The 54,784-nt window shown below is 72.1% G+C and carries 55 protein-coding genes (2 of these 55 cut by a window edge); 18 read left to right on the plus strand and 37 right to left on the minus strand.

Annotation, left to right across the window (positions count from 1 at the left end):
- The 6 genes from mmsB to IE94_RS0109965 all read right to left on the minus strand — a co-directional run.
- Nucleotides 1-128 carry the 5' end (the start) of a multiple monosaccharide ABC transporter permease gene (gene mmsB, locus IE94_RS0109940; RefSeq protein WP_030181226.1) on the minus strand. Its footprint begins 1,117 nt before the window's first position, so 128 of the gene's 1,245 nt are visible here — the first part of the coding sequence; its start codon is at nucleotides 126-128; its stop codon lies beyond the left edge, outside the window.
- Nucleotides 125-1,684, minus strand: coding sequence for a multiple monosaccharide ABC transporter ATP-binding protein (mmsA, locus tag IE94_RS0109945; protein WP_030181228.1), 1,560 nt, complete (start codon nucleotides 1,682-1,684; stop codon nucleotides 125-127). Before mmsA ends, mmsB begins: the two co-directional genes overlap by 4 nt.
- 32 nt (nucleotides 1,685-1,716) lie before the next feature.
- Nucleotides 1,717-2,826 (minus strand): multiple monosaccharide ABC transporter substrate-binding protein, encoded by a 1,110-nt coding sequence (gene chvE, locus IE94_RS0109950; protein ID WP_030181231.1) that lies wholly within the window; start codon nucleotides 2,824-2,826, stop codon nucleotides 1,717-1,719.
- A 95-nt stretch (nucleotides 2,827-2,921) separates the two neighbouring features.
- The gene (locus IE94_RS0109955; RefSeq protein WP_030181234.1) at nucleotides 2,922-3,893 is read right to left on the minus strand and encodes a hypothetical protein; all 972 of its coding nucleotides are present in this window, start codon (nucleotides 3,891-3,893) and stop codon (nucleotides 2,922-2,924) included.
- Between the two features lie 135 nt (nucleotides 3,894-4,028).
- A complete protein-coding gene (locus IE94_RS0109960) occupies nucleotides 4,029-5,045 on the minus strand; it encodes a zinc-dependent alcohol dehydrogenase (RefSeq protein ID WP_030181237.1) in 1,017 nt (338 codons plus the stop codon).
- Nucleotides 5,042-6,208 (minus strand): mandelate racemase/muconate lactonizing enzyme family protein, encoded by a 1,167-nt coding sequence (locus IE94_RS0109965; RefSeq protein WP_030181240.1) that lies wholly within the window; start codon nucleotides 6,206-6,208, stop codon nucleotides 5,042-5,044. Before IE94_RS0109965 ends, IE94_RS0109960 begins: the two co-directional genes overlap by 4 nt.
- 214 nt (nucleotides 6,209-6,422) lie before the next feature.
- Between IE94_RS0109965 and IE94_RS39055 the strand changes: the two genes are divergently transcribed.
- Entirely contained in the window at nucleotides 6,423-7,142 is a 720-nt protein-coding gene (locus tag IE94_RS39055) for an SCO2400 family protein (RefSeq protein ID WP_030181243.1), read from the plus strand.
- A 313-nt stretch (nucleotides 7,143-7,455) separates the two neighbouring features.
- Here the strand turns inward: IE94_RS39055 and IE94_RS41710 are convergent, their stop codons facing one another.
- A complete protein-coding gene (locus tag IE94_RS41710; RefSeq protein WP_342450751.1) occupies nucleotides 7,456-7,623 on the minus strand; it encodes a hypothetical protein in 168 nt (55 codons plus the stop codon).
- Nucleotides 7,624-7,964: 341 nt separating this feature from the next.
- On the opposite strand from IE94_RS41710, the gene IE94_RS0109980 reads away from it, so the two are divergent.
- Both IE94_RS0109980 and IE94_RS0109985 read left to right on the plus strand, forming a co-directional pair.
- Nucleotides 7,965-8,507 (plus strand): GntR family transcriptional regulator, encoded by a 543-nt coding sequence (locus IE94_RS0109980; RefSeq protein ID WP_030181245.1) that lies wholly within the window; start codon nucleotides 7,965-7,967, stop codon nucleotides 8,505-8,507.
- Entirely contained in the window at nucleotides 8,504-9,265 is a 762-nt protein-coding gene (locus tag IE94_RS0109985) for a GntR family transcriptional regulator (RefSeq protein ID WP_030181248.1), read from the plus strand. The genes IE94_RS0109980 and IE94_RS0109985 overlap by 4 nt, the downstream gene beginning before the upstream one ends.
- Nucleotides 9,266-9,268: 3 nt before the next feature.
- Here IE94_RS0109985 and IE94_RS0109990 read toward each other — a convergent pair whose 3' ends face one another.
- Complete coding sequence (locus IE94_RS0109990) at nucleotides 9,269-9,724, minus strand: MarR family winged helix-turn-helix transcriptional regulator (protein ID WP_030181251.1); 456 nt, start codon at nucleotides 9,722-9,724, stop codon at nucleotides 9,269-9,271.
- A 104-nt stretch (nucleotides 9,725-9,828) separates the two neighbouring features.
- Here IE94_RS0109990 and IE94_RS0109995 point away from each other — a divergent pair, with 104 nt between their 5' ends.
- From IE94_RS0109995 to IE94_RS0110005, 3 genes are all read left to right on the plus strand, one after another.
- Entirely contained in the window at nucleotides 9,829-10,851 is a 1,023-nt protein-coding gene (locus IE94_RS0109995; RefSeq protein ID WP_030181254.1) for an NADP-dependent oxidoreductase, read from the plus strand.
- A gap of 93 nt (nucleotides 10,852-10,944) precedes the next feature.
- Complete coding sequence (locus tag IE94_RS0110000) at nucleotides 10,945-11,364, plus strand: organic hydroperoxide resistance protein (protein ID WP_030181255.1); 420 nt, start codon at nucleotides 10,945-10,947, stop codon at nucleotides 11,362-11,364.
- Between the two features lie 91 nt (nucleotides 11,365-11,455).
- Complete coding sequence (locus IE94_RS0110005) at nucleotides 11,456-12,268, plus strand: EI24 domain-containing protein (RefSeq protein ID WP_030181257.1); 813 nt, start codon at nucleotides 11,456-11,458, stop codon at nucleotides 12,266-12,268.
- Here the strand turns inward: IE94_RS0110005 and IE94_RS0110010 are convergent.
- The 3 genes from IE94_RS0110010 to IE94_RS0110020 all read right to left on the minus strand — a co-directional run bounded on the left by IE94_RS0110010 (nucleotide 12,252) and on the right by IE94_RS0110020 (nucleotide 15,746).
- Nucleotides 12,252-13,493 (minus strand): pyroglutamyl-peptidase I, encoded by a 1,242-nt coding sequence (locus IE94_RS0110010; protein WP_037922228.1) that lies wholly within the window; start codon nucleotides 13,491-13,493, stop codon nucleotides 12,252-12,254. The genes IE94_RS0110005 and IE94_RS0110010 overlap by 17 nt on opposite strands.
- Nucleotides 13,494-13,815: 322 nt before the next feature.
- Nucleotides 13,816-14,790, minus strand: a complete 975-nt coding sequence (locus IE94_RS0110015) for an aldose epimerase family protein (RefSeq protein WP_030181261.1) — start codon at nucleotides 14,788-14,790, stop codon at nucleotides 13,816-13,818.
- Between the two features lie 38 nt (nucleotides 14,791-14,828).
- Nucleotides 14,829-15,746, minus strand: coding sequence for an SGNH/GDSL hydrolase family protein (locus IE94_RS0110020; protein ID WP_030181265.1), 918 nt, complete (start codon nucleotides 15,744-15,746; stop codon nucleotides 14,829-14,831).
- 258 nt (nucleotides 15,747-16,004) lie between these two features.
- Here IE94_RS0110020 and IE94_RS0110025 point away from each other — a divergent pair, with 258 nt between their 5' ends.
- On the plus strand, nucleotides 16,005-16,499 hold the full coding sequence (locus IE94_RS0110025) for a DUF3145 domain-containing protein (protein ID WP_030181266.1): 495 nt from the start codon (nucleotides 16,005-16,007) through the stop codon (nucleotides 16,497-16,499).
- 88 nt (nucleotides 16,500-16,587) lie between these two features.
- Here IE94_RS0110025 and IE94_RS0110030 read toward each other — a convergent pair whose 3' ends face one another.
- The 5 genes from IE94_RS0110030 to fasR all read right to left on the minus strand — a co-directional run bounded on the left by IE94_RS0110030 (nucleotide 16,588) and on the right by fasR (nucleotide 21,605).
- Complete coding sequence (locus IE94_RS0110030; RefSeq protein ID WP_030181268.1) at nucleotides 16,588-17,877, minus strand: beta-ketoacyl-[acyl-carrier-protein] synthase family protein; 1,290 nt, start codon at nucleotides 17,875-17,877, stop codon at nucleotides 16,588-16,590.
- Between the two features lie 109 nt (nucleotides 17,878-17,986).
- Complete coding sequence (locus IE94_RS0110035) at nucleotides 17,987-18,235, minus strand: acyl carrier protein (RefSeq protein ID WP_030181270.1); 249 nt, start codon at nucleotides 18,233-18,235, stop codon at nucleotides 17,987-17,989.
- A gap of 100 nt (nucleotides 18,236-18,335) precedes the next feature.
- Nucleotides 18,336-19,367 (minus strand): ketoacyl-ACP synthase III, encoded by a 1,032-nt coding sequence (locus IE94_RS0110040; protein ID WP_030181271.1) that lies wholly within the window; start codon nucleotides 19,365-19,367, stop codon nucleotides 18,336-18,338.
- Nucleotides 19,368-19,383: 16 nt separating this feature from the next.
- Complete coding sequence (locus IE94_RS0110045) at nucleotides 19,384-20,310, minus strand: ACP S-malonyltransferase (RefSeq protein ID WP_030181274.1); 927 nt, start codon at nucleotides 20,308-20,310, stop codon at nucleotides 19,384-19,386.
- An 89-nt stretch (nucleotides 20,311-20,399) separates the two neighbouring features.
- A complete protein-coding gene (gene fasR / locus IE94_RS0110050) occupies nucleotides 20,400-21,605 on the minus strand; it encodes a fatty acid biosynthesis transcriptional regulator FasR (protein ID WP_030181276.1) in 1,206 nt (401 codons plus the stop codon).
- A 62-nt stretch (nucleotides 21,606-21,667) separates the two neighbouring features.
- Here fasR and IE94_RS0110055 point away from each other — a divergent pair, with 62 nt between their 5' ends.
- On the plus strand, nucleotides 21,668-22,318 hold the full coding sequence (locus IE94_RS0110055) for a pirin family protein (RefSeq protein ID WP_030181278.1): 651 nt from the start codon (nucleotides 21,668-21,670) through the stop codon (nucleotides 22,316-22,318).
- Here the strand turns inward: IE94_RS0110055 and IE94_RS0110060 are convergent.
- Together IE94_RS0110060 and IE94_RS0110065 are read right to left on the minus strand one after the other, a co-directional pair.
- On the minus strand, nucleotides 22,315-23,142 hold the full coding sequence (locus IE94_RS0110060; RefSeq protein WP_030181279.1) for a serine hydrolase domain-containing protein: 828 nt from the start codon (nucleotides 23,140-23,142) through the stop codon (nucleotides 22,315-22,317). The genes IE94_RS0110055 and IE94_RS0110060 overlap by 4 nt on opposite strands.
- A 19-nt stretch (nucleotides 23,143-23,161) precedes the next feature.
- Nucleotides 23,162-23,632: a GNAT family N-acetyltransferase gene (locus IE94_RS0110065; protein ID WP_030181282.1), complete on the minus strand. Its 471-nt coding sequence runs from the start codon at nucleotides 23,630-23,632 to the stop codon at nucleotides 23,162-23,164.
- Between the two features lie 98 nt (nucleotides 23,633-23,730).
- On the opposite strand from IE94_RS0110065, the gene IE94_RS0110070 reads away from it, so the two are divergent.
- Complete coding sequence (locus tag IE94_RS0110070) at nucleotides 23,731-24,228, plus strand: MerR family transcriptional regulator (RefSeq protein ID WP_030181284.1); 498 nt, start codon at nucleotides 23,731-23,733, stop codon at nucleotides 24,226-24,228.
- Complete coding sequence (locus IE94_RS0110075; RefSeq protein WP_030181285.1) at nucleotides 24,225-25,241, plus strand: aldo/keto reductase; 1,017 nt, start codon at nucleotides 24,225-24,227, stop codon at nucleotides 25,239-25,241. The genes IE94_RS0110070 and IE94_RS0110075 overlap by 4 nt, the downstream gene beginning before the upstream one ends.
- Before the next feature lie 45 nt (nucleotides 25,242-25,286).
- On the opposite strand, the gene IE94_RS0110080 is transcribed toward IE94_RS0110075, so the two are convergent.
- The 3 genes from IE94_RS0110080 to IE94_RS0110090 all read right to left on the minus strand — a co-directional run bounded on the left by IE94_RS0110080 (nucleotide 25,287) and on the right by IE94_RS0110090 (nucleotide 28,178).
- Entirely contained in the window at nucleotides 25,287-26,153 is an 867-nt protein-coding gene (locus IE94_RS0110080) for a DUF4429 domain-containing protein (RefSeq protein WP_030181287.1), read from the minus strand.
- A 66-nt stretch (nucleotides 26,154-26,219) separates the two neighbouring features.
- A complete protein-coding gene (locus IE94_RS0110085) occupies nucleotides 26,220-27,440 on the minus strand; it encodes an alpha/beta hydrolase family protein (protein WP_030181290.1) in 1,221 nt (406 codons plus the stop codon).
- 54 nt (nucleotides 27,441-27,494) lie between these two features.
- Nucleotides 27,495-28,178, minus strand: coding sequence for a TetR family transcriptional regulator (locus tag IE94_RS0110090; protein WP_030181292.1), 684 nt, complete (start codon nucleotides 28,176-28,178; stop codon nucleotides 27,495-27,497).
- Between the two features lie 115 nt (nucleotides 28,179-28,293).
- Between IE94_RS0110090 and IE94_RS0110095 the strand changes: the two genes are divergently transcribed.
- A complete protein-coding gene (locus IE94_RS0110095) occupies nucleotides 28,294-29,904 on the plus strand; it encodes an MFS transporter (RefSeq protein ID WP_030181296.1) in 1,611 nt (536 codons plus the stop codon).
- Between the two features lie 254 nt (nucleotides 29,905-30,158).
- Nucleotides 30,159-30,764: a response regulator transcription factor gene (locus IE94_RS0110100; protein WP_030181298.1), complete on the plus strand. Its 606-nt coding sequence runs from the start codon at nucleotides 30,159-30,161 to the stop codon at nucleotides 30,762-30,764.
- A 42-nt stretch (nucleotides 30,765-30,806) separates the two neighbouring features.
- On the opposite strand, the gene IE94_RS0110105 is transcribed toward IE94_RS0110100, so the two are convergent.
- From IE94_RS0110105 to IE94_RS39860, 3 genes are all read right to left on the minus strand, one after another.
- A complete protein-coding gene (locus tag IE94_RS0110105; protein WP_051777389.1) occupies nucleotides 30,807-32,027 on the minus strand; it encodes a sensor histidine kinase in 1,221 nt (406 codons plus the stop codon).
- A 228-nt stretch (nucleotides 32,028-32,255) separates the two neighbouring features.
- A complete protein-coding gene (locus tag IE94_RS0110110) occupies nucleotides 32,256-34,430 on the minus strand; it encodes a TOMM precursor leader peptide-binding protein (protein ID WP_078606452.1) in 2,175 nt (724 codons plus the stop codon).
- Between the two features lie 92 nt (nucleotides 34,431-34,522).
- Nucleotides 34,523-34,699, minus strand: a complete 177-nt coding sequence (locus IE94_RS39860; RefSeq protein ID WP_157849332.1) for a hypothetical protein — start codon at nucleotides 34,697-34,699, stop codon at nucleotides 34,523-34,525.
- 263 nt (nucleotides 34,700-34,962) lie between these two features.
- Here IE94_RS39860 and IE94_RS0110120 point away from each other — a divergent pair, with 263 nt between their 5' ends.
- On the plus strand, nucleotides 34,963-35,781 hold the full coding sequence (locus tag IE94_RS0110120) for an AfsR/SARP family transcriptional regulator (RefSeq protein WP_051777392.1): 819 nt from the start codon (nucleotides 34,963-34,965) through the stop codon (nucleotides 35,779-35,781).
- A gap of 15 nt (nucleotides 35,782-35,796) precedes the next feature.
- Here IE94_RS0110120 and rfbH read toward each other — a convergent pair whose 3' ends face one another.
- On the minus strand, nucleotides 35,797-37,101 hold the full coding sequence (gene rfbH, locus IE94_RS0110125) for a lipopolysaccharide biosynthesis protein RfbH (RefSeq protein WP_030181306.1): 1,305 nt from the start codon (nucleotides 37,099-37,101) through the stop codon (nucleotides 35,797-35,799).
- Nucleotides 37,102-37,264: 163 nt separating this feature from the next.
- On the opposite strand from rfbH, the gene IE94_RS0110130 reads away from it, so the two are divergent.
- Nucleotides 37,265-38,269: a Gfo/Idh/MocA family protein gene (locus IE94_RS0110130; RefSeq protein WP_245235210.1), complete on the plus strand. Its 1,005-nt coding sequence runs from the start codon at nucleotides 37,265-37,267 to the stop codon at nucleotides 38,267-38,269.
- A 503-nt stretch (nucleotides 38,270-38,772) separates the two neighbouring features.
- Here the strand turns inward: IE94_RS0110130 and rfbB are convergent.
- From rfbB to IE94_RS0110155, 5 genes are read right to left on the minus strand one after another with little or no spacing between them, the layout of a single operon-like run.
- Nucleotides 38,773-39,750 (minus strand): dTDP-glucose 4,6-dehydratase, encoded by a 978-nt coding sequence (gene rfbB / locus IE94_RS0110135; RefSeq protein ID WP_051777394.1) that lies wholly within the window; start codon nucleotides 39,748-39,750, stop codon nucleotides 38,773-38,775.
- A complete protein-coding gene (locus tag IE94_RS0110140; protein ID WP_030181316.1) occupies nucleotides 39,738-41,075 on the minus strand; it encodes an activator-dependent family glycosyltransferase in 1,338 nt (445 codons plus the stop codon). Before IE94_RS0110140 ends, rfbB begins: the two co-directional genes overlap by 13 nt.
- 12 nt (nucleotides 41,076-41,087) lie before the next feature.
- Nucleotides 41,088-42,428 carry a cytochrome P450 family protein gene (locus tag IE94_RS0110145; protein ID WP_051777397.1) on the minus strand — a complete coding sequence of 447 codons (1,341 nt, stop codon included), beginning with the start codon at nucleotides 42,426-42,428 and terminating at the stop codon, nucleotides 41,088-41,090.
- Nucleotides 42,429-42,451: 23 nt separating this feature from the next.
- On the minus strand, nucleotides 42,452-43,222 hold the full coding sequence (locus tag IE94_RS0110150) for an SDR family NAD(P)-dependent oxidoreductase (RefSeq protein ID WP_245235211.1): 771 nt from the start codon (nucleotides 43,220-43,222) through the stop codon (nucleotides 42,452-42,454).
- Nucleotides 43,223-43,267: 45 nt separating this feature from the next.
- On the minus strand, nucleotides 43,268-43,702 hold the full coding sequence (locus tag IE94_RS0110155) for a nuclear transport factor 2 family protein (protein WP_030181325.1): 435 nt from the start codon (nucleotides 43,700-43,702) through the stop codon (nucleotides 43,268-43,270).
- 197 nt (nucleotides 43,703-43,899) lie between these two features.
- On the opposite strand from IE94_RS0110155, the gene IE94_RS0110160 reads away from it, so the two are divergent.
- Nucleotides 43,900-44,679 carry a cyclase family protein gene (locus IE94_RS0110160; protein ID WP_030181327.1) on the plus strand — a complete coding sequence of 260 codons (780 nt, stop codon included), beginning with the start codon at nucleotides 43,900-43,902 and terminating at the stop codon, nucleotides 44,677-44,679.
- A 96-nt stretch (nucleotides 44,680-44,775) separates the two neighbouring features.
- Entirely contained in the window at nucleotides 44,776-45,495 is a 720-nt protein-coding gene (locus IE94_RS0110165) for a class I SAM-dependent methyltransferase (RefSeq protein ID WP_030181333.1), read from the plus strand.
- Between the two features lie 55 nt (nucleotides 45,496-45,550).
- Here IE94_RS0110165 and rfbA read toward each other — a convergent pair whose 3' ends face one another.
- Complete coding sequence (rfbA, locus tag IE94_RS0110170; RefSeq protein WP_030181336.1) at nucleotides 45,551-46,426, minus strand: glucose-1-phosphate thymidylyltransferase RfbA; 876 nt, start codon at nucleotides 46,424-46,426, stop codon at nucleotides 45,551-45,553.
- Nucleotides 46,427-46,627: 201 nt separating this feature from the next.
- Here rfbA and IE94_RS0110175 point away from each other — a divergent pair, with 201 nt between their 5' ends.
- Nucleotides 46,628-47,737, plus strand: a complete 1,110-nt coding sequence (locus IE94_RS0110175) for a DegT/DnrJ/EryC1/StrS family aminotransferase (protein ID WP_030181338.1) — start codon at nucleotides 46,628-46,630, stop codon at nucleotides 47,735-47,737.
- An 89-nt stretch (nucleotides 47,738-47,826) separates the two neighbouring features.
- On the opposite strand, the gene IE94_RS0110180 is transcribed toward IE94_RS0110175, so the two are convergent.
- From IE94_RS0110180 to fabG, 6 genes are all read right to left on the minus strand, one after another.
- The gene (locus IE94_RS0110180) at nucleotides 47,827-49,179 is read right to left on the minus strand and encodes an NDP-hexose 2,3-dehydratase family protein (RefSeq protein WP_030181342.1); all 1,353 of its coding nucleotides are present in this window, start codon (nucleotides 49,177-49,179) and stop codon (nucleotides 47,827-47,829) included.
- Nucleotides 49,180-49,258: 79 nt separating this feature from the next.
- A complete protein-coding gene (locus IE94_RS0110185) occupies nucleotides 49,259-50,206 on the minus strand; it encodes an NAD-dependent epimerase/dehydratase family protein (protein WP_245235212.1) in 948 nt (315 codons plus the stop codon).
- A complete protein-coding gene (locus IE94_RS0110190; RefSeq protein ID WP_030181346.1) occupies nucleotides 50,194-50,811 on the minus strand; it encodes a dTDP-4-dehydrorhamnose 3,5-epimerase family protein in 618 nt (205 codons plus the stop codon). Before IE94_RS0110190 ends, IE94_RS0110185 begins: the two co-directional genes overlap by 13 nt.
- Nucleotides 50,812-52,134, minus strand: a complete 1,323-nt coding sequence (locus tag IE94_RS0110195; protein ID WP_030181349.1) for an activator-dependent family glycosyltransferase — start codon at nucleotides 52,132-52,134, stop codon at nucleotides 50,812-50,814.
- A gap of 85 nt (nucleotides 52,135-52,219) precedes the next feature.
- Nucleotides 52,220-53,572: an SRPBCC family protein gene (locus tag IE94_RS0110200; protein WP_030181352.1), complete on the minus strand. Its 1,353-nt coding sequence runs from the start codon at nucleotides 53,570-53,572 to the stop codon at nucleotides 52,220-52,222.
- 47 nt (nucleotides 53,573-53,619) lie between these two features.
- Nucleotides 53,620-54,405, minus strand: coding sequence for a 3-oxoacyl-ACP reductase FabG (gene fabG / locus IE94_RS0110205; RefSeq protein ID WP_030181355.1), 786 nt, complete (start codon nucleotides 54,403-54,405; stop codon nucleotides 53,620-53,622).
- A 237-nt stretch (nucleotides 54,406-54,642) separates the two neighbouring features.
- On the opposite strand from fabG, the gene IE94_RS0110210 reads away from it, so the two are divergent.
- Nucleotides 54,643-54,784: the 5' end (the start) of an antibiotic biosynthesis monooxygenase family protein gene (locus IE94_RS0110210; RefSeq protein WP_030181357.1), read on the plus strand. It continues 215 nt past the right edge of the window; only the first 142 of its 357 coding nucleotides appear in the window; its start codon is at nucleotides 54,643-54,645; its stop codon lies beyond the right edge, outside the window.

Below are 54,784 nucleotides of genomic sequence, written 5' to 3' on the forward strand. Positions count from 1 at the left end.
ATGCCGTACTGGCGCATGTTGCCGCGCAGCCCGTGGAGTACCAGCTGGAGCAGGCCGCCGGAGGTTGCCTGCCCGCCTGAACCGGGTGGCGCCGGGGCCGGGGTCTTGGCGGTCACGTCCGTGCTCATCGGCTTACCTCTTTGTCCTTCTTGTCCTTCGTCATCTGCCGCATCAGCGCTTCCTGCGAGGCCTCGGCCCGCGAGAACTCGCCCGTCAGCCGTCCCGCGGCCATCGTGTAGATGCGGTCGCACATACCGAGCAGTTCCGGCAGTTCGGAGGAGATGAACACGACCGCCTTGCCCTCGGCCGCCAGGCGGTCGATGACCGTGTAGATCTCGTACTTGGCGCCCACGTCGATGCCGCGCGTGGGCTCGTCCAGGATCAGCACCTCGGGACCCGCGAAGATCCACTTGCTGAGGACGACCTTCTGCTGGTTGCCGCCGGAGAGCTTGCCGACCGGCTCGAAGACGGTCGGCGCCTTGATGTTCATCGACTTGCGGTAGTCCTCGGCGACCTGCCGCTCGCCGTGCTCGTCGACCACGCCCCGCTTGGAGACCTTGCCCAGCGCGGTCAGCGAGATGTTCCGGTTGATGGTGTCGATGAGGTTGAGTCCGTAGTGCTTGCGGTCCTCGGTGACGTACGCGATCCCGTGACCGACCGCCTCCGGGACGGTCTTCGTACGGATCTCCCTGCCGTCCCTGAGCACCGTGCCGCCCGCGTGCCGGCCGTAGGTGCGGCCGAAGACGCTCATCGCCAGCTCGGTGCGGCCGGCGCCCATCAGTCCGGCGATGCCGACGATCTCGCCGCGCCGCACCTCGATGGAGACGTCGTCGACGACCTTGCGCTGCTGGTCGATGGGGTGGTGCACGGTCCAGTTGCGGATCTCCAGGGCCGGCGCCGTGCCCTCCTCGGGCTGGTGCGGGGTCCGGTCCGGGAAGCGGTTCTCCAGGTCGCGGCCGACCATGCCGCTGATGATCCGGTCCTCGGTCGTCTCCGCCGACTTCACGTCGAGCGTCTCGATGGAGCGCCCGTCGCGGATGATGGTCACCGAGTCGGCGACCGTGCGGATCTCGTTGAGCTTGTGCGAGATGATGATCGAGGTCATGCCCTGTTCCTTCAACTGAAGGATCAGGTCGAGGAGTTTGCCGCTGTCCTCGTCGTTGAGCGCCGCCGTCGGCTCGTCGAGGATGAGCAGCTTCACCTTCTTCGACAGCGCCTTGGCGATCTCCACCAGCTGCTGCTTGCCGACACCGATGTCGGCGACGCGGGTCTCGGGGTGCTCGTCGAGGCCCACCCGGCGCAGCAGTTCGGTGGCGTGCCGGAGGGTGTCGTTCCAGTTGATCAGTCCGCGCTTGGCGTGCTCGTTGCCGAGGAAGATGTTCTCCGCGATCGACAGGTACGGCACCAGCGCCAGTTCCTGGTGGATGATCACGATGCCGTGCTGCTCGCTCGCCCGGATGTCCTTGAACCGGCAGGTCTCGCCCTCGAAGAGGACGTCCCCCTCGTAGCTGCCGTGCGGATGGACTCCGGAGAGCACCTTCATCAGGGTCGACTTGCCGGCGCCGTTCTCCCCGCAGATGGCGTGGACCTCGCCCTGGCGAACGGTCAGTGTGACGTCCGACAGCGCTTTGACACCGGGAAAGGTCTTGACGATCGAGCGCATTTCCAGGACGGGTCCCGCCATGGTCGTGCCTTCCAATCCTTGATGGGGCCCGGTTAGTTGAGCTGGCCCTCGGTGTAGTAGCCGCCGTCGACCAGGACCTTCTTGTAGTTGGACTTGTCGACGCTGACCGGCTGCAACAGGTAGGCGGGGACGACCTTGGAGCCGTTGTCGTACGACTTGGTGTCGTTGACCTCGGGCTTCTTGTCGTTCAGGACCGCGTCGACCATGTTCGCGGCGACCTTGGCGAGCTCGCGCAGGTCCTTGAAGACGGTCTGGGTCTGCTGGCCGGCCTTGATCGACTTCACCGAGGCGATCTCGGCGTCCTGGCCGGTGACGACCGGCATGGCCTTGCTGCCGGAGCCGTAGCCGTCCGACTTCAGGGCGGACAGGATGCCGATGGAGATGCCGTCGTAGGGCGAGAGCACCGCGTCGACCCGGGCGCTGCGGTAGCTGGAGGTGAGCAGGTCGTCCATGCGCTTCTGCGCGGTGCCGCCGTCCCAGCGCAGGGTGGTGACCTGGTTGAGGGCGGTCTGCTTGGAGCGGACGACCAGCTGGCCCTTGTCCATGTAGGGCTTCAGGACGTTCATCGCGCCCTGGAAGAAGTACCGGGTGTTGTTGTCGTCGTTGGAGCCGGCGAACAGCTCGATGTTGAAGGGGCCCTTCTTGCCCGCCTTCAGGCCCAGCTTGTCGGCGATGTAGCCGCCCTGGAGCTCCCCGACCTTCTCGTTGTCGAACGAGGCGTAGTAGTCGACGTTCTCGGTACCGAGGATGAGCCGGTCGTAGGAGATGACCGGGATGTCGGCGTCCTTGGCCTGCTGCAGGACGTTGCCCAGGGACTTGTTGTCGATCGCGGCCACGATCAGCGCGTCCACGCCCTGCGTGATCATGTTCTCGATCTGCGAGACCTGCTGGTCCGGGTCGTCCTCGCCGAAGACCAGCTTGGTCTTGAACCCCTTGGCCTTCAGTTCCTTCTCGACGTTGGCGCCGTCGGTGATCCAGCGCTCGGAGGACTTGGTCGGCATCGCGATGCCGACGGTGGCGTCGTTGCCGCCGCCCTTGTCCTCCTCGCTGCCGCCCTCGCTGTTCTGGCCGCAGGCGGTCAGCGTGAGGGCGAGCGAGGCTGCGGAGGCTATCGCGACGAGTGCGGCTCTGCGGTTGCGCATGGTCATCATCCTTGATGTGAGGGCTGCGTCGGCGTGGCAGGTGTGTGGGATTGTGCGCGGTCGTGTCGTCTTTTGAGAAGGGAGTTTCCGGAACGTTATGACGAGATCTCGAACCGGTTGAGCGACCCCGGCAGCCGGGTGCCGAGCGGCGCCATGTCCCCGTCCGCCCCGTGCCGGGCGAGCAGGTCCAGGGCGAGCCGGCCGCGCCGCACCCGCTCCTTCGCGGTGGCCAGCGTCAGCTCCCGCAGGTGATGGCCGTACGGATAGATCCCGGGCGCCTTGGACAGACCGAACTTCAGATACAGCGGGGCACCGCGCCGGATCAGCTCGGCGACCTCGTACATGCGCACATAGCCGCCCAGGTCGTCGGGAGCCTCGATGTACATGTCCATCGGCGCGGCCGAAACCCGCCGTATTTCGGTCAGGTGGTCCAGCGTCAGGTCACTGGGCACGTTGATGGAGTCGGCGCCGAGCCGCTCGTACACCGCGTAGGACGCCGGGTTGACCGGTCCGACGAGGGCCGAGAGCTTGAGCGTGGTGTCGGCGGGCAGGAGGCCGGCGGCGCGGGCCCGGTGCAGCGTCCACAGCACGCCCTCGTCGGCGACGAGCAGGCACTTCACGCCGAGCTCGGCCGCGCGCACGGCGTCCTCGACGCACCCGGCGACCGCGTCGTGGCCGCGCGCCCTCAGCCCCGCGCCGCCCGAGTCGCTCCGGGTGGAGCCGCCGATGTCCCAGGTGCCGCGCGGGCCGGTGAACAGGCAGAGCTCGATGTCGCGTTCGGCGGTGGCCTCGACCATCTCGGTGATCTCGGCGTCGGTCAGCATCCACACGCCGCTGCCCTGGCTGATCCGGTGGATCGGCACGTCCAGCCGGGAGGACTCCTTGAGCACCACCGCCAGCGCCTCCGGCCCCTCGCAGGAGGGGACCTCGGTGCGCCAGCGGCCGCCGCCCGGGAAGGAGTGCGGCGAGGCGTCGGCGGGATCGGGGGCGGGCGCGGCCAGGCCGAGGGAGGTGAGGGCCTGCTCACCGGGTCGGCGTGCGGCGGCCCGGGCGGAAGCGTCGGTCACAAGCGTTCCTTAGTGTTCGATATGTCGGACGAAGTTCGCGGCCGTGGACATGGGTGGCGTGGGCGCGCGGCGTCCGGTCCGGTGGGTGTACGCCGGTGCGGGGGCCGTCAGGTCGCCCCCGTACCGGCGTACCGCTCAGGGGTGGGCGTCCGGGCGCAGCAGCACCTTGCCGACCTTCGGATCGCCGGACCCCACCAGCTCGATGGCCTGCGAGAAGTCGGCGAGCGGCAGTTCGTGCGTCACCAGTGGCCGCGGATCGAGCAGGCCGGCCGCGAAGACCCGCACCGTGTGCGCCCAGGCGTCCGGCGGCGCCCCGAAGACGGTGTGCACCTCCAGCTGCCGTACGACCAGGTCGGTCGGGTCGAGCCCGTCGGCGCCCGGCGCCGGGATGCCGGTCAGCACCAGCCGCCCGCCCCGGCGCAGCAGCGCGGCGGCCGTGCGGGCGGCGTCCGCGGACCCGGCGGTCTCGATCACGACGTCGAAGTCGTCCGGCAGCGACCGGTCCTTGGTGCGGAAGTCGGTCGCGCCGAACTGCCGCGACAGCGCCTCCCGGTCGCCGCGCGTACCGACGACCAGCAGCTCGGCCGGGGAGGCGGCGCGCAGGAACTGCACGGCGAACATGCCGAGCGTGCCCGTGCCGACCACGGCGACCCGCTCGCCCGGCCGGGCGTTCGCCTTCAGCGCGGCGGCGGCGATGCAGGCCGCGGGCTCCAGCAGGGCCGCGGCGGTGAGGTCGGCGTCCCCGGGCAGGACGTGCAGCAGCCGGGCGGGCAGCGTCAGCGTCGGCGCCATGGCGCCCGGCCGGGTGAACCCGGTCTCCTCGTACCCGGCCGTGCACAGCGTCGTCTCGCCCGCGTGGCAGCGGTCGCACACCTGGCAGTTGCGGAAGCCCTCGCCCACGACCTTCCGGCCGACGAGCGAGCCCGGCACCCCGGCGCCGACCCGCTCCACGGTCCCGGACCACTCGTGTCCCGGGGTGAGCGGGTAACGCACGTACCCCTCGGGCCGGTTGCCCTGGTAGACCTCCCGGTCGCTGCCGCAGATCCCGGCCGCGTGCACCCGCACCAGCGCCTCGCCGGGCCCAGGCTCGCGCGGCTCGTGCGGCGCCAGCCGGTGCACCCCCGGCGCCTCGACGACGACCGCGCCGCTCATGCCCCGGTCCCCTTGGGCTTGCGCTGCTCCCAGCCCTCGGCCCACAGGTCGAACCGCGCCTGCTGCTGGGGGAACTCGGCCGCCGCGTCGGTGTCCAGCTCGACCCCGAGACCGGGCGCGTCGGAGAGGTGGAAGCACCCGTCCTCCGGGTCCACCTGCGGGGCGCCCTTGACGACCTTCTTGATCTCCGCGTCCGCGAAGTCGTTGAAGTGCTCGAGGATCTTGAAGTTCGGGGAGGTGAACCCGACCTGGAGGCTCGCGGCGGTGAGCACGGAACCGCCCACGTTGTGCGGGGCGACCAGTGTGTAGTGCGTCTCGGCGGTCGCGGCCAGCTTCCGGGTCTCCCAGATGCCGCCGATGTGGCCGACGTCGGGCTGGATGACGTCCACCGACTGGTCCTCGAACAGCTCGCGGAACTCGATCCGGTCGTGGATGCGCTCACCGGTGGCGACCGGGATGTCGACCTTCTCGGCGACCTTCCGCAACGCCTTGAGGTTCTCCGGCGGGACCGGCTCCTCCAGCCAGGCCGGCTTGAACGGCGCGAGTTCGCGCGCGAGCCGGACGGCGGTGGAGGGCGAGAACCGGCCGTGCATCTCCAGCATCAGCTCGGCGTCCGGCCCGATGGCGTCCCGCACGGCCTCGATCAGCGACACCGCGTAGTTCGTCTGCTGCTGGTCCAGCTCGAAGTGCCCGGTGCCGAACGGGTCGATCTTCAGCGCCCGGTACCCGCGCTCCATGACCCCCTGCGCGGCCTTGTGGTACGCCTCCGGCGTCCGCTCGGTGGTGTACCACCCGTTGGCGTAGGCCTTGACCTTGTCGGTGACCTTCCCGCCCAGCAGCTGCCACACGGGGACGCCGAGGGCCTTGCCCTTGATGTCCCAGCAGGCCATCTCGACGACGGCGATGCCGGACATCACGATCTCGCCCGCGCGGCCGTAGTCGCCGTACTTCATGCGGCGGACCAGGTCCTCGACAGCGAACGGGTCGGAGCCGAGAATGTGGTTGGCCTCGGCCTCCTTCAGGTAACCGAGGAGCGCGTCGGTGTGGCCCAGCATCCGGGTCTCGCCGACTCCGGTGATGCCCTCGTCGGTGTGCACCTGGACGTAGGTCAGGTTGCGCCACGGCGTCCCGACCACGTGTGTGCTGATTCCGGTGATGCGCACGGCGGCTGCCCTTCGCTCTGTTCGATATTTCGTCACACGTTCGAAATGCTGGCGTGACAGTAAGGACGGGGTGCCAGGAGTGTCAATGGGTCGGACACATAACGGTTTCGGCAGTTTCCCGGGCGGGCAAGAGGAGCCCTCGCGCGCTTCCCCACACAACTTTCACAGTGGCCTCTAGGAACGCGCCCTTCCCGGAACTTAACCTTCCCGCGTCATGGACTACTGCCACCCGTGCCGACGGCACCTCAACGGCGCCCTCGCCTGCCCGGGCTGCGGCACGCCCTGCAACGAACTCCCCGCGACGGACGAGCGTCTGACGGCGGGTGAGGAAGCCCGGACCCGGCCGGCGGACGGGGCGGCGGCGGTCGACGAGACCCCCGACGAGGACGCGGACGACGCCGCTCCCGGCGCCCGCTCCAGCCGCCGCGACCGCAAGGCCGCCGCCCACCGCAGGCGCCGCCGCCGGACCCTGCTCGTCACCGCGGGCTTCGTCCTGGCGGCCGGGGGGCTGAGCCTCGCCGAACTCGGCATGGACGCCCCGCACTCCCCGGAGCAGCCGGCCGCGGCGGCCGGCGAGACGACGGACGGCGAGGCGACCCGCGAGGTGGGGGAGGCGTCGGCGTCCCCGGCCGACCGCGCCTCGGGCAGGACCGCACCCTCGGGCACACCGTCCCCCGACGCCTCGGCGTCGACAACGGCGTCGGCGTCCCCTTCGTCCTCACCGGGGGCGACGGAGTCCAGGACGGCGACCGACTCCGCCCCACCGTCGGCCTCCCGCCCCCAGCCCTCGGACCCGGCCGACCCCGCAGACCCGGAACCCTCGTCCCCCGAGACCAGCGACGACCCACCCCCGACGACGACCCCCACCCCGCCGGAATCCCCGGCCCCGACCCCGACGGAAACCTGCGACCGCTTCCTGTGGTGGTGCACGTAGGAGTCGCGCGTCTCGGTCTTCGCCGCAGTCCAAGCTGCCGGAGCCGGGCATCGGGGCCATGTGCGGGGAGCCGACAAGGCTGCTCTTCCCGGTGCAGCGCCACTCGCTGGGCGCCGAGACGACGGACCCGCCGCGACGCGGACGTCCGTCCGGCAGCCGTTCCGTTTCCGAGAGGTCGAGGAACCGGAGATCCTTCGTGGCCGTGACCGGCTTCTTCACCACGCGGTCGTGCTCGTCGACCGTCATAGCCAGGTTCGGTCGTCGGCGCGTTCGTTCGGGGACACGCTCTTGAAAGCCGCCCAGACGCTTTTCCCTACGACTTCTGTGCGACCCCCATGTCGTCGGCGATCTCCCGGACCAGGTGCAAACCGCGTCCGGAACAAGCCTCCGGGCAGGCCTCCCGGACGTCGACGTCGAGTTGCCGGTCGCCGCTGTCCCGCACCGAAAGGCGGATCACCGAGCCGTCGAGCGTGAGACTCACGCGTACTCCCGGCCGGGCGGCGCTCCGTGGAGGAGCGCGTTGGTGGCCAACTCCGAGACGCAGAGCGTTATGTCGTCCAGTCGATCGGTGCGACCCCAGCCCGTCAGAACCTGACGGACGAAGGCGCGGGCGTCGCGCACCGAGACGCGCGAGCGTGGGAAACGGCGGTGTCGCGACAAGGACACGAGGGGCCACCTCACGGAGTTGGGGCGTCCGACCAGTGACAACCTTATCGCTTTTCGCGAAATGCAGAGAGGTGGCAGGATGGTGAGGGACACGCGGACGAAGTCGCCTAACGTTGGCCCCCGATGGGCGTACGTGTCGGCCGCGAGGAGGGCTTCATGAGTGCGAGCAACTGGGTCAGCACGTCCCTTCCGTATCTGGCGCCACAGAAGAAGGGCAACGGCGACGCATGGGGCGCGGAGGCGGAGGCGCAGGGCCGCCGGGGAACCCAGCGCATCCTCCATGCCGGCGAGGTGCCCGCGCCCGCCGAGGTGGCGAAACTGCTCGGCATCGCTGACGGAAGACCGGTCGTCGTGCGTCGGCGCCTGATCCTCCTCGACGAGTTGCCGAACGAGCTGACCGACACGTACTACCCGCTGGCCGTCGCCCAAGGCACCGCCCTGGCGCGCGCCGCCAAGATCCGCGGTGGTGCCGTCACCTTGCTCGCCGAACTCGGTCACATCGGCGTCCTGGTGCGCGAGGACGTGACGGCCACGATGCCGGACCAGGAAGAGCGCCGAACCCTGGAGACCGCCCCCGAGGAGCCGGTGCTGCGGCTCACTCGCGTGACGCTCGACCGGGAGAACCGCCCGATCCAGGTGGATCGTATGGTGATGCCTGCCCTGCGGCAGAGGCTGCGCTACGAGATCGAGATCGGATGACCGTGCCCCAGGCGGAAACGGAAGGCGTCGACCGTCGCTCCCTCCATGAGCGCATCGCCGCCGACCTGCGTGACGACATCATGGGTGGCGAACTGGCACCCGGCGCCAGCCTCCCCTCCACGGCGCGGCTCAAGGAGCGGTTCGACGCATCGAACGCCACGGTGCAGAAGGCGTTGCACCTCCTCAAAGAGGAGGGCCTCGTGGTGGGCAGGGCGGGAGCCTCCGTCACCGTCCGCGAGCACCGGCAGCGCACGGTCTCACCGGCCGCGCTCACGACAGTGGACCGCTGGCTCACGGAGGCCGCCAAGCACGGCACCCGCGCCCGCAGCGTCCTCCGTGAGGTCGCGGAGGCCCAACCGCCTGCCGACGTCCGTGCCGCCTTCGGCCTCCCGGTGGATGGCACGGCACTGCTGCGCAGTCAGATTCTCCTGATCGACGGCGAACCCGCAGAACTTGTCGACTGCTACTACCCGCTGGGCATCGCCCGGGACACGGCACTCATGGAGCGACGCCGGATCAGAGGCGGCGCGCCCGCGCTGCTGGCGGAACTGGGTCACCCCGCGCGCCGTAGCGTGGACCGGGTCTCCGCGCGGATTCCGACCCAGGAGCAGTGCCAGGCCCTGCGTCTCACCAGCGGCACGCCCGTCCTGCGTACCCTTCGAGTCGTCCATGGCGACGGAGACAGCCCGGTCGAGGTGACCGTCATGGTGAAGGCGGGGCACCTCTACGAGTTGCGGTACGAGTTCGACATGCGGTGACGGTCAGCTCTCCGGCGAGCCCTCGCCGACCATCAGACGCAACGCGTCCCGCAGCGCCACCCGCTCCGCCTCCGACAACCCCGCCAGCGGCTCCCGGGCGAAGCGCAGGGACTCCCGCAGCCCCCGGGCCACCCGGCGCCCCTCCTCCGTGGCCGCCGCGACCTTCACCCGGCGGTCGCCAGGGTCGGGGCGGCGTTCGACCAGGCCCCGGGCCTCCAGCCGGTCCACGATCCCCGTGACGTTCGAGGGCTCGCACTTCAGCTTCTGGGCCAGCTTGCGCATCGGCAGCGGCTCCAGCGACAGCAGGCTCAGCAGCTTGGCCTGCGCCCCGGTCAGGGCGCGCTCCGCCGCCGCCTCCTCGTAGTCCGCGTGGAAGCGGGCCACGACCTCGCCGATCAGTTCGACGACTTCGAGGGTGAGAGCGTCGGGTCGGCGCGTGGTGTCGCGTGGTGTGGCCATGGAATCCAGGGTACCCATTTGTTTGACAAGCTGAAATGTTCAGTCGCATGGTTGTTTCAGAGCCTGAAACATTCTCGGCAAGCACATCCCTGGAAAGGTGCCCCATGGCCGACTCCCCCGCCCTCCCCTCCGCCAACCGCGAATGGCACCTGGTCACCCGCCCGGTCGGCTGGCCGAAGCCCGAGGACTTCGCGCTGGTCGAGGCGGAGGTGCCCACCCCGGGCGACGGGCAGGTGCTGGTGCGCAACCTGTACGTCTCCGTCGACCCCTACATGCGCGGGCGCATGAGCGCCGCCAAGTCCTACGCCGCCCCCTACGAGCTGGGCAAGCCCATGCTGGGCGGCGCGGTCGGCGAGGTCGTCGCCTCCCACGCCGAGGGCATCGCCGTCGGCGACCACGTGCTGCACTTCTTCGGCTGGCGCGAGTACGCCGCCGTGGACGCGAAGAACGCCGTCAAGGTGGACCCGGACGCGGCGCCCCTGTCGACATACCTGGGCGTGCTCGGCATGACGGGGCTCACCGCCTACGCCGGGCTGCTGCGCACCGCCTCCTTCAAGGAGGGCGACTCCGTCTTCGTCTCGGGCGCCGCGGGTGCCGTCGGCAGCCAGGTGGGGCAGATCGCGAAGCTCAAGGGCGCCTCCCGGGTGATCGGCTCGGCCGGCTCCGACGAGAAGGTCAAGCTGCTTCTCGACGAGTACGGCTTCGACGCCGCCTTCAACTACAAGAACGGCCCGGTGAGCGAGCAGCTGCGCGCCGCCGCCCCGGACGGCGTCGACGTCTACTTCGACAACGTGGGCGGCGACCACCTGGAGGCCGCCATCGGCTCCCTCAACCTGAACGGCCGCATCGCCATCTGCGGCGCGATCTCCGTCTACAACAACACCGAGCCCGCGCCCGGCCCGAAGAACCTCGCCCGCCTCATCCAGACCCGCGGCCGCATCGAGGGCTTCCTGGTCGGCGACCACTACGACCTCCAGCCGAAGTTCGTCGAGGAGGTCGGCCCCTGGGTCCGCACCGGTGAGCTGAAGTACCGCGAGACGGTCGTCGAGGGCATCGAGAACAACCTGGAGGCGTTCCTCGGGGTCCTGCGCGGCGACAACACCGGGAAGATGATCGTCAAGCTCTGACTTCCCGAAGATTCCGGCATGCGGTAGCGTCTTTCCGAAATCCGTCGTGATCGTGGGCGCGAGTCACGGCGGACCGAGGAGGAAGACACCCGCATGCCCATCCAGCAGTCCGAAGTCCTCTACACCGCCGTCGCCACCGCCGAGAACGGCCGCGACGGCCGGGTGGCCACCGACGACGGCAGGCTCGACCTCGTCGTGAACCCGCCCAAGGAGATGGGCGGCAACGGCGCCGGCACCAACCCGGAGCAGCTGTTCGCCGCCGGGTACAGCGCCTGCTTCCAGGGCGCGCTCGCCGTCGTCGCCCGCCAGGAGGGTGCCGACGTCTCCGGCTCCACCGTCACCGCGAAGGTCGGCATCGGCAAGAACGACGACGGCTTCGGCATCATCGTCGAGATCTCCGCCGAGATCCCGTCGGTCGACGCCGCCACCGCGCGGTCGCTGGTCGAGAAGGCCCACCAGGTCTGCCCCTACTCGAAGGCGACCCGCGGCAACATCACCGTGACGCTCGTCTGACGGGACGGGACGGGACCGGGACGGTGGCCCGGACCGGGACGGTGGCCCGGACCGGAAACGGTCCGGCGCGCCGACCGGTAGAGTGCCGCCCATGCGTGATCTTGGGGCGGGGTTCGGCCATCTTCTGAAGGGCCAGCGCTGGGTGGCCCGGCACGGCCGGAGCTACGGCTTCGGGCTCGTCCCGGGCCTGATCACCCTGGTCCTGTACGTGGCCGTGCTGGTCGCGCTCGCGCTGTGGGGCGAGGACTTCGTCGGCTGGGCGACCCCCTTCGCCGACGACTGGTCGAGCCCCTGGCTCGGACTCTTCCGCGGCTTCCTCACCGCCGTGCTGTTCGCCCTCGCCCTGCTCCTGGCCGTGCTCACCTTCACCGCGGTCACCCTGCTGGTCGGCCAGCCCTTCTACGAGGCCCTCTCCGAGCGGGTCGACCGGGACGTCTCCCCGGACGGCACCGCCCCCGAGTCCGACCTGCCGCTCTGGCGCGAGCTGTGGGTCTCCGGCCGCGACAGCCTGCGGATCCTGGTCCGCGCCGCCGTCTGGGGCGTGCTGCTCTTCGCGCTCGGCTTCATCCCGGTCGTCGGCCAGACCGTGGTCCCGGTGATCGGCTTCTTCGTCACCGGCTTCTTCCTCACCGAGGAACTGGCCGCCGTCGCCCTCCAGCGCCGCGGCGTCGAACTGCGGGAACGGCTCGCCCTGCTGCGCTCCCGCAGGATGCTGGTCTGGGGCTTCGGCACCCCGCTGGGCGTGTCCTTCCTGGTGCCGTTCGTCGCCGTCTTCCTGATGCCGGGCGCGGTCGCCGGCGCCACGCTCCTCGCCCGGGAACTCCTGGGCGAGGAGATCCGTGAAGGCGCCGAGAGCCAGTCCGATGACGGCCCCACCGACCCGGCGGTCAGTCCCGGTCACTGACCGCGGCACTGACCGCCACGGCCACGATCGCCCGAGTCTGCGCCACGATGTCCAGCCGGTTGCGCACGAACTCAGGGTCGGTCACCGACCCCGTCGCCGGATCGGTGTTCCCGGCCTCGAACTGAAGCACCGGCGTGTGCACGTGCCCGCCCGGCAGCGTGCCGTGCAGCCCGAGCCGGTCCCGCAGCAGCGTCGCGCGGTAGGCGATCTCGTTCGAGAGGTAGTTCCCGCCGCCGCCCTCCCGGGCCGTCGACCCCGGCGTGGGCCCGTCCGGACGCACGACCGGCTCGTCGCCGCCCGCCGGGATCTCCGTCACGCTCGTGTTGTCGTACACGGGGAAGCGGCCGGTGTCCGCGGCCGTGATCGCCGCGTACGGCAGCGTGGTCGTCGTCCACTGCGGCTGCGAGGCCGGGTCGGCCACCGGGACCGTCTCCGTGCGCGAGACGTTGTCGTTGTCCGGGAAGCCGCCCCGCCAGGCCCCGTTGGTCCGCTCCACGTCGAACCGCCCGACCCGGCCCTGGCTCACGGTGGTGAACAGGTCGGCCCGCGGCAGATACGGCCGCAGCGCCCGCTCCACCGCGCCCGCGGCGAAGTCCCGCCAGCGCACCGGGAACACGGCCGTCTCCACCCGGGCGGGACCGTCCGGGGTGTCGATCACCGTGCCGTCCAGGGCGAGCGCGACGGCGCCGGACGGGTTGGATATCCGGATGTCACGGTCCAGCGTGAACGGGTCGAAGCCGGTGAGCAGCACCCGCTTCACCCCCTTGCCGTGCCCGGCGCCCGGCAGGCGGAGGTCGCGCTGACCGCGCGAGGTGCGCTCCAGTTCCGTCAGCAGCGCGGACCGCTGCCGCTCGCTCAGCCCGAACCCGGGCTCCCAGGTGCGCAGTTCCCGCGTCATCCCGAGCCGCGCCCAGTACAGCGGACGGTCGTCGTCGCGGCTGAGGTCCCCGCCGGCGGGCCCGCGCCCCTGCACCCGGTCCACCGCCCGCCGCCACAGCGCGGCGCCCTCGCGCGCCACGACGGCCCGCGCCTCGGGGTAGGAGTCCGCGCGTCCGAGCCCCCGGGCGAACGCCTCAGCCACCCCGGCGAAGCCGGAGCGCCGCAGGATCTCCCGGGGCACCTGACCGTCGAGCCGCTGCTCCTCGACGGTCGGTGCGGGGGCGGTGCCCACCGGGAGCGCCGCCCCCGCCGCCGTCGCCGTCGTGGGGGCCGCCAGTGACGCCATCAGGGCCAGTCCGAGTACGCCGGTCCGAACACGTAGGGGTCTCAAGGGAGTCCAGGTCCTTCCGTCGCCGTGGGGTGCTGCCGGAACGGCGGAAGTATCGCGTGACGGAAGGGGTATGCGCCATGGCGCGTGGCCGACCGACTCGTGGCTGTTTGTGAAGGGTTCGTACGAACTCCTGATCGGACGCCTGATCGCGGACCGCCGGATCACCCTGACGGTTACCGTCGGACCCGGGACGACCGCGAGCGCGCCGTCCCCGCGAACAGCCCCGGTCCGGGACCTGACGGCCGGGCCGGGGCTCGGTCCCGGGCCCCGGGGCGACCTACCGGCGCACCGAGAAGCCGTACACCGTCTCCGAGCGGAACACCTCGCCCGGCCGCAGCACCGTGCTCGGGAAGCCGGGCCGGTTCGGGGAGTCGGGGAAGTGCTGCGTCTCCAGCGCGACCCCGTCCCCGGGGGCGAAGGGCTCGCCCAGGTGGTCGGCGGTGTACAGCTGGAGCCCCGGCTCGGTCGTCGCCACCGTGAGCACCCGTCCCGACGCCGGGTCGTACAGCTCGGCGACCTCCTCGGCGGTGGCGGTCACGCCCTTGTCGAGGACGAAGTTGTGGTCGTAGCCCGAGCCGATCTTGCGCGCCCGCCGGAAGTCGAAGCGCGTGTCCGTCACGTCCTGAAGGGCGCCGGTCGGGATCAGCCCGGCGTCGACCGGCGTGATCCGGGAGGCGGCCAGCCGCAGTTCGTGCCCGCCCGCGTGCCCGCGGCCGCCCAGGTTGAAGTAGCTGTGGTTCGTCGGGTTCAGCACCGTCGGCGCGTCCGTGACCGCCTCGTAGGCGATCCGCAGCGCGCCCGACTCCTCCAGCGTGTACGTCACCGACATCTCCAGCCGCCCCGGGAAGCCCTCCTCGCCGTGCGGGGAGACCCGGCTCAGCCGGACGCCCCCCGCGACCGCCGCCCCGTCCCACACGCGTCGGTCGAAGCCGCGCTCGCCGCCGTGCAGCGTGTTCGGCCCCTCGTTGGGCGCCAGCGCGTACGTCCGCCCCTCCAGCGGGAAACGCCCGCCCGCGATCCGGTTGGCGTACCGCCCGACCAGCGCGCCGAAGTAGGGCTCCGGGTGCGTCACATAGCCGTCCAGGTCCGCGAACCCCAGCACCACGTCGGCGGTGTTGCCGTCCCGGTCCGGGACCTCGGCCGACTGCACGATCCCGCCGTACGACAGGACCCGTACCCGTACGCCGGCCCGCTCCAGGGTCCAGCGGTGCACCGGGGTGCCGTCGGAAAGTGTGCCGAAGAGTTCGCTCATGTGCGGAACTCTAGGACACGCCCAGGTCAGCGGCCGGGTCAGGGACTCTTCGCGGTGACCGCCCGGTAGGCGATCTCCGCCAGCCGCGCCTGCCCGTCCACACTCGGGTGGAACCAGTCCCAGTGGCTCAACTGGTCCGTGCCGAACCGGAACGCGTGCACCGCGCCGTCGTCGGTGCGGCACCGCCGGTCCTTCGCGCAGACCTCCCGCAGCACCTCGTTGTAGTCCGCCACGCGGTCCCGCACCGTGTTGCGCCGCAGGGTCGCCGCCGAGTCCAGGGAGTCCGCGTCGCCCAGCATCGACGGACAGATGCCGAGCTTCCACACCTGCTTGCCCAGTGGGTTGGTGCGCCCCTGGGACCACAGCCGCTTGAGGTCCGGGATGCTCGACACGTACACCTGCGCCTTGGGAAGCTTCGCGCGCAGGGTGGCCATCGCCTCCTCGAACTGGGCCCGGAAGTCCGCCACCGGCGTCATCGCCGAGGTCGTGGACCGGCACGCGTCGTTCGCCCCGGCCATCACCGCCACCAGCTCCGGCTCACGCTTCGCCGCCCGCTTCACCTGGGCGGTCAGATCCGCCATCCGGGCCCCGGTCACCGCGTAGTTCCAGCTGTGCTCGGCCGCGTCCGCCCTGCCCAGCAGCCGTACGGCGAGCGAGTCGACCTCGGTGCTGCCGCCGGTCGCCCACGACACCTCCGGGCAGTCCGACAGCACCGCGCAGGCGTCGAAACCGCGCGTGACGGAATCGCCCACGGCGGCCACCGACTCGGGGCTCGTGTCCCAGACCGGAGCCGTCCTCGCCCGCTTCGACGCGCTGTCGGAGGGGGCGGGGGAGTCGCCGCCCGCCGCGTCGCAGCCCGCCACGCCCGCGCCCAGGACGGCGGTGGTCAGGACGGCGAGCGCGGCACGCGCCCGGCGGCGCCCGTGCCGCGTCCCCCGGTCCGTCCCTCGGCCCATGCCGGTCCCACCCCTCGTCTCGTGCCTCCACCGTGCTCAACCCATGACACCGCGCCAGGGTTCCCCGGGGCGGCGATGCGACGGCTCACACCCGTACAAGCGTCCTGCCGGGTGAACGGCGGAGGTTTGTCGGCGGCGGGACCGACCGTACGTCACACTCCTCGCCCCTGCGCACGGTAGCCTCGCCATGGACGTGGCCCGCCCGGTCACGGCCGTTCCACCCCGTTCCGAGATGTCCCGCTCAGCCCGGAGGTTCCGGTGACGACACGTGGAGTCCTGTACGTGCACTCCGCGCCGCGCGCGCTCTGCCCGCACGTCGAGTGGGCCATCGCCGGGGTGCTCGGCACCCGCGTCGGCCTGGACTGGATCCGGCAGCCCGCCGCGCCCGGCACCTGGCGCTCGGAGTTCTCCTGGCAGGGCCAGGCCGGCATCGCCTCCAAGCTCGCCTCCGCACTGCGCGGCTGGCAGCTGCTGCGCTTCGAGGTCACCGCGGAACCCTCCGCGAACGCCGAGGGCGAGCGCTACAGCTGCACTCCGGACCTCGGCATCTTCCACGCCGTCACCGGCATCCACGGCGACATCATGATCCCGGAGGACCGGCTGCGCGCCGCCCTGGTCCGCTCCCAGCGCGGCGAGACGGACCTGGAGTCGGACCTCGCCAAGCTCCTCGGCAAGCCCTGGGACGACGAGCTGGAGCCCTTCCGCCACGCGGGCGAGGGCGCCCCGGTGCGCTGGCTGCACCAGGTGGTGTGACGCGCCCCGCCCGTCCCGCCGTCCCGCGTACGTGCGTGAAGGGCCCCCACCGGTCGGTGGGGGCCCTTCACGCACGTACGGCGGTCGCTCAGACCGAGCGGAACGCGAGCACCACGTTGTGGCCGCCGAAGCCGAACGAGTCGTTCAGCGCGGCGATACGGCCCTCGACCGGGAGCTTGCGGGCCTCGCCGCGGACGATGTCCGCGTTGGCCTCGGCCTCCGGGTCGAGGTTCTCGACGTTGATGGTCGGCGGTGCCACCCGGTGGTACAGCGCGAGCACGGTCGCCACGGACTCCACGCCGCCCGCGCCACCGAGGAGGTGGCCGGTCATCGACTTGGTGGCGGAGACCGCCATGTGGTCGACGTCGTCGCCGAGGACCTTGCGCAGCGCCTTCAGCTCGGCGATGTCACCGGCCGGCGTCGAGGTGGCGTGCGCGTTGACGTGCACGATCTCGGCCGGGTCCAGGTCGTTGCGGTCCAGCAGGTTCTGCAGGGCGGCGGAGATGCCGCGGCCCTCCGGCTCCGGCTGCACGATGTCGTGGCTGTCGGCGGAGATGCCCTGGCCGACCGCCTCCGCGTAGACGCGGGCGCCGCGGGCGGCGGCGTGCTCGGCGGACTCCAGGACCAGGACGCCGGCGCCCTCGCCGAGGACGAAGCCGTCGCGCGCCGTGTCGAAGGGGCGCGAGGCACCCTGCGGGTCGTCGTTGTTCTTGGACATCGCCATCATGTTGCCGAACGCGGCGATGGGCAGCGGGTGGATCGCCGCCTCCGTGCCACCCGCGACGACGACGTCGGCGCGGCCGGTGCGGATCATCTCGATGGCGTAGCCGATGGCCTCGGCGCCCGAGGCGCAGGCCGAGACCGGCGTGTGCACGCCCGCGCGGGCGCCCACGGCCAGGCCCACGTTGGCCGAGGGGCCGTTCGGCATCAGCATCGGGACGGTGTGCGGGGAGACGCGGCGGACGCCCTTCTCCTTCAGCACGTCGTACTGGTCGAGCAGGGTGGTCACGCCGCCGATGCCGGAGGCGATGACCGCGCCGAGCCGGTCGGGGTCGACGTGGGCCGCGCCGTCCTCGGCGGGGCTCTCGCCGGCCTTGCCGACGTAACCGGCGTCCTTCCATGCCTCCCGCGCCGCGATCAGCGCGAACTGCGCCGAGCGGTCCAGGCGGCGGGCCTGCGGCCGCGGGATGACCTCGGAGGGGTCGACGGCGGCCGGCGCGGCGATGCGGACCGCCTGGTCGGCGGCCCAGTCCTGCTCCAGGGGCTTGGCTCCGGACTTGCCGGCGACCAGGCCCTCCCAGGTCGAGGCTGCGTCGCCACCCAGCGGTGTGGTTGCGCCGATACCGGTGACGACCACGGTGCGATTGGTCGAGCTCACGGGAATTCTTTCTCCAACGGGATACGGATTCGTACGGCGCCACCGCCGGGTGGCGGGGCAGTCTGCCCTGATCTGCCCGATACCCGGGTTGTGCCCGAGTATCGGTGGATCAGGCCTGGTGGTCGAGGATGTACTTCGTCGCGTCGCCGACGGTCTTGAGGTTCTTGACGTCCTCGTCCGGGATCTTGACGTCGAAGCGCTCTTCGGCGGCGACGACGACCTCGACCATGGACAGGGAGTCGACGTCCAGGTCGTCGGTGAAGGACTTGTCCAACTTGACGTCCTCAACCGGGATGCCGGCGATCTCGTTCACGATCTCCGCGAGACCTTCGACGATCTCGTCCTGAGTGGCGGCCATGATGGCGCTCCTTCGTTGTTGTCCGGGGTGTGGCGGCCCGCCGCGTCGCGGCGGGTGTTGCTGCTCTCCGCTCCGGACCGAATGATCCGGCACGGAGTGCCTAGGGGAGGGTAACGACCGTCGCGGCGTACACGAGACCCGCCCCGAAGCCGATGACGAGCGCGGTGTCGCCGCTCTTCGCGTCGCCGGTCGCCAGGAGCCGCTCCATCGCGAGCGGAATCGAGGCGGCCGAGGTGTTGCCGGTGGTGCGGATGTCACGGGCGACCGTGACGTGCTCCGGCAGTTTCAGCGTCTTCACCATCGAGTCGATGATCCGCACGTTGGCCTGGTGCGGGATGAAGACGTCCAGGTCGTCCGGGCTGATCCCGGCCGCGTCCAGCGCCTGCTGGGCGACCTTCGCCATCTCGAAGACGGCCCAGCGGAACACCGCCTGGCCCTCCTGCGTGATCGCGGGGAACTTGACCTTGCCCTCGGAGTCGACGGGGAGGTCGGAGACGTCGCCGCTCCTGAAGCGGTCCCAGGAGACCGTCTGCTTGATCGTTTCGGCCTTGTCGCCCTCCGAGCCCCAGACCGTCGGGCCGATCGCCGGCTCCTGGGACGGGCCGACCACGACCGCGCCGGCGCCGTCGCCGAACAGGAAGGCCGTGGCCCGGTCCTCCAGGTCGGTCAGGTCGGAGAGCCGCTCCACGCCGATGACCAGCACGTACTCGGCCGAACCCTCGACGATCATGCCCTTGGCCAGGGTCAGGCCGTAGCCGAAGCCCGCGCAGCCCGCCGAGATGTCGAAGGCCGCCGCCTTGTCCGTCCCCAGCTTGTCGGCGATCTCGGTGGCGATGGCCGGGGTCTGGCTGAAGTGCGACACGGTCGAGACGACCACGGCGCCGATCCGCGAGGCGTCGATCCCGGCGTCCGCGAGCGCCTTGCCGGACGCCTCCACGGACATCGCGGCGACCGTCTCCTCGGGGCCGGCCCAGTGCCGGGTCTCGATGCCGGAGCGCGAGCGGATCCACTCGTCGGACGAGTCGATCTTCTCGAGGATCACCTCGTTCGGCACCACCCGGGTCGGACGGTATCCGCCGACGCCGAGGATGCGCGCGTACGGGGCGCCCTTGCTGGGCTTGATCTTCGACATGCTCTCGCGCTCCTTGTCAGGCCTGGGTGTGCTCGGCGACGAGCTCGCGGGCCGCGTCGAGGTTGTCGGGGGTCTTCAGGGCCAGCGTCTGCACGCCGGGCAGCGCCCGCTTGGCCAGACCGGTCAGCGTGCCGCCCGGACACACCTCGATGATCGCGGTGACGCCCAGCTCCTTGAACGTCTCCATGCACAGGTCCCAGCGCACCGGGTTGGCGACCTGGCCGACGAGCCGGTCCAGCACCTCGGTGCCGGCGGCGACGGTCCGCCCGTCCTTGTTGGAGACGTACGTCACCTTCGGGTCGGCCGGGGTCAGCTTCCTCGCGGCCTCGGCGAGCTTGTCGACCGCGGGAGCCATGTGGCGGGTGTGGAAGGCGCCGGCCACCTTCAGCGGGACGACCTTGCGGACGCCCTCGGGCTTGTCCTCGCTCAGTGCGGCCAGTTGCTCCATGGTGCCGGCCGCCACGATCTGACCGGCGCCGTTCACGTTCGCCGGGGTCAGGCCGAGCTTCTCCAGGTGCGCGGTGCTCACCTCGGGGTCGCCGCCGAGCAGCGCCGCCATGCCGGTCTCGGTCACCGCGGCGGCCTCGGCCATGGCCAGGCCGCGGCGGCGTACGAGGGTCAGCGCGGCGGTGTCGTCGAGGACGCCCGCGAAGACGGCGGCGGTGATCTCGCCGACGCTGTGGCCCGCGACCGCGCCGGGCGCGAGGTCGGCCATGTCACCGAGTGCCGCGGCGGACAGGAGGCCGGCCGCGACCAGCAGCGGCTGGGCCACGGACGTGTCTCGGATCTCGTCCGCGTCGGCCTTGGTGCCGAAGTGGGCGAGATCGAGTCCGATGGCGTCGGACCACGCGGCGACGCGGTCCGCGGCGCCGGGAAGGGCGAGCCAGTCAGTCAGGAAGCCGGGCGTCTGGGCGCCCTGGCCGGGAGCGACGAGTACGAGCACTCTCACACTCTCTCTTGAGGACGGCCACGACCGCCCGTGGGGACAGGGACGAAGAACAGGAGCCGGTTTTGTGGACCCTGCACAAAAGCTTAGAGTTGCGGATCTCCGTCGGCCAGACGCCCCAGGATGAGCGCGATCCGCAGTGTGAACGCAGACCGTACATCAGAGGGTGACCATCCGGTGACGTCAGTCACACGTCGGAGCCGGTAGCGCACGGTGTTCGGGTGAACGAAGAGCATCCGGGCGGCGCCCTCCAGACTGCTCGCCTGTTCGAGATAGACGCTGAGGGTCTCCAGCAGCGCGGCCCCCGCCTCCTCCAGCGGTCTGTAGATCTCCTCCACCAGTTGCTCACGGGCCGAGGGGTCGGAGGCGATCGCGCGCTCCGGCAGCAGGTCGTCGGCGAGCACCGGGCGCGGAGCGTCCTGCCAGGCGGTGCACGCCTTGAGCCCGGCCGCGGCGGCCTGCGCCGACCGGGTCGCGGCCAGCAGGTCCGGCACCACGGGCCCGGCGACGACCGGGCCCTGCGCGAACGGCCCGATCAGCGACTTCGCCACCGCCAGCGGGTCGTTGCGGCCCCCGGCGATCACCACCAGGCGGTCCCCGAGCACCCCGGTCAGCACCTGGAGCTTGGCGTGCCGGGCGGCGCGCCGGATGGCCTCCACGGTCAGCTCGGAGTCCCCGTCCGGCGCGGTGCCCAGCACGACGCACACATGGTCGGGCGAGTTCCAGCCCAGCGCGGCGGCCCGCGACACGGCGCCCTCGTCGGCCTCGCCGCTGAGCACGGCGTTCACCACCAGCGACTCCAGCCGCGCGTCCCAGGCACCGCGTGCCTCGGCGGCCTGGGCGTACACCTGGGCGGTCGCGAAGGCGATCTCCCGGGCGTACACGAGCAGCGCCTCGCGCAGCACCGACTCGTCACCGGGGGCGGCGACCTCGTCGATCGCGGACTCCATCACCTCGATGGTGGTCCGCACCATCTCCACGGTCTGCCGCAGCGTGATCGCCCGGGTCAGCTCGCGCGGCGCGGTGCCGAAGACGTCGGTGGAGATGGCCTGCGGCGCGTCCGGCTTGCGGAACCACTCGGTGAACGCGGCGATGCCCGCCTGGGCGACCAGCCCGATCCAGGAACGGTTCTCCGGTGGCATCGCCCGGTACCACGGCAGCGTCTCGTCCATGCGCGCGATGGCCTGCGCGGCGAGTGATCCGGAGGACTGCTCCAGCCGCTTCAGCGTCGCGGTGTGCGAGTGGGCGGGCGGGGCGGGGGCGTCGGGCTTGCCGGTTTCGGGTTCGGGCACGGGGACAAGACTGCCTTATCGGGCCGGGCGGGTGTGCCGCCGGGTCTACGGTGAACGACGTGATGGACGTACGCCGCGCCGACGAGCGCTACCCGGGAGGTGATCCGGCAGCCGGGATCACCTCCCGCCACGCCTTCTCCTTCGGCCCCCACTACGACCCCGACAACCTCCGCTTCGGGGCCCTGCTGGCCTGCAACGAGGAGCGTCTGGAGCCCGGCGCCGGCTTCGACGAGCACCCGCACAGCCACACCGAGATCGTCACCTGGGTGGTGGAGGGCGAGCTGACCCACCGCGACAGCGCGGGCCACGAGACGGTGGTCCGCGCCGGGGACGTGCAACGCCTCAGCGCCGCGGGCGGCGTCCGCCACGTCGAGCGCAACGACGCCGCCGTCCCCCTGACCTTCGTCCAGATGTGGCTGGCCCCGCTCGACCCCGGCGGAGACCCCGCCTACGAGATCGTCCGCGGCATCGCCGACTCCACCCCGTACGCCGTCCCGGAGGCGGGCGCGATGCTGCACGTGCGGCGCCTGAGCGCGGGGGAGCGGACGGCGGTGCCGGACGGGGCGTACGTGTACGTCCACGTGGTGCGGGGCGATGTGCGCCTGGGCGAGGAGACACTGGGCGCGGGCGACGCGGCCCGCGTCACGGACGCCGACGGGGTGGACGCGGTGGCGGTGACGCGGGCCGAGGTACTGGTGTGGGAGATGGTCTAGGACCCGCTGCGTGCCTCGGCCAGCACCGCGTCCGTGAACGGCGGCCACGCCTGTACCGCCCACGGGCCGAAGGCCCGGTCGGCGAGGGCGACGCAGGCGAGGCGCGCGTCCGGGTCGATCCACAGGAACGTGCCGGACTGGCCGAAGTGGCCGAAGGTGCGCGGGGAGGACGACGCGCCGGTCCAGTGCGGGGACTTGGCGTCGCGGATCTCGAAGCCCAGGCCCCAGTCGTTGGGGTTCTGGTGGCCGTAGCCCGGCAGTACGCCCTTCGTGCCCGGGTACTCGACCGTCATCGCCTGGGCGACCGTGCGCGGGTCCAGCAGGCGGGGCGCCTGCACCTCGGCGGCGAAGCGGAGCAGGTCCTCGACCGTGGAGACACCGTCCTTCGCCGGGGAACCGTCGAGGGAGGTGGACGTCATGCCCAGCGGCTCCAGCACCGCCTGCCGCGCGTACTCGGCGAACGGCATGTCCGCCGCCTTCGCGATGTGGTCGCCGAGCTGCTCGAAACCGGCGTTGGAGTACAACCGGCGGTCCCCGGGCCGGGCGGTCGCCCGGTGCTCGTCGAAGGCCAGCCCCGAGGTGTGCGCGAGCAGGTGGCGGACGGTCGCCCCGGGCGGCCCGGCGGGCTCGTCCAGCTCGATCGCGCCCTCCTCGTACGCCACGAGCGCCGCGTAGGCCGCCAGCGGCTTGGTGACCGAGGCGAGCGGGAAGCGGTGCGCTGCGGGGCCGTGGGTGCCGAGGACCGTGCCGTCCGCCCGTACGACGCCCGCCGCCGCGGTGGGGACCGGCCAGTTCTCGATCGACGCGAGGCTGTTCAAGGACATGGCGTCGAGCCTAAGCGGCTCAGAGGCGCAGCCGCATCGAGGGGGTCGTGTCCCGTGTGAAGCCCATCGACGCGTACAGGGGCTCGGCGTCGGGGGAGGCCGTGAGCATGACGTGTCCGGCGCCGCGCTCGCGGAACCACTCCAGCAGTTCGTCCATGCACGCCCGCGCGTACCCGCGGCGCCGGGCGTCCGGGTCGGTGGCGACGCTGAAGACGTAGCCGATCAGTCCGTTCGCCGGACGCCCCGGCCCGCCGATCCGGTACTCCAGCGTCCCCACCACCAGCGCCGCCAGCGCCCCCGGCCGCTCCGGGTGGTCGACCACGAACGCCGCGAAGCTCCCGTCCGGATCGGCCAGTCGGCCGCGCAGCGCGGACAGGGACTCCGCCTGCCACTCGGTGGAGGCGTCGGGGTCCACGGAGGCGATCATCACCTGTCGGAGACGGAGCACCTCCTGCGCGTCTTCGGCCACGGCACGGCGTACAAGGCTCATGCCCGCGTACGCTAACGACAGGGCCTGCCGTGTGTCCCGTGGATTTCCCGCCGCGCACGCTTGCTTGGAGTGCACTCCAAGGTCATAGCGTTGCGGTCATGACGGTGATGCAGACCACGGCCGGGACCCTCGGTCCGAACGCCACCAGCAACGCCACGAGAACCGACATCTGCTCCGCCCCGCCCCGGCGCCACCCGCGCCCCGACGGGCAGGACCGCTACACCATCAGCGAGGTCGTCGCCTTCACCGGCCTGACGGCCCACACGCTGCGCTGGTACGAGCGGATCGGCCTGATGTCCCACATCGACCGCTCCCACACCGGGCAGCGCCGCTACAGCAACCGCGACCTGGACTGGCTCGACTTCGTCGGCAAACTGCGCCTGACCGGCATGCCGGTCGCCGACATGGTCCGGTACGCGGAGCTGGTGCGCGAGGGCGAGGGCACCTACCCGGACCGCCGGGAACTGCTGGAGGCCACCCGCCGCGACGTGCTGACGCGGATCGCCGAACTCCAGGACACCCTCGCCGTACTCGACCGGAAGATCAGCTTCTACGGAGACGCCGGACGCACCCGTGAAGAGGAGAGGAACCGATGACCGACAGCAGGATCCCGACCGTACGGCTCGGCGGCGGCGGCCCCGAGGTGGGCGTCCAGGGCCTGGGCTGCATGGGCATGAGCTTCGCCTACGGCCCCACGGACACCGACGCCTCGCGGGCGACCCTGGAGCGGGCGCTGGAGCTGGGCGTCACGCTCTACGACACGGCCGACACCTACGGCGCCGGGGAGAACGAGCGGTTCCTGTCGCCGTTCTTCAAGGCCCACCGCGACGAGGTCGTGGTCGCGACCAAGTTCGCGCTGTCGATCCCGCCGGACGACCCGACCCGGCGGATCATCCGCAACGACGCGCCCTACATCCGCGCGGCCGTCGAGGCGAGCCTCACCCGGCTGGACCTGGACGTGATCGACCTCTACTACATGCACCGGCGCGACGTGAACGTGCCGATCGAGGAGACCGTCGGGGTCATGGCCGACCTGGTCCGCGAGGGCAAGGTCAAGCACCTCGGGCTGAGCGAGGTGACGGGCGCGGAGCTGCGGGCCGCGCGGACGGTGCACCCGATCGCCGCCGTGCAGTCGGAGTGGTCGCTGTTCAGCCGGGACATCGAGGCGGGCGTGGTACCGGCCGCCCGGGAACTGGGCGTGGCCCTCGTCCCGTACTCGCCGCTCGGCCGGGGCTTCCTCACCGGCTCCTTCGCCAACGCCGACCAGGACCTCACGGACGACGACTTCCGCCGTCAGCAGCCCCGCTTCACCGGCGACAACGCGGCGGCCAACGCGGCCCTCCTCACCCCGGTCCGCACGATCGCGGAGGCCCGCGGCGCCACCCTCGGCCAGATCGCCCTGGCCTGGGTCCAGCAGCGGGCCCAGGTCCACGGCCTGCCGGTGATCCCGATCCCGGGCACCCGGAAGCCGGCGCGGGTGGCGGAGAACACGGAGGCGACCGGGATCGTCCTGACGGAGGACGAGCTGTCGACGCTGGAACCGATCGCGGACAAGGTCGCGGGGGACCGGTACGCGGACATGACGCCCACGTCCGCCGGACGGGAGTAGCAGGCGCCCGGGCGGGGCGCGCCGCCCGGCGGCGGCCCGCAGACGCTAGAGCTCCGCCAGTAACTGCGCCTTCTTCGAGGAGAACTCCTCGTCCGTCACCAGCCCCTGCTGGTGCAGCTCCCCCAGGTGCCGGATCCGCTCGGCGATGTCCGCCGGGTCCCGCCGGGGGGCCGGCACGGATACCGGCACCGGGGCGCTCGCGCCCCGTTCCCGCACCGCCGCCAGCACCGCCGCGGCGAACGGCAGGGACTCGTGCACCGGCCCGTACCCGAGCCCGAACACGACCGCCGCCGGATCCTGGTCGGCCTGGGGGACAGCCGGGGCGGCCGAGGCGTCGGCGTCGCGCGGCAGCAGCCGCAGGTACCCCTCGAACATCTCGGGGGAGCGCCACTCCACCCCGCCGAGGTTAGCGACCGGGAAGTTCTGGTCGCCGGCCTTCCACTTCGCCGAGGACGCCCCCGTCCAGGACCACCGGAAGGACACCGCCCTCCCGTCGAAGGACGCCTTCGCGTCGTACGCCTTGAAGTGCAGCGGCGCCTCGGGCGGGGCCACCAGGTAGCGCTCGGTCCTGCCGGACTCGGTCAGCAGCGCCCGCAGCTCGTCGGCGTAGTACTCCGCGAGCGTCTCCCGTTCGGCGGGCAGCACCAGCCGGTAGGGGTCGCCGCTCTCCTTCAGCTGTCCGGCCGCCGCCTCGATCAGCGGATCGGCGCCCGCGCGCGGTGCGACGCGCAGCACCACGGTGCCGCGCCTGCCGGGCGTGAGCGTCACGCCCTCGATCGCGTCCAGGGGCACCCGGCGTTCCCCCAGGGCCTGGAAGAGCTTGGGTGTTCGGATCCCCCGTTCGTAGCGGATGAGCACGGAGTCGGACTCGAACTCCCAGGTGGCATGAAATCCGGCCAGTACGTCACCCATGCGGCTCATCGTATGCGGCACGAGCCCTTCCGTCCCCTCCCCGTGCAAACCGGAGTTTCTGCGCCTCTACGCGCGTCCCGCCGCCATCGCCGCGGACAAACCCGCCCGGCATGTGTCGTCTTCTCCGGCGCAGGCGAGCGTGCGGTACGCGCCAACGCCGATCCCCGCGAAGTTCCGCAGGCTGTCCGTGCCCGGCACGAAGTAGCCGCCGTGCCCCCGGGCGTCCCGCGCGGACAGCACCCGCGCCCCGAAGTCGGCGGACACCGGGTCGGCGCCGTGCCCGAGGCCGCCGACCTCCAGGTACGGCACGTCCTGGATCCAGTCGTCGGCGTCCCGCATCGCCCACACGCGGGCGGAGGTGTCCAGGCGGGAGGCGCTCTCGGCACGCATGCCGGGGCTGCCGGCCACCGCTATGTCGGTGACCCGGCCCGGCAGCGTATCGGCGGCGAGGCCGCACACCACCGAGCCGTAGCTGTGGCAGAACAGGGAGACGGGGGCCTTGCCGGGCAGCGCCCGCAGCAGCGCGTTCAGCCGTACGGCCCCGTGGGCGGCGCGGTTCGCCGTGGCCGCCTCCATGCCGAGACCGCTGGGGGAGGTGTAGTCGGCCCAGGCGATCACGGCCGTGCCGGTACCGGGGGCCGCCGCGCGCTCGGCCGCGTACAGCGACTCGGCCATGCCGGCCGGGGCCGCGTACCTCTTGCGGTCGGTGCGCTGGAAGGTGAGCAGTTCGGTGTCCACGCCGGGCACGACGACGGACACCCGGTCCGCGCGGTTCAGGTTCCCGAAGACCTCGGCGACCCTGCCGGAGCCCGCCGGGTCGAAGGCGAGGATGTGCCGGCCGGGGTCGAGCAGCGACTCGTAGTTGCGCATCCGCCGGCCGGCCTCGCGCTGCCCGGCCGGGGAGAGGCGCTTGTCGTGCGTGCGGGCGCGCTCCACCGACCGCGCCTGCTCCAGCGCGGAGCGGTTGGCGAGGTAGCGCAGCTGGACGGGGGCGCCGTTCATGTTGCCGACGGCCAGGGGGTACCGGTGGGCCAGGCTCGTGCGCTGCCGCGCGGTGAGCGAGGCGAAGAAGCGGGCCAGCCGCGCGGGCGACGCCTGGGCGTCGGGCAGCCGCCGTCCCTCGATCCGGCCGTGCTCCCAGGCCGTGACCGAGGCTTCGAGTGCCGTGGGGCCCCGCTGGTTGCGCAGGGCGGTCCAGCCGGTGGTCGCCAGCATCACGAACACCACGGCCAGGGCGAGCAGCGCGCGCCAGACGTTCAGCTGGGGGGAGGTGTCGAAGGAAGTCACTGGGAGGACACACTAGGAGAACGGGGCGGTCTCGCGTGAATCCAGTGACACGGATCACGTTTCGGTGCGGCGCCAGTTCCCGGTCAGCGCGGGTGCCACCTGGTCGAGGTAAGCGGCCGTCAGGTCCCGCAGCGCCGCCAGGCTCGCGTCCTCGCGCGCCGACCAGATGCGTTCGGTGACCCGCATCACGGCTCCGAAGACGGCCACGGCCACGCGGGGCCGCGGGTCCGCGTCCAGGTCGAGGCCCTCGCGGCGGGCGACGACGCGGGCGATCTCCTCCTCCAGCTCCGTCGCGCGCCGCAGATGGGCGGCGAGCAGCGCGGGCGTCGACTCGATCACCCGGTAGAAACGCATGTGCAGTTCGAGCGGGACCAGCCGCTCGACGGCCTCGCCGATGGTGCTCCAGCTCTCGGCGAGCGCCCCGCGCAGCGCGTCCAGGGGTGCCTCCTCGGGCGGGCGGGCGCGCACGGCGTCGACGAAGTGGGACTCCGCGAGCCGCGACACGAAGAACGCCGCCTCCTCCTTGGAGGCGAAGTAGCGGAAGAAGGTCCGCTGCGAGACGTCGGCGGCCTCGGCGATGTCGTCGACGGTCGTCTCCTCGTAGCCGCGCTCGGTGAACAGTTCGAGGGCGGAGCGCAGCAGCAGGTCCCGGGTGCGCCTCTTCTTGAGTTCGCGCAGGCCGGGACGGGAGGCCGCGGGTGCGGTCTCCGACGGTGCCGAGGGGCCGGCCACCTTCAAAAGTTCTCTCCTTTGTGCGGTTTGCGCAGTTCAGGCTATACGGACGATGTCTTGTCAGTTACTGACCCGTGAATTGGTTTGTCAACTGTCAGTGGCTGTCATTAGCCTCAGCGGTATGACTAGTCAGACCACGCTCGGCAAGCCGGGGCCGGGTGACGGAGCACCGACCGATTCACCGCCCGCCACGGGATGGCGCGGCCATCCGTGGGTCACCCTCGTCACCGTCGCGGTCGGCGTCATGATGGTGGCCCTGGACGGCACCATCGTGGCGATCGCCAACCCGGCCATCCAGGACGACCTGGACGCCAGCCTCGCGGACGTCCAGTGGATCACCAACGCCTACTTCCTCGCCCTCGCGGTCGCCCTGATCACCGCGGGCAAGCTCGGTGACCGCTTCGGCCACCGGCAGACCTTCCTCATCGGAGTGGCGGGCTTCGCGGCCTCCTCCGGCGCGATCGGACTGTCCGGCAGCATCACGGCGGTCATCGTCTTCCGCGTCTTCCAGGGCCTGTTCGGCGCACTGCTGATGCCGGCCGCGCTCGGCCTGCTGCGGGCCACCTTCCCGGCCGAGCGGCTCAACATGGCCATCGGCATCTGGGGCATGGTCATCGGCGCCTCCACCGCGGGCGGCCCGATCCTGGGCGGCGTGCTGGTCGAGCACGTCAACTGGCAGTCCGTGTTCTTCATCAACGTGCCGGTGGGCGTCGTCGCCGTCGTGCTCGGCGTCCTGATCCTGCTGGACCACCGGGCCGAGAACGCGCCGCGTTCCTTCGACGTCGTCGGCATCGTGCTGCTGTCGGTCTCGATGTTCTGCCTCGTCTGGGCGCTGATCAAGGCTCCCGAATGGGGCTGGGGTTCCGGCCGGACCTGGCTGTTCGTCGGCGGATCGGTCGTGGGCTTCGTCGTGTTCGCCCTGTGGGAGACCAGGGTGCGCGAGCCGTTGATCCCGCTGGCGATGTTCCGCTCGGTGGCGCTGTCGGCCGGTGTGGTGCTGATGGTCCTGATGGCCATCGCCTTCCTGGGCGGCCTGTTCTTCGTCACCTTCTACCTGCAGAACGTCCACGGCATGAGCCCGGTCAACGCCGGTCTGCATCTCCTGCCGCTCACCGGCATGATGATCGTCGCCTCGCCGCTGGCCGGCGGGATGATCACCAAGGTCGGCCCGCGGATCCCGCTGGCCGGGGGCATGGTGTGCACCGCGGTCGCCATGTTCGGCATCTCCACCCTGGAGACCGACACCGGCAGCGGTCTGATGTCGGTCTGGTTCGCCCTGCTGGGTCTCGGCCTCGCGCCCGTCATGGTCGGCGCCACCGAGGTCATCGTCGGCAACGCGCCGATGGAGCTCTCGGGCGTGGCCGGCGGTCTCCAGCAGGCGGCGATGCAGATCGGCGGCAGCCTCGGCACGGCCGTGCTGGGCGCCGTGATGGCCTCCAAGGTCGACAGCGACCTCCCGGGCAACTGGAAGGACGCGGGCCTGCCCGAGCTGACTCCGGAACAGGCGCACCAGGCCTCCGAGGCGGTCCGGGTCGGTGTCCCGCCGGTGGCGCCGGGCACCCCCGCCGAGGTCGTCGGGAAGATCACCGACGTCGCCCACGAGACCTTCATCTCCGGCATGAGCCTGGCCTCGCTGGTCGCCGCCGGGGTCGCGGTGGTCGCGGTGTTCGTCGCCTTCCTCACCAAGCGCGGCGAGAACGCGGACGCGGGGGCGGGCCTCGGGCACATCTGACGCGCCCGGCCCCTTCCACGGGGAGAACGGAACGCGGCGCGCCGCCGGGGCGGCGGGCCGCGTTCATCCATGTCACGGTGGTTCCGCACCGCGCACCCTGCTCATTCCGCGTCAACTTTTTGGCGTGATGGCAGTGGTAGGTTGAGGGTGATCTGTCGGAAGCCGTTGGCGCAAGTGAACGCTTCGCGTGCGAAGCCCGCAGGCGCCCCTTTCCCTGACCAGGAAAATCGACGGCAACCAGGGGGAGGGGGGGCATGATACGGATCCTGATCGCCGAGGACATGGCGATTCTACGGGGGGCGCTGGCCGAACTCCTGAGTCTGGAAGCCGACATCAAGGTGGTCGCTGAAGTCGGCCGCGGTGACGAGGTCGTCCCGAAGGCGCGGGCCCTGCAACCGGACGTCGCCGTCCTCGACATAGGCCTTCCCGGGATGGACGGCATCGCCGCCGCCGCCGAGCTGAGCGCCGCCGTCCCCGACTGCCGGATCCTCATCCTCACCGGCCTCGGCACCCCCCACACCCTGCGCCGGGCGCTGGCCAGCCAGGTGACGGGGTTCCTGCGCAAGGACGTCGCCCCGTCCCAACTCCTCGCGGCGATCCGGGCGGTGGCCGCGGGGGAGCGGGCCATCGACTCCCAACTGGCCGTCGCGGCGCTGGAGGCGACGACCCAGCCGCTGGCACCGCGGGAACTGGAGGTCCTCCGGCTCGCCGCCGTGGGCGAGGACGTCGCGGCCATCGCACGCCGCCTGTTCCTCTCCAGGGGGACGGTGCGCAACTACCTGAGCAGCGCGGTGGTCAAACTGGGCGCCCGCAACCGCATGGACGCGGTACGGATCGCGCGTGAGGAAGGCTGGATCTGACCGGTCCGGGAGGCGTCCCGCACGCCGCCTGGCCCCACAAATTCAGGCCACGGACGCGGAGTTGTCCATTCCGGAGGGGGCGGGCCGGAAGAGGCTGCGCGCGGGGGCGTCGCTCTCCACCGGTACCGGCACGACCGCCCTCAGCCGGAACCACTTCTTGTCCCTGACCTCCGTACACAGCGTTCCGTCCACCGCCTCGACGCGTTCCCGCAGGTTCGCCAGGCCGCTTCCCGCCGGAGCGGCGGGCCGGTCGACCACTCCGTCGTTGCTCAGCACCAGCACGACGCTGTCCCCCTCGCGCGCCAGCTCCACGACACAGGTGCTGACCCGGCTGTGCCGCAGCAGATTCGTGACCCCCTCCCGCAGCACGGTCGCCAGGGCCGTCTCCACGGCCTGCGGCAGCACGCCGGCGCTGCCGCGGAACGTGGTGTGCACGCCCATGTCCTTGAGGGTGGCGCGGACGGTGTCGATCTCGGTGGCGAGGGACAGGGCGCGGTAGGCCTGGGAGGCGGCCCGGACGTCGTCGAAGGCGCGCTGGGTGGATTCCAGGATCTCGGTGAGCACCTGGTGCCGGCGGACGTGCTGGGACGGCGGCAGCCGCCGCGCCAGTTCGCACTTGTACGCGATGGTGGTCAGATTGATGCCCAGCAGGTCGTGCAGGTCGCGGGAGAAGCGCAGCCGCTCCGCCTCCAGGACCACCCGGGTCAGCTCGCAGCGGGTGCGGTGCGCCTCCCGGACCAGCCGGGCCAGCTCCGAGAGTCCGAACACCACCAGTCCGGTCAGCGCCGTCGCGACGGTCCCGTACAGGAGGGAGCCGCGGCCCACACCGGCCCGCAGGACGAGCAGGCCGCTCGACGCCACGACCACCGTGAAGGCCGTCCACCGCCAGGGGGAGGGCAGCACGAGCAGGGCGGAGCCCGCCAGGAAGCCGGGCGTGGCGAGCCAGGCCTCGGCGTAGAGGAGGGAGGGGAGGTAGGTGAGGAGGATCTGCGATCCGAAGGTCCAGCGCTGTCCGCGCGTCGCCCAGGGCGACAGGTGCGGCAGGGAATGGGTCAGTTGCAGTCCGTAGACGAGCAGCAGGGCGGTGATGCCCGCGGTCAGGCCCACCGGCGAGGGGCGGGCCTCCAGCAGGTAGATGACGCCGATGCCGAAGAAGGCCACCAGGACGGCGAGGGTGATGGTGGTGGCGCCTGCGGCCAGGTGCCTCCTGCTCGCGTCCTCCCCGTGGACACGCGCACTCTCGTGCGGGGCAGAACCGCTCATCTCTTGTCCCTCCGGGCGAACCGTATGAATCGATGAGTGATGTCGTGCCGCGTCCCACTCTCTCGGTCGGTCATACCGGGAGGGCGTGAACACCCGATCGATCCTAATCAATCAAAACCACTCGGAAGGGGGGCTTTGTGGCGTGGCGGATAGGTGCAACATCCTTTTTTGTCATACGAATTGGCACCGCGGCCGGAACCCGGCCGCGGCGCACCCGCACGGGTCGCGTCACAGCGGCAGCGGCAGCGGATTCAGTTCGGTGAAGTCGCGCGGCCGGGACAGCCGGCCGAGCGCGACCGGTACGTCGAACAGGCGTCCCGGGCCGAATCCCGCCCAGTGGGGGCGCAGACCGGGGACGAGCACCCTGACGACGGGCAGTTGGACGTCGGGGCGCGTCTGGTCGAGCACGAGCACCTCGAGGCCGTGCCGCCCCAGCAGATCGACCAGCGACCGGGCCTGGGCCGCGGCGTCGGCGAGCGGGCGCGGCGCCGTCGGCGGACGGGCGGGCCGGCGCGCGGCCGGCAGCAGGTGGGGCTGGTTGGCCCGGGTGGCGTGCCGGAACCAGCGCAGCGCCTCCTCGTCCGTGCCGGTGTAGGCCGTTTCCCCGGACGCCGGACCGTCCACCAGCGGCGGCAGCATCTGGTGGAGCTCGGTCAGCGCCCGCAGCAGCGCGATGCGGGGATCGAAGTGCGCGCCGAAGCCGAGCACGATGTCCTCGGCGGGCGTCCCGGTCCGCGCCGAGACGGCGGCGACCACGGGAATCCCCAGGTCGGACGTGAGGTCGAGCGCCCACACCGACCTGCCCAGCTCCTTGAGGCCCTTCCGTGTCGCGGCGATCCACGGGTCCCGCCGGTCGAGGACCACACCGGGCTGCCGGGTCCGGTTGTACCACCACAGGGCGACCGCGTCCCGCTCCACCAGTTCGAGGCAGCCGTGCACGACGGCGTCCTCCAGACTGGTCCCGGCGGCGGCCCCGTTGGAGGTGGCCCGGCAGTAACCGGTCTCCGCGTCCGGGGCGTTGTAGTAGAGCAGACTCGTCGGCGCCAGCCGCTGCCGCTGCCCGGTCAGGGACCAGACGGGCGTCCAGTCGATCACCGCGTCCTCGTCGAAGGGCTCGGTCACCCGGTGGAAGGGGCCGTGCGCGGCGTTCCACGCGGCCCGGCCCGCGAACTGGCGCCGGTCGAAGAGCTGGACGGTGTCCGGGTGCACCGCCGCCGGCGCCAGCTGGCGGTAACTGCCCCGCAGGCGCGGCTCGTCGCCCTGGAAGTGGCCGCTGTACCGCTCCAGGGCCTCGGCCAGCGCGCTCGCCCGCGCGTGGGTCTCGGTGACGCCCTTGCCCGAGCCGGGGGTGCGCAACGGGGTGCGCAGCGCGGGCGGCGGCTGCGCGGGGTCCCACGGCGGCCGGGCACTGGCGTGGAAGCAGTTGAGGAACCGCGGTCCCCGCGGGTCCCGCCGGATCTCGCCGACCACCCCGGTGACGGGGTCCACGAGGTGGCCGTAGCGCTCCAGCAGGCGGTCCGGACCGAGGGTGCGGTGCCCGCCGCCGGTGTCGTGGACCGGCCGGGGGGACAGCACGACCGGGGCCGACACCCGGGCCCCCACCAGCGCGGGGTCACCGCAGCGGGCGCACTGCGGACGGTGCCGCACGGGATGACGGCTGCTCTCCAGCGTGCGGGTGTCCAGCCGCCACAGCTCGCCCTGGCCCGGGTCCCGGTACCCGGCGAGCCACTTCCCGGCCTCCAGCAGCGCCAGGTGGAGGGCCGCGGTCCGCCCCGCGGGCAGGTAGGCGGGCCGGTGCGAGGCGGGTCCGCCGAGCCCGAGCCGGTGCCGCACATGGGACTCGGTGCGCCGGCGCAGCCGCAGCCGGTCGGCGAGGCAGCTCCAGCAGGGGCCGTCGCCGGGGGTGAAGAACGGGCCGATCCACAGATGCGTGCCGCTGGCCCGCACCGGCAGCCAGTCGCGGCCCTCGGCACGGTGCTCCGCGTCCAGGGCGCCGAGCCGCGGATCGAGGTAGTCGTGGCACAGGACCAGGGTCAGACCGGCCGGCCCGCCCTCCCCGGGCGCCGGGCGCAGGCCCGCCGCGGACACGGCCCCGCGCAAGGCGCCCGGGTCGTCCGCGGTGAGGTCGACCGAGGCCAGCACCGCGCTACCGGCGTCGCCGGAGCGCGCGGCCAGCCCGGTCAGCGACCAGTAGGCGCGCTCCGGTGCGGACGGCCCGTCCGGCTCGAAGGCGTGCAGCAGTCCCGCGTCCAGGAGCCTGCCGACCAGCCGGCCGGTGGCGTCGGCGGAGAGCGCGGGAGCCGCCTCGGCGATGATCGCGGGCAGGTCCCGGGTGCCGTCGAGCAACGGGGCCAGCCGGGCCACCTGGTGCCCGTCGAGCGAGGTCACCCGGTCTTCCGCCATGAGGAAGACGGGCTCCCCCGGAGCCGAGCCGACCCGCAGATGCGGTGCGAATCCCAGCCGGGGGAGCCCGCCGTCCGGCACCGTACGGCGCATCAGGACCGGGAGCCGCCGTCCGCGGGCGAGCCGGTGCCCGACCCGGGCGTCCAACAGATGCAGATGCGGCTGTCGGTGAGCGCGTCGGGTTCGTGACCGAACTCCGTGATCACCAGATCGTCCACGATCCCCGCGGTCACCGCGTCGGCCTCCGGCCGGGAGGTGGTCCGTGACATGTGTGTCTCCTGTCGCTTCGAAGGCCGTGACGGCGTGCCGCACTCCGCCCGGGCCGTTGCGGTCGACGTCATTGTGTCGACCGGCGCCGGGCGGGCAGCAGTGCATTTCGCACAGCGGACATGTGAGAAACCCACCTCTTGCCCGTAAGGTCCTCATACGCCTGGTCGGGCCCGTCGCACTGGTTCAGACCGGAAGTGGTCGGCGAGACTCCCTCCGCAGGGAGACTTCGGGGTGCTGTGCCGACCACATGGGGGACCGAATTATGGACATCTGGTTGCTGGGACCGCTCACGGCCGAGGTGCGGGGCCGGTCGATCGTCCCGTCGGCGGCGAAGCCGCGCCAGATCCTCGCGCTGCTCGCCATCCACGCGAACCGCGTGGTGCCGGTCGGGACGCTGATGGAGGAGATCTGGGGCGGCGAGCCGCCGCAGAGCGCGCTGGCCACCCTGCACACCTACATCCTCCAGCTGCGCCGGCAGCTCACCGCCGCCTACGGCGCCGACGCCGGGGTGTCCGCCAAGGACGTCCTCGTCACCCAGTACGGCGGCTACTGCTGGCGGGCACCGGCGGACGCCGTCGACGTACCGCGCTACGAGCGGCTGGTGGCCGCGGGCCAGGCCGCCGCGGCCGAGGACCGGGAGGAGAGCGCCTCGGCGCACTTCAGGCAGGCACTGGCGCTGTGGCGCGGATCCGCCCTGGTCGACGTGCGCATCGGGCCGGTACTGAGCATCGAGGTGGCCCGTCTGGAGGAGAGCAGGCTCGGCGTGCTGGAGCGGTGCGTGGAGGCGGACCTGCGACTGGGGCGCCACGCCGAGGTGCTGTCCGAGCTGATCGAGCTGACCGGGCGCCATCCGCTGCACGAGGGACTGCACGCCCAGTGCATGGCGGCACTGTACCGGGCGGGCCGGTCCTGGCAGGCGCTGGACGTCTACCAGCGGCTGCGCCGCCGGCTGGCCGAGGAGCTGGGCCTCTCGCCGTCCCCGCGCCTGCAACGGCTCCAGCAGGCGGTGCTCGCGGCCGAGCCCTGGCTGGACGCGCCGGAGCGCGGGGACGACCTGCTGCTGGACCGGATGATCGGCTGACCGGGCCGGGACCGCTCAGCCGTTCTTGGCGACGAACTCCACGACCGACTCGACCATGTAGTCGGTCATCTCCTCGGTGATGCCCGGGTACACGCCGATCCAGAAGCTCTGCTCGGTGATGATGTCCGAGTTGCGCAGATCGCCCGCCACCCGGTGCCGGCTGCCGAGATAGGCCGGGTGCCGGGTGAGGTTGCCGCCGAACAGCCGTCGGGTGCCGATGCGCCGCTCCTCCAGGAAGGCGATCAGGTCGCGGCGGGTGTACGTGGCGTCGGGCAGCACCGTGATCACGAAGCCGAACCAGCTCGGGTCGCTGCCCGGCGTCGCGCTGGGCAGCAGCAGCCCCGGCACGTCCGCGAGCCCGTCGCGCAGCCGCTGCCAGTTGCGCCGCCGGGCCGCACCGAACTGGGGGAGCTTGTCCAACTGGGTGAGCGCCAGGGCGCCTTGGAGGTCGGTGGCCTTCAGGTTGTAGCCGATGTGCGAGAAGATGTACTTGTGGTCGTAGCCCTTGGGCAGATCACCGAGCTGGTAGTCGAAGCGCTTCAGGCAGGTGTTGTCCTCGCCCGGCTCGCACCAGCAGTCACGGCCCCAGTCGCGGAACGACTCGACGATCCGGGCGAGTTCGAGGTTCCTGGTGAGGACGCAGCCGCCCTCGCCGGTCGTGATGTGGTGGGCCGGGTAGAAGCTGACGGTGGCCAGGTCGCCGAACGTGCCCGTCTTGCGCCCCCGGTAGGTCGAGTCCACGGCGTCGCAGTTGTCCTCGATGAAGAACAGGTCGTGGTCGGTGGCCAGTTGCTGGATCTCCGCCACTTCGTACGGGTTGCCGAGGGTGTGCGCGATCATGATGGCCCGGGTGCGGTCCGAGATCGCCGCCGCGACGCGCTCCGCCGTCGTGTTGTACGTGCCGAGCTCCAGGTCCACGAAGACCGGGGTGAGCCCGTTCTGGAAGATCGGGTTGACCGTGGTGGGGAAACCGCCGGCCACGGTGATCACCTCGTCTCCCGGGCGCAGCCGCTGGTCCCCGAGCCGGGGAGAGGTCAGGGCCGACAGCGCCAGCAGGTTGGCCGAGGAGCCGGAGTTCACCAGGTGCGCCTTGCGCACTCCGATGTGGCGGGCGAACCTGCTCTCGAAACGCCGGGAGTGCGTCCCGGCCGCGATCCTCAGATCCAGCGCCGCCGCCACCAGCGCGACCCGGTCCTCCTCGTCCAGGACCGCCCCCGAGGACAGGATCGGCGTCACTCCCGGCTCGAAGCGTCCCGGCTGCTGCTGCCTGTGGTACTCGCGGACCTGCTCCAGGACCAGGGCCTTGGTGTCCGACGTCATAGCCGTCCCTCCCGTCAGGAATGCCTCGGGGCCATGCTCGCGCCGACCGGTCGAAGAGCTATGGAGTCCCCGCGGAAAAGGCCTGCTCCAGTGGGCTTCCAGGGGCTTTCGACCCGGTCCGGATAGCTTGTGTCCGCGATGTATCCGACAGGTGAGGTGGCAGATGTCCGAGGACACTGGGCGACCGGTGCTTCGTATGGGGGTCCTGGGCTGCGCCGACATCGCGGTGCGCCGGATCCTGCCCGCGCTCGCGGAGCACCGGTCGGTGCGGCTGGTGGCCCTGGCCAGCCGGGACGGGGCGCGCGCCGAGTGCCTCGCGAGGCGGTTCGGCTGCGCGGCGGTGACCGGCTACCAGGCGTTGCTGGACCGGGACGACGTCGACGCGGTGTATGTGCCGTTGCCGCCGGGCATGCACCACGAGTGGGTCGCGCGGGCGCTGACCGCCGGCAAGCACGTCCTGGTGGAGAAGCCGCTCAGCACCACGTACGCGCAGAGCGCCGAGCTGGTCGAGACGGCCGCCCGGCTCGATCTGGCGCTCACCGAGAACTTCATGTTCCTGCACCACTCGCAGCACGCGGCGGTACGGGGCATGCTCGGCGAGATCGGTGAACTCCGGGTCTTCTCCAGCTCCTTCGGGGTGCCGCCCCCCGATCCGGCGTCCTTCCGGCACAGCGTGTCGCTCGGCGGCGGTGCCCTGCTGGACGTGGGCGTCTATCCGCTGCGCGCGGCCCAGCTCCACCTCGACGGGGAGCTCGACGTCCTCGGCGCCTGTCTGCGGGTCGACGAGCGCACCGGGGTCGACGTCGCGGGCAGCGTGCTGCTGTCCACGGCGACCGGGGTCACCGCCCAGCTCGACTTCGGGTTCCAGCACTCCTACCGGTCCACCTACGCCCTGTGGGGCAGCCGGGGCAGGATCAGCGTGCCGCGGGCCTTCACACCGCCCCGCGAGCACCGCCCGGTCGTCCGCATCGAACAGCAGGACCGGCTCACCGAGTTGACGCTGCCGGCGGACCACCAGGTGGGCAACGCCCTCGACGCGTTCGCCAAGGCGGCCCTGTCGGGCACCGACCGGCCCGGACTGAGGGACGCCCTGCTGCGCCAGGCGCTCCTGGTCGAACAGGTGCGCAAGGCCGCGCGGGTCGTCGCCCAGGGAGAAGCCTCCGCGTGAGAAGCCCCCGCGCCCGACGAAGAGCCGGCCTCCTGACGGGGGCCGGCTCTTCTGTGTCCGGTACCGTGCCGGTGCCCGCGGCGTCCAGGCGTGCTCGGCACGCGGTGGCGGGCCGGTGCCCCTGCCGCGGGGCGCCGCACGCCTCGGACCGGCCCGTGGGCGTCGTTGTCCGGAGCGGGCCCTGACGGGCCGTCAGGCGGGGCTGCCCGTGGTGCGTGGTGCCCTTGCCGCGGGGTGCCGCACGCATCGAGCCGGCCCCGTGGGCGTCGTTGCCGGGACGGAGCCCTGACGGGTCGTCAGGCAGGGCTGCCCGTGGTGCGTGGTGTCCTTGTCGCAGGGCGCCGCACGCTGAGGGCCCGCCCGTGGGCGTCATTGCCCGGGCGGGGGCCCTGACGGGTCGTCAGGCGGGCTGCCCGTGGTGCGTGGTGCCCTTGCCGCGGGGGGCCGCGCGCCTCGGGCCGGCCCGTGGGTGTCGTTGCCCGGGGCCGGCCGTTGGCGGGTCGTCAGGCGGGGCTGCCCGCGGTGCCTGTCGCGTGCGGGACGGATCGTGTGCGGTACCAGTCGACGACCTCGCGCAGGCCGTCGTCCAGGGACAGCCGGGGCCGGTAGCCCAGTTCCCGGCGGATCTTGGAGTCGTCGACCGCGTACCGCAGGTCGTGCCCCTTGCGGTCCGGCACGCGGCGCACCCGCGACCAGTCGGCGCCGCACAGTTCGAGGAGCCGGGCGGTCATCTCGCGGTTCGTCAGGTGGGTGCCGCCGCCGATGTTGTAGATCTCGCCGGCCCGCCCGCCGGTCAGCACCGCGTGGACGCCCCGGCAGTGGTCGTCCACGTGCAGCCACTCCCGGACGTTGCCGCCGTCCCCGTACAGCGGGACGGTCCGCCCGGCCAGCAGCTCGGTGACGAACAGGGGGATGAGCTTCTCCGGGTGCTGGCGGGGGCCGTAGTTGTTGGCGCACCGCGTGATGCGCACGTCCAGCCCGTGCGTGCGCCAGTAGGACCGGGCGACGAGGTCGCTGCCCGCCTTCGACGCCGCGTAGGGGGAGTTGGGCAGCAGCGGCTCGTCCTCCGTCCAGGTGCCCTCGGCGATGGATCCGTAGACCTCGTCCGTCGACACGTGCACGAAGGTGGCCACCCCGCAGGACAGACTCGCCTCCAGCAGCGCCTGGGTACCCAGCACATTGGTGCGGACGAACTCCGCCGCCCCCGTCAGGGACCGGTCGACGTGGGTCTCCGCCGCGAAGTGCACCACCGCGTCGTGGCCGGGGAACACCTCCAGGAGGGCGTCGAGGTCGCAGATGTCCAGGTGCCGGAAGTCCAGCCGGGGATCCGTCAGGGGCAGGTTGTCCGTGCTCCCCGCGTACGTGAGCAGGTCGAGGACCGTCACCCGTTCCGGCCGGGGACCGGGCAGCTCGCCGGCGAGCAGGGAGCGCACGTAGTGGGAGCCGATGAAACCGGCTCCCCCGGTGATCAGGAGGCGCACGGGGTGGACCCACCTCCCGCGGGACGACGGCGTCCGTGGGCGTGGTGCTGGGCGGTCAGCCGCTCCAGTACCGGCACCACCTCGGCCGGGGACCGTTCGGACTCGGCCTCCGCCCGCAGCCGCGCGGCGGCGGCGGTGAACGAGGGTTCCTCCAGGAGCCGCACGAGCCGGCTCCGCAGTCCCTCGACCGTCACCTCGTGCGAGGGGAGGTGGAGACCGGCGCCCAGCTCCTGCTGGCGGCGCGCCCGCTCGATCGCGTCCCAGATCCAGCCCATGGCGATCTGCGGCACCCCCTCGACCAGCGCCGTCGACCAGGTGCCGGCGCCGCCGTGGTGCACGACGGCCGCACAGGTGGGCAGCAGCGCGTGCAGCGGCACGTGGTCCACCAGGCGCACGTTGTCCGGGACATGCGTCAGCAGCGTCCGCTCCTCGGCGTCCAGCGTGGCCACCACCTCGATGTCGAGGCCGTCGATCGCCTTGAGGACGAGGTCGACGGGGACGGCGTTGGGGAACTCGGAGGTCCGCGCCGTCAGCCCCAGGGTGACGCACACGCGCGGACGCTCCGGCGGGGTGCGGAGCCAGTCGGGCACCACGGCGGGACCGGGGCCGTTGTAGGGGATGTAGCGCATGCCCACGGTGGGACCGTCCGACGGCGGGCGGAAGCTGCGCGGCACCTGGTCGACCGACCACTGTCCCGTCACCGCCTGCTCGTCGAAGGCGACGCCGTGGCGGCCGAGCGTCCACTGGAGCCACTGGCCCAGGCAGTCCTCGGGGTGCGCCCCGGGGGGCCCGCCCGCCGGGTCCGCCGCGGCGGGGCCGAGCTGGGCGAGGAAGGCACGCCGCATGGACGAGAACAGGTCCGGGAAGGAGAGCACCCGCGCATGGGCCGCGCCGGTCGCCATCGCGGCCACCGCGCCCGCGAACGTGAAGGGCTCCCACAGGACCAGGTCCGGCTTCCAGGCGCGGGCGAAGGCGACGAGATCGTCGACCGTCGGATCGTCGTTGACGAGGGCGAAGAACGTGGCGGTCATCATCGCGTCCCAGCCCCTGAGGAAGGCGGGGGTGAGCCGGCCGGGATCCTCGGGGTCCAGCGACTGGTTGGCGTGGTGGGACAGCACCGAGCCGCCCACCCCCTTGACCATGTCGTCCAGGCGCGGGTCGGTGCCCACCGGGACGGCGGTCAGCCCGGCCGCCGTGATGCTTCCCGTCAGCGCCGGCTGACTCGCCACCCGTACCTCGTGCCCGGCGGACCGCAGCGCCCAGGCGAGCGGCACCGAACCGTTGAAGTGGGCGTCCATCGCGAAGGACGTCAGCAGAACACGCATCGTCGTCGCCCCTTACGCGGAAGTGGTCGCCGACGTGGTCAGGGTCCACCGCAGTACGCCGCCCAGGACGGGGGAGCGCATCCGGCGCCGCACACCCTCCGCCGGGGCGAGACGGGGGTGGTGTTCGCGCAGGGCGTGCACCGCGCTCTCGGCCTGGAGCCGGGCGAACGCCCCGAAGAGCGAGGTGTGCGGGCCGGACAGCGCCAACTGCCCCTGCGCCAGGGGCCGGGTGATGTCGAACTGGTCCGGGGCGAGGAACACCTCGGGGTCCCGGTTGGCCGCACCGACGTGGACGACCACCTGGGAACCGGCGGGGACGTCCTGGCCGGCGAGCGTGAGGTCCTCGGCGGCGATCCGGCTCTCCAGCCGGACCGGCGGCGCGTGGCGCAGCGCCTCCTCCACCGCCGAGGACACCAGGTCCGGGCTCTCGCCGAGCAGTGCCCACTGCACCGGGTGGGCGAGCAGCGCCTCCACCGTGTTGTTGATGAGCCCGGCGGTGAACTCGACGCCCACCGCGGCGGCCAGCACCCCGACGGCGAGCGCGTCCCGGGCGCCCGAGTCCGAGGGGTCGGCGGCGAGGACGGTGCTGAGCAGGTCGTCGCCCGGCTCGGCCCGTCGCGCCGCGACCAGCGCACCGACGAGGCCGCGGATGTCCTCCACGGCCTCGGTCAGCCGGCGGGTGACGGCCAGCGGCTGCGGGCAGAGCACCGCGTCGAGCGCGACCGACAGGTCCGCGCACGCGCGGGCGAAGCGGTCCTGCGCGGCGTCCGGGACCCCGAGCAGCGCCGCGGCGGCCGCCACGGCCACCGGACGGGAGTAGTCCGCCATGAGGTCGAACGAGGCACCGAGCCCGTCGGCCCGCTCGGCGTGCAGCCGTTCGGCGCCCGCGCGCCGCCCGTCCGCCGCCGCGTCGTCCAGCACCGGCGCCGCGGCCCGCCGCCAACGGGCGTGGTCGGAGTCCGGGGCGTGCAGGAAGGCCCGGTCCAGCGGGGTGATGTGGCACAGCAGAGGGTTGCTCCAGGCGTCCGAGAAGACGTGCCGCTGGGAACCCGGCTGATCGGCGTGGCGCAGGCTCAGCCGGGGATCGGCCAGCACCTCGGCGGCCACCGCGTGCCGGCCGGTGACGAAGGCCCCCGCGGCGCTGCGCCACAGCGGTGTCTCGGACTCCCGTATGCGCCGGGCCAGTGCCACGGGGTCGTCGCTCTCCGCGCGCAGCGCCAGGGCGTAGGGGTCGCCGCTGGTGCCGTAGATCCAGTGGAAGCCGCGGGCGGTCAGCAGATGGCGGCCCAGCTCGCTGTCGGTCTGCCGGACCTCCTCGGGCGTGGTGGTCTCTTCGGTCTCCGTGTGTGTCACGGCGGGCTCCTTCGGGGCGTGGTTCAGGTGAGGGACAGGCCGCCGTCGACCGCGAGCACCACTCCGGTCGCGTAGGCGGCGCGCGGGTCGGTGAGCTGGACGGCCCACCAGGCGATGTCGTCGGGGCTGCCGACCCGGCCGGCCGGGACGCGCGTGGCGATCTGCCGCAGGAAGCCCGCGTACGCCTCCCGCGACATGCCGGACCGTTCACCGATACCGGTGTCGATCACGCCGGGCGCGAGGCCCAGGACGCGGATGCCGCGCGGCGCGAGTTCCACCGCCCAGGTCCGGGTGAGGAAGTCGAGGCCCGCCTTCGCGGCGCCGTAGACCCCGTTCTCCGGCCAGGCCCGGCGGCCCAGCGCGCCGGCCGAGCCGATGTTCAGCACCGTGCCGCCGCCGTCGGCCGCCAGGGCGTCCAGGGTCTGCCGGGTGAGCAGCAGCGGGGCCAGGAGGTTGCCGTCGAGCTGTTCGCGGGCCAGTTCCGGCTTGGTCTCGGCGAGGGCGGCGAACCCGCCGGTGGCCGCGTTGTTGACCAGTACGTCGATCCGTCCGAAGGCCTCCAGCGCCGCCTCGGTGACGGCCCGGGGCGCGTCGGGACCGGTGAGGTCGACGGCCAGGACGCTGATGCCGGGGTGCCCCTCGGCGGTCCCGGCCAGGGTCGCGGGCGTGCGGCCCACGACCAGCACGCGGTCGCCCCGGGCGGCGAAGGCGCGCGCCGTGGCCCGCCCTATCCCCGTTCCGCCGCCCGTGACGATCACGCCCCGGGGCGCCGCGGGGCCCTGGGCCGCGCTCACGTCCGGGTCCGTGGGACGGGCCGTACGGCGGGCGGCCGGCTCCCGCTACGGGCGGTCGTCACGCGTCACCACCCGCTCCCTCACCAGGAGTTCACCGGCCTCGCGCACCAGGACGTCACGGCAGGTGCAGACCAGGTGCAGCCGCGCGGGTCCGCCCTGCGGCACGGCGATGATGGTCACCTGGCTCTCGGCCGTCAGCGACCCGTCGCCCGCGGGCGTGACGGTGAGCATGCCGACCCAGTGGCGCTGCGTCTCGCCGCGGGCGGCGAGGTCCGCGGCGGCCTGCCGGGCGCCCGCCGTCAGGGCCGGACGGCCGCGCACCGGCTCCGGACGCGAGGGCGGCGCGAAGGAGCCGTCCTCGGTGAAGGTGTCGGCCCAGGCGTCGGCCTCCGCCATGTCCAGGTGCCGCATCTGCCGTGCGTAGAAGTGCTGTACTTCGGCGTAGACGTCCGCCGGGGCCGTCGGGGCCTGTGCTGTCATGCCGTGTTCCTTCCGCCGTTCCCGTGGGCCGGGGCGGAGGCGGTTCCCGGCCCCGGTGACCTCACGACGGTCGCAGCAGGGGCTCCAGGATCGGTCGAGCGGGAGCACGGGCGGCCGTTCAGCCGCGCTCCAACGCTTCTCTAGCCGTACTGGTGAGCATGGGCTGGCTCGCAACGAACCATCGCCGGGAGGCCCGTGTGCGCATCATCGACCTGTCCTCGCCCGTCGACGCGGCGGGTTTCGAACCCGATCCCGTGGTGCACGAGGTCCTCGGGCCCAAGGAGGCCGCCGTGCACATGAGTGAGGAGATGCGCGACCACTTCGGCATCGAGTTCGACCCGGCCGAGCTTCCGGAGGGAGAGTTCCTCTCGCTGGACCGGCTCCAGCTGACCACCCACACCGGAACGCACGTCGACGCGCCCTCGCACTACGGCACCCGCGCCTCCTACCGCGAGGGCCCGCCGCGGCACATCGACGAGCTGCCGCTCGACTGGTTCTTCCGGCCCGCCGTGGTGCTGGACGTGAGCGAGCGGGGCACCGGCGCGGTCGGCGCCGACGTGATCGAGCGGGAGCTGGAACGGGTCGGCCACACGCTCGCGCCCATGGACATCGTGCTGCTGCGGACCGGCGCCGACGCGTGGGCGGGGACACCGAAGTACTTCACGGACTTCACCGGGCTCGACGCCTCGGCCGTGCACCTGCTGCTGGACCGGGGCGTGCGCGTCATCGGCACCGACGCCTTCAGCCTGGACGCGCCGTTCGGCGACATCATCGCCCGCTACCGGGCGACCGGTGACCGATCGGTGCTGTGGCCGGCCCACATGATCGGACGGGACCGCGAGTACTGCCAGATCGAACGGCTGGCCGGACTCGACCGGTTGCCCGTCGCCCACGGCTTCCGCCTCGCCTGCTTCCCGGTGCGCGTCGCCGGGGCCGGGGCCGGCTGGGCGAGGGCGGTGGCACTGCTCGACGAGTGAGGCGCACGACACGCGAAGGACACGCGGGACGGGTGCCGACCACGACACCACCCGCCTCACGCCCCGCCCACGGGGACGACAGCCAAGGAGGCGCACATGTACGGCCGGGAACTCGCGGACGTGTACGAGGAGATCTACCGCAGCCGCGGCAAGGACTGGGGCCAGGAGGCGGCGGACGTCGCCCGGGTCATCACCGAACGCAACCCCGGAGCCGACTCGCTGCTCGACGTCGCCTGCGGAACCGGGGCCCATCTCGGCGTGTTCGGGCAGAAGTTCGGCGTCGCCGAGGGACTGGAGATCGCGGAGCCGATGCGCCGGATCGCCGAGCAGCGGCTGCCCGGCACCACCGTGCACGCGGGCGACATGCGCGACTTCCGCCTCGGCCGCACGTACGCCGCGGTGAGCTGCATGTTCTGCGCCATCGGATACCTGGAGACGGTGGCCGACATGCGGTCCGCGATCAGGTCGATGACCCACCACCTGGAGCCCGGCGGTGTCCTGGTGGTCGAACCCTGGTGGTTCCCGGAGAACTTCATCGAGGGCTACGTCGCCGGCGACCTGGCCCGTGCGGAGCACCGCACGATCGCGCGGATCTCGCACACCACCCGCAAGGGCCGGGCCACCCGCATGGAGGTCCGCTTCACCGTGGGCGACGCCACCGGCATCCAGCAGTTCACCGAGATCGACGTACTGACCCTGTTCACCAAGGAGGAATACCTCTCCGCGTTCGCCGATGCCGGCTGCGCCGTGGAATTCCTGGAGGGCGGTCCCACCGGCCGGGGCCTCTTCGTCGGTGTGCGGACCTCGGACCGCTAGAACCGGCGGGATGGGCGGGACCGGCCGAAGCGGGCCCCGGCGGCGAAAGGACCCGTCAGTCCTGCATGTCGCGCGCCACGGACATCACGTACTGGCCGTAGTCCGACTGTGCCATCTTTTCGCCGAGCCGATGGCACTGCTCCGTGTCGATGAATCCCATCCGCAAGGCGACTTCCTCCACGCAGGCAATGCGCACGCCCTGCCGTTCTTCGAGGGTCCGTACGTACTGGGTGGCCTGGAGAAGTGATTGCGGGGTGCCGGCGTCCAGCCAGGCGAAACCGCGGCCGAGGTCCACCAGTCGGGCCCGGCCGCGGGCCAGGTAATTCCGGTTGACGTCGGTTATCTCCAGTTCTCCGCGCGCCGAGGGACGCAGGTTCTTGGCGATGTCCACCACTTCGTTGTCGTACAGGTAGAGCCCGGTGACGGCCAGGTCGGAGCGGGGCCGGACCGGCTTCTCCTCCAGGGACACGAGCCGTCCCGCCGCGTCGATCTCGCCGACCCCGTAGCGCTCCGGGTCCTCGACCGGGTAGCCGAACAGCACGCAGCCCCGCACGTCGCGGACGTTGCGCTGGAGCAGGTCGTAGAAGTGGTAGCCGTGGAAGATGTTGTCCCCGAGGACCAGTGCCACGTCGTCGTCGCCCACGTGGTCGGCGCCGATGACGAAGGCGTCGGCCAGCCCGGCCGGCCGGCTCTGCACCGCGTAGTCGATGTCCAGGCCGAGGTGGGAGCCGTCGCCCAGGAGTCTGCGGAACTGTTCCAGGTCGCGCTCGGTGCAGATGAGCAGGATCTCCCTGATGTCCGCGAGCATCAGCACCGACAGCGGATAGTAGATCATCGGTTTGTCGCCGACCGGGAGGAGCTGCTTCGAAACGGAGACGGTTATCGGATGGAGCCTTGTTCCCGAACCGCCGGCGAGAATAATCCCCTTCATGGGTATGCCCCTGTCCTCGATTTCTGTACATGCTATCGACAGGATTTGCCCGGCAGCAAGGACGGCAATTTCGAATCCAGCGTAAATCGACCGGGAATAGAGGAATGCCGGGGGTTGTAAAGCGCCTTGGCGGTGTGATGTGCTGCCAGGGGACCGTGACGCCCTGCGGCCGGACATCGGTAAATGGGAGGGAAAGAAGCAATGACCACTCTCGTATGGGACTATCTACAGGAATACGAGAACGAACGCGCCGATATTCTGGACGCCGTGGAGACGGTCTTCAGCTCGGGCCGGCTCGTCCTCGGCGACAGCGTGCGCGGCTTCGAGGAGGAGTTCGCCGCGTACCACGGTGCGGGGCACTGCGTCGGCGTCGACAACGGCACCAACGCGATCAAGCTGGCCCTCCAGTCGCTCGGTGTCGGCCCCGGGGACGAGGTCGTCACCGTGTCCAACACCGCGGCACCCACCGTGGTGGCCATCGACTCGGTCGGCGCCACCCCGGTCTTCGTCGACGTGGACCCGGACACCTACCTCATGGACACCGACCAGGTCGCCGCCGTCCTGACGCCCCGGACCCGGTGCCTGCTCCCGGTCCACCTCTACGGCCAGTGCGTCGACCTGGCGCCGCTGGAGCGGCTCGCCGCCGAACACGACCTGCTCCTCGTCGAGGACTGCGCCCAGGCCCACGGGGCCCGCCGCGACGGCCGGCTCGCCGGCACCACGGGCGACGCCGCGGCGTTCTCCTTCTACCCGACGAAGGTGCTCGGCGCCTACGGCGACGGCGGTGCCGTACTGACCTCCCGGGACGACGCCCACCACGCGCTGCGCCGGCTGCGCTACTACGGCATGGAGGAGCGCTACTACGTCGTGGGCACCCCGGGCCACAACTCCCGCCTCGACGAGGTGCAGGCGGAGATCCTGCGCCGCAAGCTGCGCCGCCTCGACGGCTACGTGGCGGGCCGGCGGGCCGTCGCCCGGCGCTACGAGGAGGGTCTCGCCGACACCGGTCTCGTACTGCCCCGCACCGCCGCGGGCAACGAGCACGTGTACTACGTCTACACGGTGCGCCACCCCCGCCGCGACGCCGTCATCGAGGCACTCAGGACGTACGACATCGAGCTGAACATCAGCTACCCCTGGCCGGTGCACACCATGACCGGGTTCGCCCACCTCGGCTACCGCCCGGGCTCGCTGCCCGTCACCGAGGAGCTGGCCGGCCAGATCTTCTCGCTGCCCATGTACCCGGCCCTCGCCCCCGACGTCCAGGACAAGGTGATCAGCGCGGTGCGCGACGTGCTGGCCGGTCTCTGAGCCGGTGCGGCACGTCGCGCACGGCACGCCTCGCACACCGAAGGCCCTGCGGAGGGATCCCGCAGGGCCTTCGGCGTCGTGCACGCGGATCAGGCGGCGAGGGGGGCCGCCTCGATGCCGCGCAGACACGCCACCAGGCTCCGTGCCTGCACGTTCAGGTAGTGGCTGTGCCGCAGCAACCGGGTCAGCTGGTGCATGGTCAGCCAGCGGTAGTCGGGGTGGCCGGGGTCCTCGGGGACGTCGCTGTCCACGATCAGGTAGCGGTTGCGGGCGTGGAAGAAGCGGCCGCCCTCCTCGGAGAGCACGGCCTCGTAGCGGATGCGGTCGGCCCCGGCCGAGAGCACCTCGTCGAGATGGCGCGGCCTGGCCCCCGGCGGCAGCCAGCCGTAGCTCTCCGGGACGCACTGCACGGTCGGCGCCAGCTCCACGACGTCCGCGTAGCCCGGTTCCGTGCGGGCGTGCATCAACACGTGCGGCACGCCGTCGAACTCGCGGCGCAGGAAGGCGATGACGCCGGTGCCGCGCGGCTCGATCATCGGCTGGTGCCAGGTGCCGACCTCCCGCCCGGCGGCGGTCACGCAGACCCCGATGACGTCGAAGAAGCCGCCGCTCTCGTGCGAGTAGCCCATCTCGCTGTGCTGCCACTCGTCCAACGCGTTGAGCGCGATCCGCTCGGTGTGCACCGTGGCCAGGGAACGGGTGCCGGCGATCCAGCTCAGCACGTCGGTCATGCGGTGCAGGGCGCCGTCCGGACGGGACGTGTGCGGCAGGCAGGCCAGTACCGTCCGGGCGTCCATGTTGATGACGTCGTCCCGCGCCAGCAGCCGGTACAACTGCCCGAGCGTGAACCAGCGGAAGCCCTCCAGGACCTCCACCTCACCGGCCGTCTCCACCACCATGTTGCGGTTGCGCTTGCGGAAGAACCAGGCGCCCTGTTCCGACTGCCGCACGTCCGCGATCACCCGGTGCCGTGCGGTGTCCCGGAAGTAGTCGAGGTAGGGCACGGGCTTGCCCCTGTGGACGCCGGTGTAGTTGCTCCGGGTCGCCTGCACGGTGGGGGAGAGCTGGAGGCCGCCCGGGTTGCCCGGTTCCGCCTTGGCCTGCATCAGGAGGTGCGGCACCCCGTCGAACTCCTTGACCAGGATGCCCAGGATGCCGACCTCGGGCTGGTCGATGATGGGCTGGTCCCACCAGGGCACCGCGTTGCCGGGCATCTGCACCCGCAGGCCGTGCACCGTGAAGAACTTGCCGCTGCGATGGCGCAGATCACCGGTCACCGGCGTCTGGTACCACTGGTCGAGGGCGGCCAGCGGGATGCGCTCGGCCGTCGTGTAGATCCGCTCTCCGTACCGCGCGAACCAGTCGTCGAACCCCGCGAGGTCGGTCTGCGGGCTCGCCAGCGCGGCGGCCGACCTGGCGATACGGGCCGTCACATCGGCCATCTGCGCTCCTCAGCACTCGTGTGCACGCCTGTGGTCTCCTCGTGGTGGGCGGGACGCGGGCCGGCCCCGCCCCGGTGGCTCATCCGGCGGGTGTCTCCCACGTCGCCCGCATGGTCTCGGCCAGCGGGATGCGCGGCTTCCAGCCGAGCAGTTCGCCGGCCAGGCGGATGTCGGCCAGGGTCCAGCCGCCGCCCTTGCTGGAGACCGGCCCGTCCTCGACCCGCAGCCGCCCGGGCGGCAGCCCCGAGGCGGCCACCAGCAGGTCCACCAGTTCCCGCATGGAGCTGGCCTCCCCGCGCCCGATGTTGACGACCCGCCCGGTCACCGGCGACGCGACGGCGAGGACCACGGCCTCGGCCAGGTCCCGTACGTCGACGAAGTCCCGGCGCGCGTCCGCGACCCGCAGCACCACCGGCCGGTCCGCCGCCGCGGCCCGCAGCCGTTCGACCACCGACCCGAGGAAGCTCGCCCGGGTCGTGTGCGGCCCGCACACGTTGACCGCGCGCAGAACCAGCGCCTCCACCCGGCCGGCCCGGGCGGCGTCGAGCACCAGCTGCGAGCCGGACAGCTTGGTCCGCGCGTAGCTCGTGTCCGGCCGCGCCTCGAACTCCTCGCCGATCGCCGTCGGTTCGGGCACCGGCCCGTACTCGTGGATGGAGCCCACGTGGACCAGCCGCGGCCGCCCGGCCGTCAGCTCCAGGGCCGACAGCAGACGCTCGACCAGGGTGATGTGCGCGTAGCGCATCTCCTCCTCGGTCGTGCCCCAGCCGCCCGTCACATTGACCACCGCGCCCACCCGGTGCCGGCTCAGCAGGGCGGCGAGGTCGGCGGGCGGCACGGCCGCCACGTCCAGGCCGGCGAAGAGCCGGCCGGCCACCGCCGGCGCGCGGTGCCGGGCGACGGCCAGCACCTCGTACCCCTCGCGCTCCAGCGCGTCACCGACGCAGCGGCCGACGCAGCCGGTGGCACCCAGCACCGCGACCCGGGCTCCCCCGGTCCGCGCCCGGTCACCGGTCAGGGCCGCCACAGCGCGGCCTCGATGTCACGGCACTTGTCGTACTCCGGCAGTCCGCCCTCCGCCCGCACCTGCGCGAGCAGGGGCGCCGCGGTGTCCCGGGCGGACAGCAGGGGCTCCACGTCGGTCGGGATCGGCAGGCCGAGCGCGGGATCGAGCGGTGACAGCGAGAGCTCGTTGTGCGCCTCGTAACTCCCGGAGAGCATGTACGACATCACCGTGTCGTCCTCCAGGGCGACGAAGGCGTGCCCGACCCCGACCGGGAAGTACATCGAGCTGAACCCCTCCGGGTCGAGCACGGTGGAGTCCCAGCGGCCGTAGGTGGGCGAACCGACCCGGATGTCCACGACGATGTCGATGGCACGGCCCCGGGCGCAGTACACGTACTTCGCCACGCCCGGCGGGGTGACGGTGTAGTGGATGCCCCGCACCGTGCCCCGGCGCGACTTGCTGTGGTTGGACTGCGCCACCCGGAACAGCGGGTGCCCGAGGGCCTCGACGAACGCCGGCTCCTGGTAGGGGGAGGTGAACAGACCGCGCTCGTCCTCGAAGACGGGCGGGGTGAAGGCATACGCGCCCGACACGGCGAGTTCGCGGTACCTCACGGCGGAAGCCATCTACCGCTCCTCTCGGGGAGTGCCGCCGAAGGCACGGGCCGCGCGGTGCTCGGCGACCAGCTTCTCCAGCAGCGGGACGATGTCGTTGGGGCTCGGGGTGCCGACCATCTCCCGGCGGATATGCGCGCAGTTCTCCGCGAACGAGGGCTCGTCCAGCAGACGCAGCACGTGGTCGCGCAGCTCCTTCGCGGTGTAGTGGTCCGGGTCCTGGACGTACAGCCCCGCCCCGAACTTCTCCAGCTGCTTGGCCTTGTGGATGGTGTCCCAGACCATGTCCGGCACGATCAGCTGCGGGACACCGTGGGCCAGCGCGGTCTGGAAGGTGCCCGACCCGCCGTGGTGCACCACCGCGTCGCAGGTCGGCAGCAGGGCGTTGAGCGGCACGAAGTCCACGGCCCTGACGTTGTCGGGCAGTTCCAGCCCGGCGAGCTGCTTGGCGTTGAGCGTCGCCACCACCTCGACGTCCAGTTCGGCCAGCGCCGACACCAGCTCGCCGATCGAGGCCCGGTCGCCGTCCAGCACCTCGCGGTGGGCCACGCCCAGCGTCAGGCAGACCCGCCGCTTCTTCGGCGGCTCGTGCAGCCAGTCCGGTACGACGGCCTGCCCGTTGTAGGGGATGTAGCGCAGCGGCACGAAGGGCTGCCTGACCGGGAACCGCATCGACGGCGGCACCGGGTCGATGGTCCACTGCCCGACGGCCACCTCCTCCTGGAACTCGGCCCCGTAGCGGCCGAGCGTCCAGGTCAGCCACTCGCGCAGCGGATCGTCGCGCTGCTCGGGCAGCCGCTCGGCCTGGAGGTCGAGGAAGGTCTCGCGCATCCGCCCCAGCAGGTCGAGCCCGAACAGCAGCCGGGCATGGGCGGCGCCGGTGACCTGCGCGGCCACCGGTCCGGCGAAGGACAGCGTGTCCCACACCACCAGGTCGGGCTGCCACTCGCGGCTGAACGCGACCAGGTCGTCGATCATGCGCTCCGGGCAGGAGTTCTGGAAGGCCATCGCCGTCATCGCGGTGAACACCCCGAGGACGTGGTCCCACGTCAGCATCTCGGGACGGGTCTCCGTCATGTCCATCCCGGCTTCCGCCTGGCTCTCCATGATCTCGGCGTCGTCGCCCAGGCCCTCGTTCACCCGCTGCATCTGCTCCTCCAGCAGCAGCGGCTCACCGACGCAGACGGCGGTCAGTCCGGTACGGGTGATGTCCTCCGCCAGGTCCGGCTGGCTGGCGATACGCACCTCGTGGCCGGCGGTCTGAAGGGCCCAGGCCAACGGCACCTGGGCATGCATGTGGGACTTCGCGGCGAATGTGGTGAACAGGACCTTCATCGATCTCCCTTTTCGCGAGTGGTGGCGCCGGCTCCGCAGGGCCCGTGCGGTCCCCGGCAGCGGGCACGGACCGGCGCGGTGGGCCTCACTGTCCGTCGTGGCCGACGTACCGGTGGCGCACCAGCCAGCTGTCGCCGTCGGCGACGAGGACGTCCCGGCACGACGTGCTCAACCGGAGCACGGGGGCGGCGCCCGCCGACGTCGAGACGACCAGGGCGTCGTAGCCGGTGCGCACCGAGCCGTCCGGGAACCGCCAGGCGGCCGGCAGGCCCAGCCAGTGCCGGCGCACCGTGCCGGGGGGCGGGGCGGGCCGCTCCCGCACCGCCGAGGCGATCGACGCCCGCCCCCGCACCGGCTCGGCGAACGAACTCTGGTCGAAGACCCCGTCGTCGGTGAACGTGCCGGCCCAGGCGGCCCCTTCGCCCTCGTCGAGGAGGCGCATCTGCCGGGCGTAGAACTGCTGGATGGAGGCGTACTCGGCCGGGGCGACCGGCTCGGTGCGGCCCCGCCGCTCCGCGAACTCCTTGGCGTGCCGCATGGTGATCGTGCTGTTGCCGCCGAGCGCGTCCCGGATGAAGGCGCGGGCGTCGGCGACGGTGGCCGAGGGGCCGAGCACCTTGGTGACGGCCGCCGTGTTGACCACCACGGTGTGCCGGGAGACGGCCACGCTGCCGGACGGGGTCTCGCGCACCGTCCACTCGCCGGTGTGCACGGACATCAGGGCGGGCGTCTGCGACTGCTTGTACGTGATGCGCCCGTCGGGCAGGCAGATCCGGACGGAGGTCGTGGTGTGCGTCGACCCGTCGGGGGCACGCGTGTCCATCTCCAGGTGCTGGACGTCCGGCGTGTCCTCCTTCAGCAGCACCCGGGCCACGTGCGGCAGCCGCTCCTGCCACCGCCCCGCGTCGTGCAGGAAGGCGCGCACCTCCTCGGCCGGCGCGTCGACGTGCACGGTGTCCTCGAAGGTGTAGGGCTCCGCGTCGCCGCCCACGCGCAGGGCCGCGGACTCCAGGGCGGCCAGCTCGGCGCCGCTGTTGCGCTCGACCGCCTCCAGGATCCAGGCGACGTTGCGCTCCAGGTCGTCGACGGCACGGAAGTCGTGCAGCAGCCGGACGCGGGAGCCGCCGTCGGCCAGCGCCTCGACGATCCACTCCCCGCCCATCGCCGCCACCGGGGCCTGGGAGACCTCCTGGCGGAACCGGATCCGCAGCCCCTCGCGGTCCAGGACCCGGCGCGAGGTCCAGGACTTCACCTCGCCGTTGGCGGTGGCCCAGATCCGCAGCCGCTCCTCGTCGCCGGACCGCTCCAGGTACTCCACGTGCAAGGTCGGCGGAAAGACGTGCGGCCAGTCCTCGGCCCGCTCCACCAGGGCGAAGACCGTCTCCGGCGCGGCGGCCACCGTGATGGTGTGCTCGGTGGTGTGCAGCTCCTGCGTCATCCTGATCCCCTCTGTCCGGCCGCGGCCGCGCACGGCCGGGCCCGCTGTCAGTAGTTGCCGAGCCCGCCGCAGACGTTCATGGCCTGGGCCGTGATCGACGCGGCGGTGGGGGACAGGAGGTAGCCGACGAGCCCGGCGACCTCGTCCGGCGTGGAATAGCGTCCGAGGGGGATCTTCGCCTCGAACCTCTCCAGCACCTCCGCCTCGCTGATGTCCCAGGCGCCGGCGTATCCCTGGCGCACCCGCTCGGCCATCGGCGTCTCGACGTACCCCGGGCAGACGGCGTTGACGGTGATGCCCGTCTTCGCCAGCTCCAGACCGAGCGCCTTGGTGAAGCCGATGACGCCGTGCTTCGACGCCGAGTACGGCGCCCCCAGGGCCACGCCCTGCTTGCCGCCGGTCGAGGCGATGTTGACGATCCGCCCGGCGCCGCGCTCCAGCATCCCGCCGGTCGTCAGCACCTCACGGGTCACCCGGAAGACGCTGTTGAGGTTGGTGTCGATCACGTCGAGCCACAGCTCGTCCGTGAGGTGCGCGCTCTGGCCGCCGCCGCTGCGGCCGGCGTTGTTGACCAGTACGTCCACCGGACCGAACCGCTCCCTGGCCGCCGCCACGAAGGCGCCCACCTGGCGGGTGTCGCGCACGTCGCACGAGGCGCCGTCGACGTCCAGACCGGCCTCGCGCAGCTCCTTGACGGTGTGGGCGACCCGGTCGCCGTCACGGGCGCAGATGAAGACCCGCGCGCCCTGACCGGCCAGGCTGCGCGCCACGGCCAGGCCGATTCCGCTGGTGGCACCAGTGACGACGGCGACGCGCTCTGCTGCGGGCGACATGGCGGCTCCTCGGCGTTTCCTGCGGTGGGGTGTCGGACGACTGCGAGGGTTTCAGCGGCCGCTCGAAATGCGCTCGACCCCTGGCCCGGCCCGCGCTCCAGCGGCCTTCCACCCGCATGCGAGAACCGGCACGCAGCGTGGAACGACACGAACGACCGCGTGGAGTCAAGCGGTGCCGAGGCACCCGAAAGGGTCGTCGAGGTGCCGGGCATCACCGGGTCACGAGGGAGGCCATTGATGACGGACCACGAGTCAGACGCCAGGGAGGACGGCGCCGTGACCTTCGTGAACACCTTCACGGTGCACGCCGAGGCGGAGGTGTTCGAGGAAGAGTTCGCGCGGACGTCCGAGTTCATGGCGAGGCAGCCGGGCTTCGTCC

It is taken from the genome of Streptomyces violaceorubidus, from assembly GCF_000717995.1.
GTDB classification, from domain to species: domain Bacteria; phylum Actinomycetota; class Actinomycetes; order Streptomycetales; family Streptomycetaceae; genus Streptomyces; species Streptomyces violaceorubidus.

Bases quoted from the DNA above. Each gene is read 5' to 3' on its own strand.
- IE94_RS0110040 (WP_030181271.1), bottom strand. From the start codon at position 19,367: ATGTCGAAGATCAAGCCCAGCAAGGGCGCCCCGTACGCGCGCATCCTC.
- IE94_RS0110165 (WP_030181333.1), top strand. From the start codon at position 44,776: ATGTACGGCCGGGAACTCGCGGACGTGTACGAGGAGATCTACCGCAGC.
- IE94_RS0110070 (WP_030181284.1), top strand. From the start codon at position 23,731: ATGACGGTGATGCAGACCACGGCCGGGACCCTCGGTCCGAACGCCACC.
- IE94_RS0109990 (WP_030181251.1), bottom strand. From the start codon at position 9,724: ATGGCCACACCACGCGACACCACGCGCCGACCCGACGCTCTCACCCTC.
- IE94_RS0110190 (WP_030181346.1), bottom strand. From the start codon at position 50,811: ATGGCTTCCGCCGTGAGGTACCGCGAACTCGCCGTGTCGGGCGCGTAT.
- IE94_RS0110195 (WP_030181349.1), bottom strand. From the start codon at position 52,134: ATGAAGGTCCTGTTCACCACATTCGCCGCGAAGTCCCACATGCATGCC.
- IE94_RS0110055 (WP_030181278.1), top strand. From the start codon at position 21,668: ATGGACGTACGCCGCGCCGACGAGCGCTACCCGGGAGGTGATCCGGCA.
- IE94_RS0110180 (WP_030181342.1), bottom strand. From the start codon at position 49,179: ATGGCCGATGTGACGGCCCGTATCGCCAGGTCGGCCGCCGCGCTGGCG.
- IE94_RS0110095 (WP_030181296.1), top strand. From the start codon at position 28,294: ATGACTAGTCAGACCACGCTCGGCAAGCCGGGGCCGGGTGACGGAGCA.
- IE94_RS0110200 (WP_030181352.1), bottom strand. From the start codon at position 53,572: ATGACGCAGGAGCTGCACACCACCGAGCACACCATCACGGTGGCCGCC.
- IE94_RS0109995 (WP_030181254.1), top strand. From the start codon at position 9,829: ATGGCCGACTCCCCCGCCCTCCCCTCCGCCAACCGCGAATGGCACCTG.
- IE94_RS0110080 (WP_030181287.1), bottom strand. From the start codon at position 26,153: ATGGGTGACGTACTGGCCGGATTTCATGCCACCTGGGAGTTCGAGTCC.
- chvE (WP_030181231.1), bottom strand. From the start codon at position 2,826: ATGCGCAACCGCAGAGCCGCACTCGTCGCGATAGCCTCCGCAGCCTCG.
- IE94_RS0109980 (WP_030181245.1), top strand. From the start codon at position 7,965: ATGAGTGCGAGCAACTGGGTCAGCACGTCCCTTCCGTATCTGGCGCCA.
- IE94_RS0110035 (WP_030181270.1), bottom strand. From the start codon at position 18,235: ATGGCCGCCACTCAGGACGAGATCGTCGAAGGTCTCGCGGAGATCGTG.
- IE94_RS0110020 (WP_030181265.1), bottom strand. From the start codon at position 15,746: ATGGGCCGAGGGACGGACCGGGGGACGCGGCACGGGCGCCGCCGGGCG.
- IE94_RS0110010 (WP_037922228.1), bottom strand. From the start codon at position 13,493: ATGGCGTCACTGGCGGCCCCCACGACGGCGACGGCGGCGGGGGCGGCG.
- IE94_RS39860 (WP_157849332.1), bottom strand. From the start codon at position 34,699: ATGTCACGGACCACCTCCCGGCCGGAGGCCGACGCGGTGACCGCGGGG.
- IE94_RS0110175 (WP_030181338.1), top strand. From the start codon at position 46,628: ATGACCACTCTCGTATGGGACTATCTACAGGAATACGAGAACGAACGC.
- IE94_RS0110110 (WP_078606452.1), bottom strand. From the start codon at position 34,430: ATGGCGGAAGACCGGGTGACCTCGCTCGACGGGCACCAGGTGGCCCGG.
- IE94_RS0110130 (WP_245235210.1), top strand. From the start codon at position 37,265: ATGTCCGAGGACACTGGGCGACCGGTGCTTCGTATGGGGGTCCTGGGC.
- IE94_RS0110140 (WP_030181316.1), bottom strand. From the start codon at position 41,075: ATGCGTGTTCTGCTGACGTCCTTCGCGATGGACGCCCACTTCAACGGT.
- IE94_RS0110120 (WP_051777392.1), top strand. From the start codon at position 34,963: ATGGACATCTGGTTGCTGGGACCGCTCACGGCCGAGGTGCGGGGCCGG.
- rfbH (WP_030181306.1), bottom strand. From the start codon at position 37,101: ATGACGTCGGACACCAAGGCCCTGGTCCTGGAGCAGGTCCGCGAGTAC.
- IE94_RS0110000 (WP_030181255.1), top strand. From the start codon at position 10,945: ATGCCCATCCAGCAGTCCGAAGTCCTCTACACCGCCGTCGCCACCGCC.
- IE94_RS0110155 (WP_030181325.1), bottom strand. From the start codon at position 43,702: ATGACAGCACAGGCCCCGACGGCCCCGGCGGACGTCTACGCCGAAGTA.
- IE94_RS0110100 (WP_030181298.1), top strand. From the start codon at position 30,159: ATGATACGGATCCTGATCGCCGAGGACATGGCGATTCTACGGGGGGCG.
- IE94_RS0110005 (WP_030181257.1), top strand. From the start codon at position 11,456: ATGCGTGATCTTGGGGCGGGGTTCGGCCATCTTCTGAAGGGCCAGCGC.
- rfbA (WP_030181336.1), bottom strand. From the start codon at position 46,426: ATGAAGGGGATTATTCTCGCCGGCGGTTCGGGAACAAGGCTCCATCCG.
- mmsA (WP_030181228.1), bottom strand. From the start codon at position 1,684: ATGGCGGGACCCGTCCTGGAAATGCGCTCGATCGTCAAGACCTTTCCC.
- IE94_RS0109985 (WP_030181248.1), top strand. From the start codon at position 8,504: ATGACCGTGCCCCAGGCGGAAACGGAAGGCGTCGACCGTCGCTCCCTC.
- IE94_RS39055 (WP_030181243.1), top strand. From the start codon at position 6,423: ATGGACTACTGCCACCCGTGCCGACGGCACCTCAACGGCGCCCTCGCC.
- IE94_RS0109960 (WP_030181237.1), bottom strand. From the start codon at position 5,045: ATGAGCGGCGCGGTCGTCGTCGAGGCGCCGGGGGTGCACCGGCTGGCG.
- IE94_RS0110015 (WP_030181261.1), bottom strand. From the start codon at position 14,790: ATGAGCGAACTCTTCGGCACACTTTCCGACGGCACCCCGGTGCACCGC.
- IE94_RS0110105 (WP_051777389.1), bottom strand. From the start codon at position 32,027: ATGAGCGGTTCTGCCCCGCACGAGAGTGCGCGTGTCCACGGGGAGGAC.
- fabG (WP_030181355.1), bottom strand. From the start codon at position 54,405: ATGTCGCCCGCAGCAGAGCGCGTCGCCGTCGTCACTGGTGCCACCAGC.
- IE94_RS0110075 (WP_030181285.1), top strand. From the start codon at position 24,225: ATGACCGACAGCAGGATCCCGACCGTACGGCTCGGCGGCGGCGGCCCC.
- IE94_RS0110060 (WP_030181279.1), bottom strand. From the start codon at position 23,142: ATGTCCTTGAACAGCCTCGCGTCGATCGAGAACTGGCCGGTCCCCACC.
- IE94_RS0110065 (WP_030181282.1), bottom strand. From the start codon at position 23,632: ATGAGCCTTGTACGCCGTGCCGTGGCCGAAGACGCGCAGGAGGTGCTC.